The following is a 57,671-nucleotide window of genomic DNA, read 5'->3' on the forward strand; positions in this document are numbered from 1 at the left end:
CGTAGGGATTGCTGGTGTTGAGATATCAAAGGTATCGGTCACGGAACATCCACCTGCATCGGTCACTGTAATGGTATAGGTTCCCACTTTGGTGAGTCCGCCGAACACATTGCCGGACTGTGGACCCACTATATTGGCATCCGGTTCTGTAAGTTGATAGGAATATCCTCCCCAACCGTTTGTTGCCTCAATGGTCACCGAACCATCGGCGGCACAGGTCAAAGGGGTAAGGTCATAGGCAAGTGCCATGGCCGTAGCGGGCTCGCTTACCGTTACGGTAGCGGTATCGGTACAGTTGGTGGCATCGTCGGTCACTGTAATGGTATAGTCACCGGCTACCAGACCAGTTAGATTAATTGTGTTGGCAGACTGTCCTGTAATTGCCGTTGCACCGTTAACAGAATAGCTATAGGTAGTGCTAAAATCATTTATTTCATAGTCTAGGGCTCCATCTGCATTTCCTATACAAGTTACGTTGCTGATCAAGGTACCAATAACCTGAATTGGATCAACTGGAGTAATGGTGTAGGTTTCGTCATAAGAACAACCCTTACTATCTGTAACCCTAAAGGTGTAGGTGTCCGGATCTAGGTTGTTAAAGGTGGCTGTTTTTCCAGAAGCGGTGGTGGCGTTTATTGCCAATGGGGCAATGATTTCTATGTTTAAAGGGTCAATACCGTTTACCGCTGTAACCGTAACATTGGAGGTTTGGTCTGGACAATTGGGTGCCGTAGACGTAAAAGTTAGGTCGGTAGGCTCATCAAGAGGCGCTATTACAATGGTATTGGTTACAAAGGTACAAAGTGTAGCATCCCTAATGGTAATTTCGTAGCTTCCACTGTTTAGGTTGGAAAAAGTTTCCGATCCGGCACCGCTTACAAAATTTACACCATCTATGCTAAAGGAATAGGGTGCAGTACCCCCACTTATGTTTTGTACTTCTATAATACCATCTTGTAGGCAGCTATAGTCTTGTATTAGTACTGCATCACCAGAAATGCCGTCTGCTGGACCACCTATAGTGAAATCTTGGATAAAATCGCAACTTGCCCCTCCTTTGGATTGTGTAAGTGTTACTGTATAATTGCCTTGAGGCAGGCCAGTAAAAGTTCCTGAGGAATTAATTACGTCATCAGTTTCGGGATCTTCGTAGGTTAAGGTATACTCAACCTTATAGCCATTGGTATTTGTCATATTATAGACTATACTACCGTCTTGCGCTCCATAACAACTTTCATCGGCAACAGAGGTTGTAAATTCTACCGCTGGAACCAAATTTATGGTTACGGTATTGGAAAATGTATAACAGTTGTTTCTATCTACGACTACAAATGTATAATCCCCTGGGTCCAGTATATCAAATATTTGACTTGTTTGAAAATTGCCTGGTGGTATAGAGGTTACGTTCGGATAAGAGGTCACGGTATTACCACCTTCATCCACGTAAGACCAAATGGCGTAGGTATGAGGCGTTTTTCCGCCACTGGAATCCATAAGGATATTACCTTCCTTACAACTAATATGTTGGGAAATTCTTGCTGTTAAGTCCAAGTCGGCCTCACTTAGAACGGTAACCTTTTCCTCCTGGAAACAACCATCATCAGTGCGGACACGGATAATATAGTTACCAGCATTTAAATTTTCAAATGTGAAATTATTATCAGGTTGTGCTGTCTCGTTATCTAATAGGGTACCGTTGCCACCGTTGGTTCCATCATCAATTCTAATCTCATATTCGTAATTGGCCTCAACATTCATTGCTTGAATGTTTATGCTACCCAAGGTGCTACATGTAGCTGCAGTGGTTGTAATGTTGAGTTGAAAATCCCTATCCCTGATTCCAATTTCCGGGGTACTAAATTCACAAGAACCATCAATAGGTTGTCCTGTGATGGGATCCAATTGCATAATACCCACTCTATAGGCACCATTGGTGTTGATGGTAAAGTTAGGCCCGTTGTTGTCACTATAGGGAACTACTATGGTATTGTTGGCAATATCGTATAATTGGTAACCGTATCCTGCACCTAAATTGGTAATGGTAATGTTTCCAGGAGTGTTACAAATAATATCGTTGGAGTTGTATTGTACATCCAAATTGTTTTGGAATACATTGAAATAGAACCGACTAAAACATCCGTCCTGGTAATTAATTACCAATCGGAACTTACCGGCACTATTGGCGGTAAAGTTAGATCCTGTGGATACTTGATTCCAGGTACAGGTGGCGTTTTTATTCCCGCAATCATCACCGGAATCGGTACAGCTTCCTTCTACCAGCTGTTCCCATTCTATACTTAGGGCATCGGTAATATTGATATTTAAGGGTTGTGTATCGTTTACACCACAAAGGAATATTTTTGGTAAGGGACTGCCATCTATGGAACAATTTACAATTTCGCCCTGAATATCGTTGCTGGGGTCGGCATCGTTATTGCTGGTATTGAATAAATCTACTATAGGGTTGGTTTGGGTGGTCCCAAAACGTTCTACGGTGAGTATTTCTTTAAAGCCTTTACAAGGGTCAGCAACAATTTTATCTACAATATACGTACCAACGGTATTTACTAAGAAAGTACTTGGGTCATTATCCGGATCACCATCTGTAATTACAGTATCGGCAGAATCTAATTGTTGGTTTCCATTTTCATCCTTATACCATACATACTCGTCAAATCCATTTCCTGCATCCAGAAGTACTTCATCTCCACATAATTGCACGGTTCTGGCGAAGTTACAGTCGTCCAAATCGTCCAATAGAAAATTGGTAGCCCCTGGTGTTACAAAACCACAACTATCAAAGTCGGTTACACTGGGATCATCACTAATTTGGTTGCTGTTCAGTACCCCTTGATAGGTAGAATAGGCTAAATTTTGAATAAGATCTGAACAGGCATCAATAAAATCGAAGCAGTTTTCGGCTACCCTAACCCTCATACGAATGGTGGCTTCAGGATCATTTTCCTCCACCAAGGAGTTGGGAATACTAAACAATACCATTCTGCTAGGTTCATCATAGGTATAGGTGACACCGGCAGGTAGTGTAAAATTGGTTTCGTCCAAGGTAACGTTTATGGGCAATATGTCCTTGATGGTGTAGTTATTGGCATCGTCGTTACCCACGTTTTGAAAGGTAAGTACATAGTCCAAGGTCTGTCCAAGGTTAACGCCTTGTCCCGTAATATCGTTACCGGCAATATCCTCAACGGTTTTAACCAAGTTGATAATAGGTTCAATAATCTCAACGTCAAAGGAGGTAAAGAAAATGTCGTATTTGTCCTGTGAGGAGCTTGCCCTTAGTGTAGCCCCGGTCTCATTGTTGGGTATTACACCGTTTAAAGGGTTGGTTATATTAAAAAAGTCTACATCCCAACCAAGTGTATTTTCGGAGTTGGGATTTCTATCCGTTACAATGGCATCTGCCCTGGTAATATTACTATTAAAAAAATTGTTGGTAGGGTTTACAGTATTTCCCAATTGGGTGTAAGTTATATTACTGTTGGCCTTTATGGAGAGTCCGTCTCCGCCAATTTTGTTATCACCTTCCAATGTTCCTACCCCAAGTTGTGCAATCACTGGAAATGGTGCAGGTAATGTAGTAAACCCGTTTACCGGGATATCAACAGTTTCTCCTGACTTAATACCTGCGTAACCATCAAAGGTAGTAATGTATTTTCCAGGTAAATTTGGATCTTCATAAACTACTACCATTTTCCATCCCCCGGAAACACCCCCAGATATACTACTTCCAGAGCTGGCCATTATATTGGCAGCAAAGTATTCCCCATTAGGGTCTGCCATGGCAGTTATGATAGAGGTGATATCTTTATAACAGGCATATGGACTGTAGTACCCAAAGTCGGCATCGCCCTCTCCATCAAACAATATTTCATCAGCGGTTAGGTCTTGGTAAGAGCCCCCTGGGATCTTAAATTTCATCTGGTCAAAGCCTGTCCTGTTGTTTTCTTTAAATACGGCAGACCAATAGAGTCCGGCATATCGTACCTTGGCACATTCGGGATTTGGAACCGTTAAAATTGCGCTACTGGAACTAAAGGTATTGGAATCTCCGTCTATATCAATATACTGCATGTCCAGGTCATCGTTATAGGACGACGAACTGCCTGTTTCATTATAGGGATCATTAGGATCCTGGCCTGGGACCCAAACCCTATTCTTTTTTTTGCCCTTCCAATAGCCATCGGTTTTTCTATTCACAATATTGTTGGCAATAAAGGTAATATCGCCACGTAGTTCATTTTCATAACGAACTTCAAAATTGTTTTTTACCTGTGAATACGCACTGAAGAAGCCTAATAGCAATAGAGCTGTCAGTAGTAGTTTTTTGATGTGTTTTGACTCCATTAGGTAAAATAGTTTGGTATAGTTTTATCAGCGGTGTTCCTATTTCACCACTGACATGCTTTAAATATGTTGGTTTTTAGAAGCTCTAGGCCTTTAATGTTGATAACATTTTTGATAAGTTTCTAAAATCCTGACACTCAATAACAAATATTAACCTTAAAGCCGAATTGTGGAATTTAATGTTGTAGGCGAGTGTATTTCTGTTGTGAAAGGCTTTTATTGTATGGTGAGCTTTTTTTTTTGATAGCAACCACTGTGGGAATTAGAAATGAGAATTTTAAAACTAAAAGGTGTTTAAAATGTCCACCTATAAACCTTGATTACTAATTGTTTAGGAGCAGTAGTAGGAATTAAATTGGGAGTTGATAGACAGGTAGGTGGGCGAAGAGTTGGGGATAAGGGAAATCCAATTCCCGGTTTATTTTTTAAATAAATGGCAAATTATGAGAATAGTTCTATTATCCTTGTTCTATGAAATGGATTGGGATAGCAATAGGTGGGTAAGGGTTATGGAAGTCTGCAAGGTGTTAGGGGTGGCTAAAAAGATATTCTTTAGGTAATTTGGCCTGGAGTTACCCGCATGATCCACATCTTGTCGTTATAGGTATCGTTTATTTTAGAATAATAGGACACTAAGGCGTTGTTCCAAGATTCATGTTTCTTCAAATATACATACCGATAGTTATTTTCTGGGTTAATAAAATAACTTGCACTAAGGCCTTGGGCATTGAGTAGTTTTACAAACCTATTGGCATTGTTGGCATTGGCAAAAACATTGGCAATTATGTAGAAACCTGAATCCGTGCCCTTTATAGCATAGGTTTTAGCGTTGACGTCCTTGGCTGTTACATTGTCCCTGACCACAACATTTTTTTGAAGTTGGTCCAGTCCGTACTGGGTTGATTTCTCCTTTATTTTATTAACGTTTTGTACGTAGGCTTTATCGGCATCGGAATAGCGACTATTGTCCACGTTCATGATCCACATATCTTGTGTATATGTTCCTTTTACGTTGGATTTATGTGCAGCCAGCGCTTCTTGCCAGGAGTCATATCTTTCAAGATATACATATTTAAGTCCGTTTTTCGGATTTTCAAAGTAGTCTGCACGTACTCCTTTTTGGGTCAATCCCTGAATAAATTTATTAAGGTACTTTTCGCCTTTGTACACATTGGCCACCACATAGTATCCGTCTGTTACCCCATCTAGATTTCTAAATACCCTGCTTTTAATATTATTTTGTTTTGCCAACTTAGTAAACTCGTTTTCAGATTGATTCTGTTGAGTTTTCTCTGGATTTATTGTGGTTTCCGTCTTTTTGGTGGCAAGGGCATCCTTAGGTTGAGCAAAGGAATTTATAACGTTTGGTTTATTTTCTCGCTTAGGTTTGGTATTGGATACAAGGCCTCCGTTTTGGTTATTGACCAGATACATCTTTCTGGCTTTTTCTTCCACGTCTGGTCGATTGCCCTTGGTTTCTTCCCTAACCATTCTCATGACCATTTCGAACCTGCGTTCCAAATCGCGTTGACGATTTGTTTCAGCAGAATCTTGGCGGAACATTAATTCGGCCAATATTTCGTCGTTTTCGGCCAGGGCTTTTTTAAGCTTTTCTATCTCCAATTGTTGGGCAGTGATCACCTCTTCTGGTTCCTCTTCTTTGGCAGCCAGCTCTTCATAACCTTCCTCTAGCATTACCCTATCTTCTGTGAGTGTTGGGGTAATTGAATAAGCAAAGGATATTTCATGGGTTACTCCAAAATTGTCGAAGTTGTTAGATAAACCTTTTTCCATGGTGTAGCCTAGGGAAAGCCTACGGTTGATATTGAACCCAATTCCGGCCGATGCCCCATAAAAGCTATCATAGCCACCTTGTATCCATCCTAATCGGGGTAGGTCCAGGATAAGGCTGCCACCCAAAACTACTTCTTCATTTCCAATTTTACGTACCCGGGCCAAAGGCATTAAACGCCCTTGTTCCAACACGCCATCCGTATTTTTAAACTGATGGGTATATTGTAAATGACCTGAGAAGGTTTTGTCCATGAATGCCGTAATTGTTTCACTGGTCTTAAGGTTATAGTCGAATAGGTTTTCGGCAAAAATCCCAAAATCAAATTTACCATATGAAATATTAAATCCCGGTTGGAATGATAATAGATTGGAATCCTGTAATCCGTTTAAAGCTGGGTCATTGGGGTCTAAGGCATTGGCCCTATTCCTGTCAAAACCACTGTTGTAATAGGCAAGGTTGGCGCCAAAGGTGAAGTTGCTTTTATCACTTAATTTTATCCCGTAAGCATAGTTTGCCATTACGCCATAGTTGGAGATGAGTCCTTCCCGTTGGGTGTATAGGCTTAGCCCCAGACCGCTACGATCATTAACCCTACCACTGTAGCTTAAAAAATAATCTTGGTTATTGTCGTCAAAAGAAACCGATTGGTTTCTGTGTAACAAGTTAATATAGGATTTGTCTTCCCGTACCGTGGAAAAGGTAGGGTTTATGAGAAAACGGTTGAACTTTAAGAGGTTCTGTGAAGGAACGTCGTAGGATACAAACGGAGTCTCTTCCTGCGCCAAGGCGTTGGGCAGGCTAAATAAGCATAATAGTATATATAGATAAGCTTTTTTAAACATCTTGGGTTAACGTATTACGGTTATGGTTCCTTTTTTCAAGGTTTCATTGGCATTTTTTATGGTGTAGTAAAAGACCATATTCTGCTTTGGAAATGACATAGATGCCTCCGGCCAGTTGTTTTTGTATTGTTGTTGGTTGAGTACTTCTTCGCCTTTATCATTATATATAATAACTGTGATATCGGCATCTTTAGTATATGTATTGGGTATTATCCATTGGTCATTATACCCGTCCCCATTGGCGGTTATGACGTTTGGAATACCAAAGGTGTCCTGATATGAAGCTGTAAATGATTTGGATACCTCACAATTGTCAATAGTAGCAATGACCAAGTAATTGCCTTCCTGTGTAATGCTAACCGTGTCTGTATCACTTAACAAATTATTGTTTTGGTCATACCATTTATAGCTATTGGCTCCACTGGCAGATATTATTTTACTGCCGCCTTCCGGAAAGACTACTTCACTGTTTGCGGTACTAAGAGCTATTAGGGAGTTGTCCAATGGCGATATAGTTACTTCGTTGGATCTTAATGTACAGCCGTTCTTTTCAATGGTAAGCTGGTACGTACCTGGAGTATTTACCGGGAGGTTGTTACTTGTGATGTTGAGATCTGTTCCGTCCTTTAACCAGCTGAAATTTTCTCCTGTCAGATCTGTATCGGTAGAGATAGTAATGGTATCATCTGTATTACAGATCACAGTACTGGTTGCAGATATTGTCAAGGATTCATTGGTTAATAGTCTTACTGGCAGTTCGTTTGATGTTACGTTAAAACTGTCTAGACTGCCCAATAACCTGTAGGTTCCGTTCTCATTGGTATCGGTTAGGCTAATATTGTGGTTGTTGGTGGCAATGTTGGACCCATCACGTTGCCATTGATAGGTAAAGTTATTAATAAGATCAGAGGTAACCTCTGTCTTGCTACCATCGGAGAGCAGCGCATTAATTTTACTAACTTCCAGGACTATACTGGTATTATTACATTCGGTATATGCTGTACTATAGTCCACCTGTATTTCAAAGGAATCTGGGTGTACTACAGTGGTTTCTTCAGATTTTTTGGTGGCAGAGGTACAGGCACCGCCAGTGAGGGTAACCTCTGCATAATATACCCCTGTTTCATTGGCCTCAAGATTGGCATTGGTTTCCCCTGACAGGGCCGTATTGTCCTTATACCATTGGTAAGAAACCGCAGAAGCGTCCGATGAAACGGCAAGATTGGCCGTTGCTCCAGGTAGTATCACCATGTTGGCAGGATTGTCCCTATTAACGGTAAAAATGCCGGCATTGGTAAAACTAACGATATTGGAGGTTTCGGTACAGATACCGTCTCCCTGTATTTTAACGGAATAGTCACCTGGAAAAGTGGCATCATTGGTGTCTATGGCATAGGTATAGGCTCCTAGAGTGCTTGCTTGTATTATATTACCATCCTTGTACCATGTGTAGTATAGATCAGGATAGTTCATATTGGCTTCCAATGGGGGTACACTTTCGCCTGAGCATAGTTCTGTTTTGGGTGGAGTATTTAACGCCAAGCCTACACTGGATCCAATCTGTACCTCTATGGAAAGGGATTGGGTGTTGGCCGATCCGGAGCAGGTAGATCCGTAATCCAGCTCCACTACATAATAGCCGCTTTCTGTAACGGTTATGGAGGAACCACTACCGCCTGAAGTAAAAGGGGAAGTGTTGCGGTACCAATTATACCTATAGGTTTCTGGATTTTCTACGTTGTATACTTCCAAGGTAGTGCTTCCGCCGTCACAAAGTTGAATTTTTTGTGAAGGGGTGGAAGCGGTATCTCCTAATTCCCGAATAGCGAGGGTAGAATTAAAATCGATATAATACATTTCAAAGGCGTCCGATACCGGGCTTATTTTGGCCGGACTAGTACTTCTAACTCTAAAGCGATAGCCATCGCCTCGGGTATCGGTTGGTAGGGAAAATTTTATGTCGAAATCGAAGTTGGCGTTTTTATCGGATACCGTAGCCAATTCCTTGGGATTGCTAAAGGAGCCACTGGCGTCCGATAATTCCAGTATAAATTTATTATCACTGTTTACGCTGGGTAGCCAGGTAAAATTAATATAATATTCATTGAAGCTGGCAGAGCCGCATGCTGCCGTCCATACCGAATTACCGGCTAAATTTGGATTGTCGGCGGGTGTGGGTTTGTTTAATGTCTGTGCTAGTAGAGAAGAGGTACTACCCAACATCATAACTGTTAGAACCAATAGAAGTAGGTTTTTTGTTTTGTTCGTGTCCATGGTGTGTCGTAGTTTGGGGTTACTACCAGCTTTATTGTTAATAATTATAAGATAACTTATTTCAAAAATTGGCAATACACTGGGTTAGAATGTATGCAATCACAAATATGTTGTATTAAACCATGACAAAAAATTTTAAGTTGTAAGGGTATTTAAAACTGTTGTGAAACCCACTTTATTGTATGGTATATGGTTTTTATAGGCGGCTTTCCCTGCATTTTTGCTACATTTGCGCATCTAAAATGATAATATGAGTGACGCATCAAAATCGCTGAATTTTATAGAGCATATTGTAGAAGAGGATCTAGGTAAGGGCTTTCCAAAAGAAAAGCTGCGATTTAGGTTTCCGCCAGAACCCAATGGCTATTTACATATTGGTCACGCCAGTTCTATATGTCTAAATTTTGGTTTGGGAATAACCTATGAGGCACCGGTGAATCTGCGTTTTGATGATACCAATCCGGCCAAGGAGGAGCAGGAATATGTAGATGCCATAAAAGAGGATGTGAAATGGCTTGGATATGAGTGGGATACAGAGTGTTTTGCTTCAGATTATTTTCAGCAGTTGTATGATTGGGCAATTAAGCTGATAGAGGAAGGTAAAGCCTATGTGGATAGCCAGTCTTCAGAGGAAATTGCTTCCCAAAAAGGGACACCAACAGAAGCTGGTACTGCAAGCCCCTTCAGGGAACGGTCCGTGGAAGAGAATCTGCAGTTGTTCCAGAAGATGAAGAATGGCGAGTTTAAGGAGGGTGAGCATGTCTTAAGGGCCAAAGTAGATATGGCATCGTCCAATATGCTAATGCGCGACCCCATAATGTACCGTATTTTATACAGGGCCCATCACAGAACAAATACCGATTGGTGTATTTACCCTATGTATGATTGGACGCATGGGGAGAGCGATTATATAGAACAGGTTTCCCATTCCTTATGTACCTTGGAATTTGCCATGCACAGGGAATTGTATGATTGGTTTCTGGATCAAATTGTGGACAGCGATCGTGTAAGGCCCAAACAAAGGGAATTTGCCCGTAGAAATTTTAGTCATACTGTGGTGAGCAAACGAAAATTGCTACAATTGGTAGAACAAGGTTTTGTAAAAGGTTGGGACGATCCCAGAATGCCTACCATATCTGGCCTGAGACGTAGAGGCTACACACCGGAGTCTATTAGGAATTTTGCAGATACTATTGGTATTGCAAAAAGAGATAATGTGGTGGATGTTTCCTTATTGGAATTTCATGTGCGGGAGCACCTTAACAAAATTGCACCGAGGGTTATGGCTGTTCTAAACCCTTTAAAGTTGGTGATTACAAATTATCCTGAAGGGGAAGAGGAGTGGTTGGATGCTGAAAATAATCCGGAAGATGAGTCGGCTGGGTTTAGACAACTTCCTTTTTCCAAGGAATTGTATATAGAACAGGAAGATTTTAAGGAAGAGGCCAATAGGAAATTCTTTAGGTTAAAGTTGGGCGGTGAGGTAAGACTAAAGAACGGTTATATTATTAAGGCTGAATCGTGTACAAAAGATACCGATGGGAATATTGTGGAAGTACAATGTACCTATGATCCTAAAAGTAAGAGTGGTAGCGGTACCGAAGAGAGTTTAAGAAAGGTAAAAGGTACACTGCATTGGGTATCTGCGGGGCATGCGGTAGAGGCCGAGGTAAGGCTGTATGACCGACTCTTTACCGATGAAACACCGGACGCCCATAAAGACAAGGAATTTTTGGATTTTATTAATCCAGATTCGTTAAAGGTTATTACTGCCAAGGTAGAACCAGGATTGGCCAATGCCAAAGTAGGAGAGCGCTTCCAGTTTCAGCGAATAGGTTATTTTAATATTGATGAAGATAGTGGCCCGGAAAAATTGGTTTTTAACAGAACTGTTGGCTTAAGGGATACTTGGGCCAAAATTCAGGAAAAAAAGTAGTATTAGATAATTTTATAAAAGAACATATAATTATTGGTATTTTCTATTTATAACAGAGGCCACAGCTTTTATTTGCTGTGGCTTTTTTTTGGTTTATTATAATTCCTTTCCCTGTGGTTCATACGTGTTGGAAATGTTCTAATTTCCGGTTTTTTTTTAGAAATACAGGAAAAAATATCTATATAAAATAAGTTTATTAGAGTGTATATAACAATTGGTATTTTCTATTGTATATAGAGGCCATAGCTGTTATTTGCTGCTGTTTTGTTTTTGGTTAATATGATTCCTTTACTTTGTGTTAATTCCTGCCTTATTTGGCCTTATTTAAGGTTTGTATAAAAAACAGGCCAATTATTCGGGTTCGAGTCAAAAGTTTATTGGATAGTGGCATTTTCAAAGGTACTTACCCGCTAATTTTGGAACATAACCAATTATAGCAGATTAACCCTTGTTTCCATATTGGAAGGCGAGGGGTAGCTTAAGATTTTGGGATTATAATCCTAAAGTTCTTGTTCTTTTCTTGAGGGTGCACCTCGGTACAGTATAATTGGGATAAATATAAGTTTAACTTAAAACATATAAAATTATGACAAACGACAGTGGAAATACTTTATTGGCTCTTTTAGTAGGTGCTGCAATTGGAGCGGGAGTTGGAGTTCTTTATGCTCCGGACAAAGGAGTTAAGACGAGAAAGAAAATTAAGAAAAAGGCAGTGGAGGCCTCAGATGATATCTCCCATAGAATTACGCAGGCAACCGAAGAACTCACCAAAACGGCAGAGGCCAAAAAGGTAGATTTTGAACAGAAGTTGGAAGATACCATTTCCAATATGAGTTATAAGGCAGATGATATTATTTCCGCATTGGAAAAGAAACTGGTAGATCTTAAGAATAAGAATGCCCAACTTCAGAAATAAGTAACAATTAGATGGCCTTGGAAGAACTAAAGGAAAATCTTTCTGATATCGATAAGGATATGCGATCCTATTTAGAAAATACCGAGAAGTATTATAAACTTCACGTATTTAAAATATTGATGCGCAGTATATCTGGTATGGTAAAATTGCTTCTCATAGGAAGTATAGCGCTTTTGGCTCTATTCATATTGTCCTTTGGGATGGCATATGGTATGGGGCTGTGGTTGGAGAATACATTTCTCGGTTTTGTATCGGTTGGTATAATCTATGTGCTTTTGGGCTGGTTGTTGTACTTGTTCAGAGATAGATTGGACAGGCCTATTTTGAAGAAGTTTTCAGCATATTATTTTGATGATTAAATTATGAAAAAATCCGAATTTAGTTCTTTTAATGAAATTGATCAGGAATTGAAGATCTTGCGTTTACAACGACAGGTAGATAGTGAACAACTAAAACTTCACCTTAACGGACTCAAATCTAGTTTTTATCCTACTAATATTCTGGGAGGTTTTAAAGGGGTAGCCAAGAAGTTGTTGTTGTCCTTTGTGGCCAAAAAAATACTTAATAAATTGGGTTAAAAGCATTAAAATATAATCTTAAAAAAACCTTTTACTACTATGTGGATAGAGTAGTAAAAGGTTTTTTTGGTTCTCCGACCAGTGTGTAAGGGCATTTAACTGTTATCCTTCTTCTTCGGGGCCTGCTTTTTCATGGACTCCCCAATCATATTACTGGCCGTAAAGGAGGCAACCATATTATTTAGCATATCGCTTCCGGCCTGGGGAGAATTGGGCAATAGTATGAGATTGGTATTGGTCTCTTCCCCAATAGACTGTAAAGTATCATAATGTTGGGTAACCACTATTAAGGCAGAAGCTTCTTGGGAATTGATTCCCACCTTATTGAGTACCTCTACGGATTCTTCCAATCCACGGGCTATTTCCCTTCGTTGATCGGCGATTCCCTGACCCTGTAAACGCTTACTTTCTGCCTCGGCCTTTGCCTTTTCTACAATTAGGATACGGGCGGCATCCCCTTCAAACTGGGCCGCTATTTTTTCCCGTTCCGAAGCATTAATGCGGTTCATGGCTTCTTTTACCTGTGCATCTGGATCAATATCGGTCACCAGGGTCTTAATAATATCGTATCCGTAGTCTAACATGGCATCTTGCAGTTCGGTTTTAACCGCTATCGCAATATCATCCTTTTTTACAAAAACGTCGTCCAATTTCATTTTTGGAACCTCGGCACGCACTACGTCAAATACATAGGATGTAATTTGGTCATGTGGATATTCCAATTGGTAAAATGCCTCGTAGACCTTGTTTTTTAGAACAACGTACTGAACAGATATTTTAAGTTTTACAAAAACATCATCCAAGGTCTTGGTCTCAACAATTACGTCCAATTGTTGAATTTTTAATCCCATTCTTGCTACAATGCGGTCTACAAGTGGAATCTTCATCTGGAGACCCGAATTGCGAATACTTTGGAATTTTCCGAAGCGTTCAATGATAACTGCGGTTTGTTGCTTTACGGTAAAGAAGGAAGAAAATAGAATAATTAGGCCGAAAAATAGTATCGGTATTAATAAGAATGAACCCATGATTAGTTGTTTAAAGATTAGTTAATCAATGTACGAAAGACTTATGGGATACGTCTAATTTTTCCCAATTATGTTACAGTTTCCCCTTTGCATAGGTAACATATAAATAATATTATTTTAGCTATTTAATTGCTTTATAGCTGTTTTAATGCGTTCTACCGTGTCTTGCTTGCCTATAAGGGCCATAATGTCGAATAAATGCGGACCCTTCATATCTCCTACGATTATAAGTCTTAAGGGGGGCATAACCTTGCCGAAGGACAATCCCTTATCGGTTATCCATTGTTTTACAGTCTTTTCCAAAACTTCTGAAGTGTAGTCTTCCAAACCGTTAACCAGCTTTGCTACCTCTTCCATGATATTGGGGGTGTCTTCTTTCCATTGTTTTTTAACCGCCTTGGCATTATAAGAGCTTGGGGCCTCAAAAAAATAGTTCCCTAATTCCCATAGATCGTCCAGGAATACGGCCCGTTCCTTTATCAGGGATATGACCTTTTCGGCATAGGCGACCTCCTTTTTATCTTCTGGTAGCGTTATGTTTTTGGTTTTTAGTGACGCTATAAATTTATGGGCCAGTTCTGTATTGTCCTTTTCTTGCATATAATGCTGATTGTACCATTTGGTTTTATCAGGATCAAAGCGGGCTCCGGATTTGTTTACCCGTTCTATGCTAAAGTTTTCTACTAATTCGGAAAGGGAAAATATTTCCTGCTCTGTTCCCGGGTTCCAGCCTAGGAGCGCTAGAAAGTTGGTAACGGCTTCTGGGAAGTAACCGGCTTCGCGGTATCCTATAGAATCCTTCCAACTTAACGGAAATACGGGAAATCCCATTTTCTCACCATCCCTTTTACTTAGCTTTCCCTTGCCTACCGGTTTCATTATAAGTGGTAAATGTGCAAATTGGGGAGCTTCCCAACCTAGGGCATCGTATAGTTGTTTGTGTAAGGCTAGGGAAGGTAACCATTCTTCACCTCTTATTACATGGCTAATTTCCATGAGGTGGTCATCCACAATATTGGCTAAATGGTAGGTTGGCATGCCATCACTTTTAAACAGTACCTTATCGTCCAAGGTATTGGAATCTATTGTGATGTTTCCCCTGATCAAGTCTTTAAGTGGTATTTGAGTATCCTGTGGGGTTTTAAATCGCACAACATAATCCTCTCCCGATTGTATTTTTGTCAAGGTTTCCTCCTTGCTGAGGGATAAGGAATTAGCTAGTTTAAGTCGGTTGTGGTAGTTGTAAATAAAGGTTTTTCCTTTGGCCTCGTGGTCTTTTCTGTGAAAGTCCAATTGCTCGCTGCTATCAAAGGCATAATAGGCATGTCCGCTGTTAATAAGAGCTTCTGCGTATTGTTTATAAAGCTCTTTTCGTTCACTTTGCCTATATGGGCCGTATTTCTTTTCCTTGCCAGGGCCTTCGTCGTAAGGTATTTGGCACCAGTTAAGGGCGTCTATTATATATTGTTCGGCACCTTCAACATACCTTTTTTGATCGGTATCTTCTATTCTTAATATGAATTCACCCTGATGTTTTTTGGCGAATAAATAGTTGAATAGGGCAGTGCGTACACCACCTATATGTAAAGGCCCTGTTGGGCTGGGAGCAAATCTTACTCTTACTTTTCCAGTCATTTAAATTAGTTTTTGGGCAAAGATACACAAAGAGTTCTATTTGGATAAGGTACTATTGAGCCATAAAGGCTTAAGGCTTTTTTGTATCTTGGTTATAAATAAACAATGCTGTGGATAATTATAATAAGATTCTTGTTAAGCTTAATGCCTTTATGGCGAAATTTTATACGCATAGGCTAGTAAAGGGAGTTTTACTTTTTCTAGCTTTTGGAGTTCTATTTTTTTTACTGGTTTTGGGTATAGAATACTTTTTTTGGTTGAATTCCTCAGGTAGATTTATTTTATTCCTGGTTTTTTTGGGGGTTGAATTGTTTTTGGTTTGGAGTTATATTGTTGTACCAATAACCTTTTTGTTCAAATGGAAAAGTGGTCTGAGTAATAAAGAAGCCTCCGTACTTATTGGTAAACATTTTCCTGATGTGGATGACAAACTGTACAATTTGTTGGATTTGGCTGATAGTGCTGACAAATCAGAACTTCTTTTGGCCAGTATAGAGCAGCGTTCGTTGCAGTTGGCAAATATCCCTTTTGTGAATGCGATTGACTTTAAAGATAATTTAAAATATGCTAAATATGTTTTAATTCCCTTTCTTATTGTTGCACTGTTATGGGTCTCTGGTGAAATATCTTCTTTTTTTGGTTCCTATAAACGTGTGGTGAACTATAATATGGCCTATGAACCACCTGCTCCTTTTAGTTTTGAATTGCTAACTTCCAATTTATCGGTCTATGATGATGTGTCTTATACGCTTCAAGTGAGGACAAGTGGAAGGCTTAGGCCAGATGATGTCTTTATTGTCGTCAACAATAAAAAGTTCCTTATGGAGTACAAGGAGGGGTATTATGAATATGTTTTTAAACCACCCCATAATCATGGATCTTTTTATTTCATTGGGAATGATGTTAGGTCCAAGAATTATGTCTTAAATGTAATAGATACTCCTGTTTTACTTGATTTTGAGATGGAATTGGATTATCCGGAGTATACAAATTTACCCAAGGAGGTAATTAAAGGAACTGGTAATGCTACCGTACCGGAAGGCACCCAAGTTAACTGGAATATCAAAACACGGTATACGGATAGGGTGAATTTGCACCTGGGTGATAGTGTGGTTCAATTAAAGCGGGGGGAGAATGTTTTTAGTTTTTCAAAATCCGTTTTAAGTGATACGGATTATGAAGTTTCTACGTCTAATGAGGCTGTTAATAATTATGAAATATTGGAATATAGACTTAAGGTAATTAAGGATGCATTTCCAACAATAAGGGTAGAGGAAGTGTTGGATTCTTTGAATCCGAACCTTACTTATTATGTTGGTGAAGTATCTGACGACTATGGATTGTCTGCCATTAGCCTTGTTGTTTACTCTGAAGAAGATATGGAGGATAGGCAGGTATTGGAACTTTTAAAAGGAAAAGGTAATCTAGAGACATTTTATTATACGTTTCCTTCAGGTTTAAATTTGAATTCAGGTACTAACTATGAATATTACTTTGAGGTGGCCGACAATGATGGTATTAATGGTGGAAAGTTTAGTAAAAGTCAGGTATTTAGCACGCGTTTGTTAAACTCCCAGGAGTTGAACAATAAAAGGTTGGATGCTCAAAAGGCTGTTTTGGGTAATATGGCCAAGGGATTGAAAGAGTCTAAGGAACAACAGAATAGGCTCAGGGAATTGACCAAGGAACAAAAAGAGTCTAGTGGTCTAAATTTTAGTCAGCAAAATAAGATAAGGGAATTCTTAAGGAAGCAAGGTCAACAGGAAGAGTTGATGAAAAATTTTCGTTCACAACTTAAATCGAGTTTGGAAAAGGGCGAAGAGGATGAGAAATTGAATAGGCTTTTACAAGAACGACTTGAGCGGCAGGAATTGGAAGCTAAGAAAAACGAACAATTGCTTAAGGAATTAAATGAATTGGCAAAAAAGTTGGACAAGGAGGAATTGGCTAGGCGATTGGATGAATTGGGTAAAAGAAGTAAGAATTCCGATCGTAATTTGGAACAGTTGTTAGAGCTGACCAAAAGGTATTATGTGCAACAAAAAGCCAAGGAATTGGCGACTAAGTTGGAAAATATGGCGGGAGAACAGTTGTCCTTGATTTCAGAGGAATTTGAAAGGAAACGGGATAGTTTAAGGCAGGAGCAGAAGAAATTGAGTATAAAATATGACGATGTCGCCAAGGAGTTAAAAGAATGGAGAAAGGATAACAATAGCTTAAATAAACCAATTGGTATAAACGTTGATTCAAAAAAACTGGAAGATACTAAATCCGTATTGGAGGAGATTAATGAAGAATTGAGTAAGAAGAATGCCTCGGATAAAGGCGGTGAGCCGGCCAAAACATTAAACTCCAAACAACGGTTTGCTTCTAAAAAGTTGAAGGAAATGGCCGAAGGTTTAAAGGAATCGGCTTCGGGAGGAGGAGGTAATACCCAGGCTGAGGATGCGGAAATGTTGAGACAATTGTTGGATAACCTTATCACTTTTTCTTTTAAGCAGGAGATTTTGTATGATGCACTTGGACGTAGGGAGGATTTGGGAGTAGTACAGTCCGATGGTATTAAAAAACAACAAGAGTTATTGGAACTTTTTGGACATGTAGATGATAGTCTTTTCGCACTTTCCTTAAGGCAGGCTGAATTGTCCGAGTTTGTTAATGAACAAATTACTGAGGTATATTACAATATGGAAAAGGTTTTGGATAATTTGGCTGAAAATGAATTGTACCAAGCAGGTTCCTATCAGAAGTATGTTTTAACGGCTGCCAATAGTTTGGCTGACTTCTTGGCGGAGGTTTTGGACAATATGCAACAGGATATGAGTGCAGGTTCCGGTAAGGGGAAGGGTGAGGGTTTTCAATTGCCTGATATTATTGCCGGTCAGCAAGAGCTGAAAAATAAGATGGGTAAGATGGGGAGTAAGGGGAGTGATGCTAATAAGGGCGAGCATGGTAATGAGGGACAGCAGGGTGAAAAAGGTAAGGAAGGTGATAGTGGCCAAGATGGTAAGAGTGGTAAAGATGGAGAAGGTGGTAAAGATGGTGAAAGTGGTCAAGATGGTGAAAGTGGTAGTGATGGGGAAGGTGGTAGAGAGGGTAGTGGTAATGGGAATAACGGTGAGGCTAATACTGGTTTGGGAGATAAGCAGGGTGGTTCTGGTCCAAGTGAGGAGGAGTTAAGGGAAATCTATGAGATTTATAAGGAACAACAAGCTATAAAGGAGCACTTGGAAGAGCAGCTAAAGAATATGCTTAATAATTCGGATCGTAAGTTAGGGGAAAAGCTGGTTAAACAGATGGAGGATTTTCAAAATGAGTTGTTGAGAAGTGGTGTCACGGAACATACTGTGAATAGGGTTAATACAATTAATAGGGAATTGCTAAAACTGGAGAATGCGGCTATGAAGCAAGGGGAGAAGAAGGAACGTGAGAGTAATCAGGCAAAAGATGTTTTTCTTAACCCTATACTTACTAAGCCCTCTCTTTTAGAGAATTATCGTAATGAGCAGGAGATTTTAAATAGACAAGCCTTACCTTTGCAGCAAAATTTTCAAATTAAGGTTAAAGAGTATTTTAAAGTAAATGATTGATTTTCATTTTGAATGTGATTTTGAATTAAAGGAATTCAACTACTATGCCGATTGGATTGGTAGGATAATTGTTTCTGAAGGGGATGTTTTGGGTAAGCTCGATTATATTTTTTGTGATGACGAGTATCTGTTGGGTATTAATCGGCAGTATTTAAATCATGATACCTATACAGATATTATCACCTTTCCTTATGAGGAAGTGGGTGGTATTTCTGGGGATATTTTTATATCTATTGACAGGGTTCGGGAGAATGCCAAGGAGTATAGGGTTGATTTTGAAACAGAGTTAAAGCGGGTGATGGCACATGGGGTGTTGCACTTGTTGGGCTATGGAGACAAGAGTGAAGAAGAGGCTGTTTTAATGAGGTCTAAGGAAAACGAAAAAATTAAATTGTTCCACGTGGAACATTAGAAGATATGTTTGAAAAGGAATATGATGTTATAGTAGTAGGTGCTGGTCATGCTGGTGCTGAAGCGGCCGCTGCTGCCGCCAATTTGGGTTCAAGGACATTGTTGGTTACTATGAACCTTCAAACCATTGGACAAATGTCCTGTAATCCCGCAATGGGAGGAATTGCTAAGGGGCAAATTGTTCGGGAAATTGATGCATTGGGGGGGTATAGCGGTGTTGTGAGTGACAAAAGTGCCATTCAATTTAAAATGCTGAATAAGAGTAAGGGGCCGGCTATGTGGAGCCCCAGGACCCAAAACGACAGGATGAGGTTTGCAGAGGAATGGCGTATGGCTTTAGAGGATACCCCTAATGTAGATTTTTATCAGGAGATGGTGTCCGGATTATTGGTTGAGAAGGGAAGGGCTGTAGGGGTTAAAACCTCGTTGGGCTTGGAAATTCGTTCTAAATCCGTAGTGCTTACCAATGGGACTTTTTTAAATGGTCTCATTCATATTGGCGATAAACAATTTGGAGGGGGTAGGGCCGGTGAGAAGGCCGCTACGGGTATAACGGAGCAGCTGTTACAATTAGGTTTTGAAAGTGGTAGAATGAAGACGGGAACACCGCCAAGGGTAGACGGCCGTTCATTGGATTATTCACTGATGATACCCCAGCCAGGGGATGAGGTTCCTGAGAAATTTTCTTATACAGACACTAAGCCACTTAGTGTACAACGGGATTGTTATATGACCCATACCAGTGCCTTGGTACACGATCTGTTAAAGGAGGGTTTTGATCGCTCCCCTATGTTCAATGGAAGGATTAAGAGTTTGGGACCAAGATATTGTCCGTCAATAGAGGATAAGATAAATAGGTTTGCAGATAAGGATAGTCACCAGTTGTTTGTGGAGCCGGAAGGTTGGAACACGGTGGAAGTTTATGTAAACGGTTTCTCTACCTCCTTGCCAGAGGATGTACAATTCAAAGCACTTAGGTCTGTAAAAGGTTTTGAAAATGTGAAGTTTTTTAGACCTGGATATGCTATAGAATACGATTATTTTCCCCCTACACAATTAAAGCATACCCTGGAGACTAAATTGATAAACAACTTGTATTTTGCCGGACAGATTAATGGAACTACCGGATATGAAGAAGCGGCTTCCCAGGGTTTAATGGCGGGTATCAATGCTCACTTAAAAATTAATGGTAAGGACGATTTTATTCTTAAAAGGGATGAGGCTTATATTGGGGTGCTTATTGATGATCTTATTACAAAAGGTACCGAAGAGCCATATAGAATGTTTACTTCCCGGGCAGAATACAGAACGCTGCTTAGGCAGGATAATGCAGATCTTAGATTAACACCCAAGAGTTTTGAGATAGGTTTGGCTACTGAGGATCGTTTAAAAAAGATGGAGGAAAAGGCCTTAAAGTCCAATGCTTTTGTACAGTTTTTTAGAGATACTAGTTTTAAGCCAGAAGATATAAATACAATTCTGGAAGAGCTAGATTCTTCAAAAGTAAAGCAACCTGGTAAGATGTTTAAGGTGTTTTCCAGACCTAGGGTGACCATGGATCATATGTTGAAATTGGAAGAGGTTTCTTCCTATGTTACGGAAAATAATTTGGATAGAGAGGTCTTGGAGCAGGCCGAGATTCAGGTTAAATATTCTGGATATATTGCCAAGGAGAAGAACAATGCAGATAAGTTACAGCGTTTGGAGAATATAAAAATCCCGGATAATTTTGATTATAGTAAGCTTAAGTCCTTGTCATATGAGGCGCGTGAAAAGCTAAAATCAATACGTCCTGTTACTATTTCACAGGCTTCCAGGATTAGCGGAGTTTCACCTAGTGATATTAGTGTGCTGCTGGTTTATATGGGTAGATAGTTTGTTTTGTGGTTATATGTTCCACGTGGAACATTGCGCAGAAATGAAGAGTATTTCTGACCACTGCTAGGGTAGAAAAGTTTTAATATGAAGAGGTGTTTGTCAATTGGATTTGGCAGACACCTTTTTTTTGTGTGTCAATTCCGGGATTGGGGATAAGGTGCTTTTTTGCGGATGGTTGCTGTGGTTGACTTGATTAATTGGTGGGGTCATGCGATAGTTTTTAAAGGCTGGGTTGGTGCTGGATTTAAGGTGTTGTATTGCAATTTCTCATTGGTGTATAGGGGGTGCTAAAATGATTCATATGGTATTAGTAGAGTGTGATTGGTGATTTTGTTTGGAGGTGTTATATAAATTTTTGTTCCATGTTTTAGTGTGAGGTATATTTTTGCGGTGGTTTATATTTGAGCTATGGATGGGTAAAATTATGGCCTTAAGTGTAGATCTTCTTAGAGGGGAGGTTTCTTTAAAACCGATGGCGTTTTTTGTGGGTGAGTTTTAAAATATGTTTTGCTCTGTTCCTGGTAATGCACAAAATTATCTTGCTGATATTCCCTTTTGGAAATTGTGCTTTTAACCTATATTCGCAACTGTAAATAGCCAAGATTTAGTTTGGACCATTATTATGAAGTTGTATCTGAAAAGTAAGGATTTTACCCTTAGTGGGGAAACGTTTCAATTATTGTACGATTCAAAAAGGGATATGTTGATTACAGATCCACAACCTAAGGATCTGTCCAAATATTATGAAAGTGATGAGTATATTTCCCATACCGATTCTGCGGTGTCTTTGTTGGATAAGGTTTATCAATTTGTAAAACAATTAAACCTAAGGAGTAAGTTGTCTTTAATAAATTCTAATTCCTGCGGAGATAAATCCTTGTTGGATATTGGTGCAGGCACGGGGGATTTTTTGGCATTTTCAAAAACCAAGGGTTGGAAGGTAGTAGGAGTGGAGCCAAATAAACGCGCACAAAATAAAGCTGCAGAAAAAGGGGTCGATTTAAAAGATAATTTAAAAGCGCTTCCGGAGCAACATTTTGATGTTATTACGCTTTGGCATGTATTGGAACACCTTCCCGATTTGGATAAACAGATAGCGGAAATGGTTTCGCTTTTAAAGGATAATGGAACCCTTATAGTGGCGGTACCCAATTATAAATCTTTTGACGCCGGCTTTTATAAAAACTTTTGGGCCGCCTTTGATGTTCCTAGACACCTTTGGCATTTTTCAAGAAAATCTATTCCTATAGTTTTTGACAAGCATGGCATGAAAGTGGTAAAAACAAAACCAATGATTTTTGATGCCTTTTATGTTTCCTTGCTATCCGAAAAATACAGGACTGGTAAACAACATTTTTTTAGGGCATTTTGTGTTGGACTCTATTCTAATATAAAGGCTCTGTGGTCCAAAGAGTATTCTTCTGTTATTTATATACTTAAAAGAGCTTAAAACGCTATTTTAGCTTATTTAACGGCGTTTTGAAGGTGTGCTGGAGCTGTGCTATGTCTTTTGTGAAAACAGCCGTAGAGTCGCCTTAATTAAGGCTTGTTTATATAGGTATGATTTATTGATATTTTATTTATGATAGATTTTGGTTATAGGTATTTTTTGTGGGGTTTTTTAAAGGTTTAACCTAGTATATGGGTCTGGTGCTACTTATAAGGGTTTGGAGGGTTTAAGGGTGATTTTCCTTTAATTGTGAAAAAGCTTTTCTATTTTTGCGCAAATCTAAATCAAAGAGAAAATGAAAAAATTAGTTTTGGCAGTGGTTTGTATGATGGCCATATCATGCCAACAGGAAAAAATAGCTTTTGTTGACAATGTTAAGTTGATGGACGCCTACCAAGAAAAAGTGGACGTGGAAGCTAAGTTTAAATCAAAATCGGACGCTTTTGGTAAAAAGAGGGATAGTATCTCCCAGGCATTTCAATTGGAGGCTCAAGCTTTCCAAGCCAAGGCGCAAAAAATGTCTCAGTCCAAAGCGCAGGAAGAATACGGACAGTTACAACAACGTAGCCAGATTATTGGTCAGCAGTTGCAACAGGAAGAGCAGCAAATGCAAATGGAGGGACAGACAGAAATGGACAGTTTGGTGAACAAGGTAAAAGAAGAGATCAAGGCCTATGGGGAAGCTAATGGTTATTCGTTTATTTTAACTGGCGGTGATGGTGGTAGTGTTCTTTATGGAAAGGATGCCCATGATGTAACTGATGCTATCGTGAAGATATTAAACGATAAGTATAAAAAATAGTTCTAATTGTTCCCAATTATGGGAAATACTAAAAACCCTTCGGATATTAATTCGAAGGGTTTTTTTTATGGGTTGTTGCAAATGCTAAGCCGGTAATAATCTAATTTAATAGGCCATCTCTACTATTTTCTCAACATCGGTAGGGGTTAGGTTTTTATTTTCACCCAAGCCTGTCCAACCTCGCTCTGTAAAGCGTTTCATAATTGTTTGGGCTGTTCGCTCATAGTTGTCGGTATATTGTGACAGTTTTGTATTTATGCCCAAGCCTTGGAAAAATTCTTCAGTTTTTACAATACTTTCTTGGGCTTTTGCTGCTGTAGTGCCCTCAGTGATGTTCCATACACGTTCTGCGTATTGGGCCAATTTGTCTTTTTTGCTTTCAAAATTATGACGGTAATGACTCGGAGCAATTATGGCCAAGGTTCTGGCATGGTCTATTCCGTGCAGGGCCGTCAATTCGTGGCCAATGGCATGTACTGCCCAGTCCGTTGGAACGCCTAATGGTAATATGCCGTTAAGTGCCATGGTACAGCTCCACATAAAATTGGAAGCCGCAGTATAATCCGATGGATCTTGCATCACCGCAGGTGCAATTTCTATTAGGGTCTGTAAAACACTTTCGGCCATTCTATCCTGAAGGGAAGCACCAACAGGGTAAGTAATATATTGTTCCAAGACATGGTTAAAGGCATCTGTAATACCATTGGCCAATTGCCTTGGCGGAATGGACCGGATCACCTGGGGGTCCAAAATAGAAAATTTTGGAAATAATGCGGGTCCGCCCATGGCCAGTTTTTCTTTTGTCTCGGCCCTGGTAATTACCGCTCCCGAGTTCATTTCCGATCCCGTTGCGGGCAATGTTAGCACGGTTCCAAAGGGAAGGGCATTTGTGCTAGCGATCTTTTGCGTTAGTAAATCCCAAGGAGTTTCCCCTTTATAAAATGCTGCGGCAGATAAAAATTTGGTTCCGTCAATTACAGAACCTCCTCCCACCGCCAACAAAAAGCTAATCTTCTGGGATTTAATAATCTCTAAGGCCTGCATAAGTATGGAGTATTCCGGGTTGGCCCGAATGCCGCCAAATTCTATAACCTCAAAAGGTTTGAGGGCTTCTTGTACCTGCTCATAGATTCCATTCTTCTTAATGCTTCCCCCTCCATAGAGGAGTAGTACTTTTGCATTGGATGGTATCTCCTCAGCCAAATTTTCCAATTGCCCCTTACCGAATAAGATCTTTGTGGGGTTTTGATATTTAAAATTTTTCATTCTGTTATTTTAGAGTTGTACTTCAGAAATATTCTAATAGTGCAAAGGTCTATAAAAAAGAATGAATGTTCATTTTTTAGTTGTGGTTTAACATATCTCTAGGATTTTACATCCCTTACAGCCTTAAAAATGGTTTTAAATGGCCTTAATTTTCCAATTTAATCTTAAGGACCTTAACATAATTAGCTCAGCTATTCGTTTTTTTCATTAAAATTAGTGATATTGAAACACTCAATTTTGTAATGTTGATCCATAGTTCACGACCAAATTAGAACTGGAATTTTATCCGTTTTAGTGAAATATTTTAGTAATGCTTAAACCTTCAAAACATAATGGTACTGCGATATTGTTGTTCGCCAATTCTCCCCAGGAAGAATTGAACAATAAATCCATTCCCAATGGTAATGTTTTGTTTAGTGGGTTAACCAAGCACACCTTGTCCGTGGTTAGGCAGACAGAAATCCCTTATTTTCATTTAACGGAAGCAGAGCAGGAGGGAAACAATTTTGGGGAACGTTTTGTCAACGCCATTCACCATATTTTTAACAAAGGATTTGATCGGGTTATAACCGTTGGCAATGATACGCCACAACTTAGGCCGGCCGATATTCTCAAAGCTGATAGGGAATTGGATCGGAATAATTGTATCCTAGGTCCGTCCAAGGACGGCGGCTTTTACCTTTTGGGGTTGCATAAAAGACATTTTAATGCCCCTCGATTTTTGGCCTTACCATGGCAAACTAGCAGTTTATTAAGAAGTATAACAGCCCTCTTTCAAGGGTTAAATATACGGGTAGTCAAACAACGGGTTCTGTTGGACCTGGATAATATGGTGGATTTAAATAGCATAATGGCCAGCTGTACAATTTGGTCTTATAAGCTAAGGAAATTACTTCTATCATTTTTAACAACTGTACAGGCAACTTTATCATTAGCGGTTGTATTTTTTAATCGCTATTTCCAACATTATTATTTTAATAAGGGGTCTCCCATAAATACCACTTGTTTGTCCTAAACAGGTAGATACTTTTTACTTTAATTTTTATTGTTTTTCCCTAGTGTTCCTACAGTCAGGCCCAATTTTAATACAGGGCTGTAAAAGGCATTTACATGGATTTGGAATTAATCAGGGATGTTAAAACATTTATTTTTTATCACGGAAACCGTTTTAACCAAGGTTTCCACAACTAACTATTACAAATAATACAACTATGGCAGATTCTTATTACGACCCGGCAGATTTACGGAAATTTGGAAATATAACCGAATGGAGCGAGGAGTTGGGAACAAAATTTTTTGACTACTACGGAAAAGTCTTTGAGGAAGGGGCGTTGAGTGCTCGGGAGAAATCTTTGATTGCCCTGGCTGTGGCCCACGTGGTTAAATGTCCCTATTGTATTGATGCCTATACCAAAGACGGTTTACAAAGGGGCATTACCAAGGAAGAAATGATGGAAGCCGTACATGCTGGTGCAGCCATTGAAAGTGGCGCTACCTTGGTACATGGGGTTCAGATGATGAAAAAGTACAACAAATTGTCCATGTAAGGCAACTTATTGCTTATGACCTTTAGGCCTAGGATAGGAATAATATAATTGTTTTGGGTTGTTATACCCTACACTGGAAAATCTTCCTGAGGCCAGATACTAACTATTGATTAATATGACAATGGCAACAAAATCTTTAAAAGCAAGGCATGATGTCCTTGCCATGGAAAATAAACAGTTGGAAATCTTGAACGGGGGCATTTTTGAAAGTGGGGAACTGCCCACTTTTAAGGAAAAAATTTCCCAGATAGGGCAGTTCCCCCTACGTCCTAAAAAATTGGAAATTCTACAGATCAATGTAGGTTATATGTGCAATCAGGTTTGTGAACATTGCCATGTGGATGCAGGTCCGGACCGAAAGGAAATAATGACCAGAGAAACTATGGAACAGTGCTTGGCGGTTATCCGGAATACCGGGGCCCACACCTTGGACCTTACCGGGGGAGCCCCGGAAATGAACCCTAATTTTAGATGGTTTGTTGAGGAGGCGGCCAAAGCAGGTATAAAGGATTTTATTGTACGTTCTAACCTTACCATTATAAGGGCCAATAAAAAATATTACGACCTTCCGCAGTTTTTTAAAAAACATAATATCCATGTTATTTCATCCATGCCGCATTACACCCGTGGAAAAACAGATAAGCAGCGCGGGGAAGGTGTTTTTGACAAATCGATCAAGGCTCTTCAGGAGCTAAATGCTGTGGGCTACGGGTTACCGGACAGTTCCTTGCGCTTAGATCTTGTCTACAATCCGTCCGGAGCATTTTTGCCGGGGGATCAGGCGGCCCTGGAGCGCGATTTTAAAAAGGCATTGTTGGAGGATTTTGATATTGAGTTCCATAATCTTTTTGCCATTACAAACCTGCCCATAGCCCGATTTTTGGATTATTTGATAGCCTCCGAAAATTACGAGGATTATATGTATTCCCTAGTAGAGGCCTATAATCCCACTGCCGTTGCCAATGTAATGTGTACCAACACCATTTCTGTAAGTTGGGATGGATGGTTGTACGACTGCGATTTTAATCAGATGTTAGGCCTTAAGGTGGCAAGTAAAATTACGCATATAAAGGAGTATAATGAAGATATACTGAACAACAGGAACATCCTTATATCACAACATTGCTACGGTTGTACAGCAGGGGCGGGCAGTAGTTGTCAAGGCTCTGTAACCTAGGGAGCTTTGATGCATAGCACTGCCCTAAAACTAAATAGTGGCCAACTATTTGGTTTGTTAGGTTATTTAATGGGCTTTCCTAGTTGTTTGTTAGGTGGTTTGGCCGGTTAAAAACTGTTTTTAAGCGGTCTTTTTAAAATAAATAAAGGCAAATGGAGTTAGTATAACAGACTTAATGGTCTGCTAGAAGAAAAACCAAACCAAATGGAAAAACAATTAAAGCGCATGGCCACCATGCAGCGTTTACAAACTACCGGATTGGAGCTGTTTTACCAAAAAGGCTATTATAACACTAGCGTAGATGACATCTTAAAAGAGCTTTCCCTTTCCAAAGGGGCCTTTTATTATCACTTTCAATCCAAGGAAGAATTTTTTATTAGTATTGTTCAAAATTTACTGTTTAGAAAAATTTATAGTGCCCTTATAGAACCCATAGAAGGCGAAGAGGACCCCCTCAATAAAATTGCCCTATGTTTTGATAATGCCCTGGAAACGGCAGAGCATAATTTTCTGGATTATGGATTTGTACTCAGCAATTTTATTACTGAGTTTAATGGAAAGAATCCGGAAATTATGAATTACCTACAGGATATCTTAAAGGTTTGGGAGGTTAATTTGGTGACCGCCTTGCAAAAGGGTAAAACAGACGGTTATGTAAGCCGCCATATAGATAGTGAAGCCGTGGCCTCTTATTTAATATCCTCCTATATTGGGGTTCGCACTTTAATGGTGGAAGGCAACAGCAAGATCTTGCGTTACAAACACATTCAGCAGCTGAGGCAGTACTTAAAATCAATGGAGTACAAAGAGCCAGCTTAATTTATATCCTTTTTTTCTAAGGATACCTGTTCTTTTTTCCTGTCCTACCTATTGTAACTATTCAATTTTCCATGGCGGAAAAAACTTCTTAGTACTATATGCTCTGGCAGGAAAATGGCAGTAATTATTTGTTTAGGATTTCTTCTATTTTAGCAACTACAGCTTCTGGGGCTATACTACGCATAACATTTTTGTAGCCATCAGGGCATTTGTTTCCATAGACCGAGGTGGGTATCATTGGGTATTTATCGCGATTGGACAATAAGGCATTATTTACTTCCTGCCCAAAGGGATAGAAACCTGCATAAGGATGGGTAACTCCCCATAGGCTTAGGGTGGGGACTCCGAACATGGACGCCAAATGGGCATTGCCACTGTCCATGGCTACCATTAGCTGTAGGTGCGAGATCAATGCAAGCTCTTCCGGAAAGGGTAATTTCCCCACCAGATTGACACAGTGGTGGAATTTATGGTCCCAGGCATCCAGCTTTTTTTTCTCTTTTTCCCCGCCGCCAAAGAGCAACAATTGGTATTTTCCCGTACAATTCAGGGCATCAACTACTTTTTCCATGAGATCCAATGGGTACATTTTGCCTTGAAAAGCGGCAAAAGGGGCAATACCTATCCATATCCTGTCATTGCCGGCCACCAATTTTTTGGAGGAGGTCGCCAAGGGTCGTTTAGGGAGAAGGGCTACGGAGTTGAGGTCCAAGGGTAGGCCCAATTCTTTAAAGACATCAGCATAACGCTGGTGGGTAGACTTCAAGGGTTTAAAGACCTTGCTGCTAGGGGAGGTCAAGGCTTTTTTTTCGGCCCTTCCTTTATCAATCTGTACAAAGGGGATGGATTCTAGCTTAAAATAAAGCTTAAGGACCTTGCTGCGCAACACATTGTGTAGATCCGCAACCATATCTATATTTAAAGTTTTTAATTCCTTATAGAGCTTCCAAAGGCCCCATAGGCCCTTGTGGGCATTTTTTACATCGGCCTCGTAGACGCTTACATTGTCCAAGCCATAAAAAAGAGGCTTAAAAAAAGCACGGGTCAATACGGTAACTTGTATTCCTGGGTGTTGGGCAATCAAGGCGGACAAAACCGGAATGGTCATTGCAACATCGCCCATGGCAGATAGGCGAATGACCAAAATATGGGGTGGGAGAGTAGATTTGGAGGCCAATTCACCAGGGGCTGTTTCTAAAGACCTGTCTCCACTTCGCTGTTGTGAATGCTCGTTTTCCATATTGCTCAAGTTGAAATCCCTTTCCTCAAAAAATAATGCGCTTGGGCGACTCAAGGAGCTTTGCGAAGAACCGGATTCAACTCATTGTCATTGTACATTTTCATCTGCTTATAGACTTTCATGTACTTCTTTCCAGATTCTATGTCCTGCAACAACTGATCTATGGCAGAACTCAAATCTTTCTTTTGTTCCAAAAGTATATTGAGCTTGGCTTGGCATTTTTGTTTATGTTCCTCTGAGGCATCCGCTCTATCAACTTCCTCCTGCATATGGTAAATTTTTAAGGCCAATATAGACAATCTGTCAATAGCCCATGCCGGACTCTCGGTGTTTATAGTAGCATCCTTACGTACTTCTACAGCCTGGTATTTGTTCAAAAAATAACTATCTATATACTCTACCAAATCTGTTCTGTCCTGATTGCTGGCATCTATTTTTCTTTTTAGGATAAGGGCGGCAATAGGATCAATATTTGGATCGCGTATAATGTCCTCATAATGCCATTGTACCGTATCGATCCAATTTTTGCGATACAACAAGTGGGCAATATCGTCTTTGGGATAAGGATTGTTGAATGGCTGGGACACATCGTCCTCAATATGGTATTTGGAAATACTTTCGTTGAATATCTTAAAGGCAAAATCGCTGAACATAATAATAGTGTTTAGGACAAAGATACCTTTTATTTAAAAATCGACTTTATTTGTTTAGCCGATTTTAACTATTCCGGTCCTATGAAGAATGGTATGGGAAAAAGGGATTCCAAATGGGTTGCAGGAGACCTTGTTAGGATATTTTAATGAAATGTATTTGGGTTTATTTCATTAAAATATTGGCCAATAGAATTGCGAATGGAATGAATACTGAAGCCATAAGCACCATTTCCGATATGTTCTCTTTTTTTATGGATTGTACGTAGGTAGTAATAAATACCACGGCAGGGAAAAATGTTATTAAAATAGGGTGGGTATCCTGAGAGGATTTCAAGACTTTTACCAAAAGACCAATGAGAAACAACAGCACCACAAGACGCATGGTCACCAATTTGCCTACCCCTACATTTCCCATTTTTATAAAGGCAAGAAATCCGCACAATAGAACTATGGACACGTAAAGAAACAATAGGGAACTATTGCTCCAATCATAGAAATAAACGTGGTTAAACTGAAAATTAAATTGGTAATGATCCCATAGGAAATCTAAGTTATTGCTCAATACAAGAACCGCTGGCACTATAAGTGCCAAAGCAGAAATAGCGGATAAGGGCACTAGCCAATTTTTTATATTCTTGGGCTCATAAAAGTAGATGGCAACCACCACCACTATAAGATATAAGATGGCCCAATCATAGAACAAACTTGCTATCAATATCCAAAAGGTGGCATCAAATGCTTTTAACCTAATATTCTTAAGACTGCGGAAACTTAGGATCCTGCGAATGGACAATAATAGGAAAAAACTACAAAGTATGGCATTGGAATCTACAAGGACCTCCGGGAAAATAACTATCAATAGGGTATAGAATAGAATGGAAAAAGAATTTCCTCCCGAAATTTTGTTGCGTAAGCTTATGAAGTTTACCACAAACAGACTGAACAAAAGTAGGCTTAAAATGCCTGTTTGTCCCAATAACTGTTGGGGTGAATAGGATTTTTGGAACATGAAAAAGTGGACAAACCAGTAGAAGACAAACAAAAATACCAGTAGTATTATGTAATTTATTGGTTTAGTTCTGCCAAAAATGCTTGAAATCATCCTAGGTTTTTATATTTTTGCAAGGTAAATATAATTAAGATGGAATCATTTTTTTACGGTATTGAGGATTTATTTGTTAATGTGCTGTTTGCACCATTAGACGCTTTGCGTTCCATGGAAAGTTGGTGGGGAGCAAATACTTTGAATTGGATTTTTATGTTAATTGGCACCGCTGCCATGGTTTATTGGATGATGGAGTTGAAAAAATACAATGATAAGGGCGAGGAGGATAAGGACGCAACTGCACACTCATACCTTTAGTAGCTTAAAATAGGGCCTTGATTTTTTCAAGGCTTTTTTTATATGGGTTTTGGGATCTCCCAAAACCACCTAATTTCGATAAAATGAATAAGGGATAGCCCAGGCTATCCCTTATTTATGTATTATAGGTCATTATAGGTTGGCGGATCATTGCAGAAAAAATCTACAATGTTGACCTACCTACTATAGATCAAAGCCTAGATCCTTTCGGTAGTACATTTCATCAAAATGCAATTTTTCCATGTTCTGGTAAGACTTCTTAAGGGCTTCTTGGAATGTAGGCCCATAGGAGGTAATGGCCAATACCCTGCCTCCGTTGGTAACAACCTTATTGTCTTTTAATTGGGTTCCAGCATGGAACACAACTGCATCGGACACCTTGTCAAACCCTGTGATTTCCTTACCTTTTTCATAGGCCTCCGGATAGCCACCGGAAACAGCCATAACTGTAGTGGCAGCGCGCTCATCTATCTCCAGATCAATGCTGTCCAAGGTCTGATTTGCAACGGCTTCAAAAATGCTTACAAAATCGTTTTTTACCCTGGGAATGACCACTTCGGTCTCCGGGTCGCCCATTCGTACATTGTATTCTATAACCTTGGGATCATCCCCAACCTTGATCAGGCCAATGAACACAAATCCCTTATAGGGCAGATTATCCAATTTAAAGCCCTCTACGGTAGGTTTTACTATTCTCTCAAGTACTCTTGCCATAAAAGAGCTATCTGCGAAAGGAACCGGGGAAATGGCCCCCATTCCGCCTGTATTTAATCCAGTATCCCCTTCGCCTATTCTTTTATAGTCTTTTGCTGTAGGCAGTACTTTAAACCCCTTGCCATCAGTAAGTACAAAACAGCTAAGTTCTATACCGTCCAAGAACTCTTCAATAACAACGGTTGTACTGGCATTTCCAAATTTGGCGTCTACCAGCATGGTCTTTAACTCCGCCTTGGCTTCTTCCAGGTCGTTAAGGATCAATACCCCTTTTCCTGCAGCTAGGCCGTCTGCCTTTAGTACGTATGGAGGTTTAAGGGATTCCAAAAATGCGTATCCTTTCTCCAAGGTCTCGGCCGTAAAACTTTCATAGGCTGCGGTAGGAATATTATGTCGCATCATAAATTCCTTTGCAAATTGCTTACTGCCTTCCAAGGTGGCCGCTGCTTTTTGGGGACCAATGACGGGAATTTCTTTTAAGGCATCATCGTTCAGGAAGAAGTCGTGCACCCCATTAACCAATGGGTCTTCCGGGCCTACGATGACCATATCTATTTTTTCTTTGAGCACACATTCCTTTATGGCCTCAAAATCGTTTACCCCAATAGGGACATTGGTGGCAATGGCAGCCGTACCGGCATTCCCGGGGGCTACGAAGAGATTACTGAGTCTAGGGCTCTGTTTTAATTTCCAAGCTAAGGTATGTTCGCGCCCACCGGCGCCAAGGATAAGGATGTTCATGGGTAAAAAATTTGTTCAAAAATACGGTTTGAGAGGGAATTATCTATTGGAACCCCTTCATTTATTTGCAGAGAAATCCCGATGTTCCTTTTTCTGCAGCTCTTCGGGAGAAAGGGATTTAAAATATTCATATACCTTTTTAATACCTTCGGCCCTGCTTACCTGGGGCTGCCATCCAAGGATTTCTTTGGCTTTGCTAATATCGGGCTGACGTTGTAAGGGGTCATCTTTGGGCAAAGGTTTGTAGATTATTTTTTGATCGGTCCCCGTGAGTTTTATGATTTCCTCGGCAAATTCCTTGATGGTTGTCTCATGCGGGTTCCCAATATTAACTGGATCTGTATAGTCGCTCTTTAGGAGTCGGTAAATCCCTTCCACCTGGTCGTCTATATAGCAAAAAGAACGTGTCTGGGAGCCATCACCAAAAACAGTAAGGTCTTCCCCCCTCAGGGCCTGGCCCATAAATGCGGGTACCACTCGGCCATCGTTAAGTCGCATTCTAGATCCATAGGTATTGAAGATTCGGACAATCCTGGTGTCTACATTGTGAAAACGATGGTAGGCCATGGTAATGGATTCCATAAACCGTTTGGCCTCGTCATAAACACCTCGGGGCCCAATTGGGCTTACATTCCCGTAGTATTCCTCGCTCTGTGGGTGTACAAGGGGATCACCGTACACTTCCGAGGTGGAAGCTACCAATATCCTAGCGTTTTTTTCTTTGGCAAGGCCCAGTAAGTTAAGGGTACCCAAGGAACCCACCTTAAGGGTTTCAATAGGAATTTTAAGGTAGTCTATTGGACTTGCCGGGGAGGCAAAATGAAGAATATAATCCAGCTTGCCCGGGATATGTACAAATTTGGAAACATCGTGATGCTGAAATTCGAACTGTTCCAAGGGGAAGAGGTGTTCTATATTCTTTAGGTCACCGGTAATAAGGTTATCCATTGCAATAACGTAGTAACCCTCTTTTATAAATCGGTCGCACAAATGCGATCCCAAAAATCCGGCTGCACCGGTAATAAGTACTTTTTTCATTTAGATTGTATTAAGGAAGCTGATCTAAATTTGTTGTCTTCTCCTCTGTTAATATGCTTTTTTTTCACCTGCAATAGCATTGATAACCGTTTGTACGATTATTTTCAGATCCATAAAAAGAGACCAGTTCTCTATATAAAAAATATCAAATTTAGTACGGTTTAAAATGTCTATATCCGTTTCAATTTCACCTCTATAGCCCCTCACTTGTGCCAGACCGGTAATGCCGGGTTTAACAAAATGTCTTAACATATATTTATCCACTTTATTGGCAAACTCGTTGGTGTGTTTTACCATATGGGGTCGTGGGCCTACAACGGACATATTACCAAAGAAAACATTGTAAAACTGTGGTAGTTCATCAATACTTGTCCTACGGATAAATTTGCCCACCTTAGTGGTCCGCATATCATTTTTTACGGCCATAAGACTATCGGCATGTTCATTGGGAGCCATGGAACGAAACTTATAGCAGTAGAATTCTTTATTATCTATACCGTTTCTTTTTTGTCTGAAATAAATGGGGCCTTTTGTTTCCAACCTTATGATCAATGCAATTATAGGGGCTAACCAAGAAAGTATTCCAATGATTACCACAAGTGAAAAAATAATGTCGAAACCTCTCTTGATAGCAGCATTAAGTGGATTGTGAAGTGGTATATCGCGTAAGGAGAGAACAGGGATATAGTCGTAGTATTCGAATTTTAATTTTTTAGAGAAGATATTCTTGTTGTCTGGTATAAATTTTAAGGTTTTCAAATTATTATCGGCAAAGTTGATGAACTCTGTAATTTGATTGTTCTTTAATTCGGACACTGAGCAATAAATTTCGTCAATATTATTCTCTACAATGTAAACGAAGGCTTTATAGATGTCAAAAGAAACGTCTGCAGGACAGAACTGTTTCATGAAGTGGTATCCATATTCCCTTCTTTCATTGAACACATCGATTAGTTGATCTGTTTTTTTGTTTTTCCCAATGACGACTACATTCCTCATGTTCCCTTTTACCCTTTCCCTATATTTCATTAAAAGGATATAGTTTAAAAACTTAATGGTAAATATGGCTAGTCCTACAAAAACAAAATACTCCCCCAAAGCCAATCGGCTCATGTTTGGTTGCTTGAAAAAACCGATAAAGGCATATAAAACCAAAAAGAAAAAAACAAACTGATTGAAGAGCAGTTTTAAAATAAAGGATACTTTGGTATACCTATAGACTTCATAAAAGTTGTTTTTAAACGAAATAATTATCCAAGCCAATGAAATATAGCTATGGAAAAGTATAGGGTATTGAAAGTTTATTGGCAGGAAATAAGCAAAAAGATTGATTACCAATAAGTCAATCCCATAAGATATGGGGGTTATTAGATTGGAATAACGGTGTTTTTTGGAAAACATTAATTTTAGCCGTTCTTTGAATTATTAACAGGCCATAAAGATAATTTTAAAAACTTATAAACTGAATAAAGATTAAGTTCTATTTAATTTTCTAGTGCCCAAATTAGTAAATTGTTGGTTTATTTATTGGAGAGCGCTTCCCTTATTACCAAACCAACAAACTTGCTGTTTCCAATTAAATATCGCTTCCACATTCGTTTTGGCTCTTGGGCTAAACGATAGAACCATTCCAGTCCTGACTTTTGCATCCAAAGTGGGGCCCGTTTCACTTTTTCCGCAATCACATCGAAACTTCCACCAACTCCCATTACAAAATTGACTTTTTGCAACAAGGCTTTATTTTCAAAAAGGAAATTTTCTTTGGTAGGAGAACTTATGGCCACAAATAAAATATTGGCACCGCTTTTTCCAATTTCCCGCGCTATGACCTGTTCCTCATCCTTTTTAAAATAACCATTCCTGTAGCCGGCAATAATTCCGGGTGAAAATTGATTTGTATACTTGTGCACTACTTTTTTAACAACCTCTTCCTGTGCACCAAAGAAAAATATTTTATAATTTTTTTGATGTGCCAATTCTACTAGGTTTTCCATCAAGTCTATACCTGCCACGCGCTCTTTCAATGGTTTTCCCAACACTCTAGATGCCCAAACCACAGCTTGGCCATCAGCATTGATCAAATCACTTTGATTTACGCTTTGGCGCAATTGAAGATCCTTTTGCATGGCCACTATTTTGCTGGCATTTACAACAACATGATGTAATTGTTTGCCTTCCGCTATAGTATTATCCACGATTTGCAAGGTTTCTTTCATGCTAAGGTTGTGAATGGTAGTATTCAGGATTTTAATTTTCTGCATCTGCGTTTTTTTGGTTAGAAGTGGATAAAAATATTGAAGTAAGAAACGAGAATAAAATAAGACCACTATGTCTTTCTAAAATAGATTCTGAAAACATATAAACAAAAAATGAAATGAAAATCAATAAATACAGTGGCTGAACATTTGTATATAAAACATGAAATGTGTGAAATAGTAAAGCAATTAATAAGATTAGACCTATAATACCATAGAAAAGTAATTGCTCCAAATACTGATTATGCGCATTATATTCATCTTTAACTGCGACGTCATAATGTATTTCCTTATAACTTTCCACTAGACCTTGATGACCATCCCCTGTGCCAGCTCCAAAGATTATATTTTTTTTCAAATAATTGTCAAGCACGGCACCCCACAGTTGTACTCTTTCGTTTATATTGGAGGCTTTTTCTTTTGAAATCCGATTTTTTAAATTTGGGGTCAAAAACATAACTGGTAAAATAACCAAAATTAATATTCTGACTGTTTTTATTTTAGGCGATGCAGAATCTTTTTTAGAAAAGGCTCTAATGGTTGATAGTAATGTAGCAAGGATAAGATAAATTAAACTGATCTTAGAACTCAATAAATATAAAACGAATAGTAGGAAGGCTATAGCAATAATTCTATACCATTTAAAATATCCAGTTTTAAATGATAAACCATAGGCTATATTAATAATAGATATACACACAAATAGTGAAAAATAAGTTGTGTGTTTGTCCAATACCTTTGCAAAATCAAGATAATAAAAATAATCTCCTAAATCGTTAAAAGAGAGCCATAATGCTTTTCCTAAGCCTAGCAGAGCTGCTAGGACAGTGGCAATTGAAAATAAATCCAATAGATTCTGCGTTTCTTTTCGGGTTATTTTATCAACGGAAAAAATAATTAGCGGAAATATTAAAAAGGGTATTTTCAGGTTGTTTATTCCCGTGTCAAAGTCAGAAGAATATGTTAACCCTAGAACGGTAATAAAGAAAAGACTTGAGATTATAAAAAAGCTTCCAATGTTCTTTTTTAAATTTTTTTTCTTTTCAGAAAATGAGCTGAAAAACAACCAAAAAATGGCCAAGGCTATAATACATTGAGAATTTAAGTTGTATTTGGGAAATGGCAATGTAACGAGTACTAGGGACAAAAGCCAATAAAAAATTATGTCCTTATTCTTTTTTATCTTCAATTTGTTCAAGTATTATCTTTTTATAGAGTTTATAACCAGAATTATTCAAGAAATATTGGCCGTTATCGAGAATAGTTGCCCCGGCATCATTAAAGCCGTTTAATTCCATAATCTTTATATTTTTATGGCATGTAGCGATTTCTTGAAGAAGCTTATTCATTTTTCGAATTTCTTCATTTTTGGGGTTTTCCTTTAATTCTGGCCATGTATTAAGGTACGTTTTTTGACCTTTTTTAGAAAGTCCATCAGCCAATTGGCTCCAAACTTGCCTATTTTTTGATGTTTTTAGAGATTCAATGAAGATAATATAAATGTCGGCATTGGGAATATTATTTATATTCTTGACCAAGAACTCTATCCCTTTGTTTACTGGGACAGGCATATATGGATAACCATATATGTCTTGTTTTGGACCAATAAAGTTTATGTCGTGATTTTTTTGTTTCATGTATTTTCTTATGGATCGAAATCCTCCCCATTTGTTATCAGAAAAGCCAATGAAACAAATATTAATATCACCATTTTGCATTATTGGTAAATGTATTTCGCTAACTGAGATTGTGGTCTGCCTTAAATTTTTAGGTTGTTGGGTAAGCCATACTCCTCCCCGAAGCTGAATAATACCATCCTTTACTAATTTATATTCATACCTGAAATAATAGAGCTTGCCTTTAGAGGTCTTAATTTTCAAGGTATTGTTGTTGTTTAAATCGTTGAGATTTTTTTTATACCTCAAATTCACAGTATTATGGGCTAATGATATTAACTCACACTCCCCATAATCCATTATCAATTCCGTTCTGTCCCAATCAAAATTTAACTGGGGAAATTCCCTATGGCCTTTTAAGCTAAAATCTATGAACATATAAATGAGAATAGCTAAAAATGACAACGTATATATAAGTTTGTTTGGAAATGGGCTCACTGATGTATTTTGATTTAACTTAAGTAACTGACCAATATTTTATTAAAGACCTTTTCAGCATTAAACCCTTCAAAACTCGTCCATGCATTCTTGGAAAACCGTGGGTAATTTTCTTTGTTTAATTGAAGAATTTGTTTCAATAGGGAGTCTGGATTTTTAGGCAAACATAAAAGCCCATTATAACCATTAGAAATTATTTCATTTATTGCCTTCCAATCACTGGAAATAACTGGCATTCCCACGGATAAGGATTCAATGATGATGCCGGGATAACCCTCTCCATCAAAATATGTGGGTAGCAAAAGTACATCATTTTCCAATAATACATCTATAACCTCTTCCTCGGCCAAAATCCCTTTATAAAAGCAATTACGCTTAGTTAAATCCTGAATTCTATAGCTGTTGGGGGGAATGGGCCCATATATCGAAACGGTATAGGAACTATCCAATTTTTCAAATGTCTCCAATATTAAATCAATGCCTTTTTCCTTAATAACCCTAGAAATAAAAACAAATTTTTTGTTATATGATCTTTTTGGAATCCTGTCGAGAATTTTATCCCTCGAATTGGGTAGCCATATCATATTTGTACTGCTATGGGTGGCAAAGTGATTAAGTAGTTGCTTTGTTTCAAAAAACACGAAGTTAGCCTTAAAAGTGGTGTTGTTGACCATTTTTCTAACGAACTTAGGAGCGGATTTATATTGTTCATAAAAATTGCCACCAAAAAAATGGTATACAATCTTTTTATTAAATATTTTGGCAATCGTTACCAAAATGGGGCCTATTGTTAAATTCATATCCGGTGTGGAATGAATACTCACAACATCATATTTTCTTATAATGAAGGGCATTTTTACGATAAGGATAAAAAAATCTATTATCTGAAATTTTGGCTTCCAATTTTTTCTGAATTGATAATGCGTCAAATCTAGATCTTCTTTCTTTTGAAGGAAGTCCAATATTTTTTTTGACAACATGGTTGCACCTCCTACAGATCTTTTATCTGCTTTGGGAATATTGGCTAGAAACAGTATCCGTGTTTTCTTTTTCTTTTTCATAGTATATTATGGAGGGGATTAATAATAATGAAACGGATAAATAAACCAAATTATTAAGCGAATATGTAAAGAGTGCATCAACGAACAAGGCAAAGTAAATTATTAAAATGGCTTTAAAATATTTTACACGTATTTTCCTTGTTCTTAATAATGGAACAAAGAAAAGAAATAAGTATAACAAAGTGCCAATAAAACCTATTTCTATAAACAAATGGGGGTAAAATGTATCCGTAGTAGGGAGATTTGGTAGGCCGTACCAGTTGAAATTTACTTTGTCATAGTAAGGGGACTTATATTTCGTGGAGGCTGGTCCTCCAAAAGTACCAAGACCTTCACCTATTAGAAAATCGGTTTTTTGCAACATTACCCTGTACGACTCAGATCGTGCTGAATTTCCTTCTGAGATATAGGCTTCAATCCTAATTTTGGCATTGTCCACCATGAAGGCTACCTTGGAAGGAAACAATATAATGGTCATCAAAAAGACAAAGAGGGTTATCCCTATAATTTTTGTCTTTTTATTTGAGAATATAAATAGTAGAAATAAAAATGTTCCTATACCCTTAAATGACAAGCTAAGAAATAAAAAAACCACTGTAAGAACCATAAGTGTTTTCTTGAATTTTCCTTCATAAAAAAAGTCAATAAGGAAATACATGATTAGGTTAAAGAATCCAAATGTGCTAAAGAAGCCCATTAGGCCAGTAGCCCTCAAAACACCGGCAACGGCGGGAATGTTTACGCGCCCCGTTGAGGTATATACATAAAACCATTGGTTTATTCCCTGTGACCAAAAATAATAATTGAAAATTTGGGCTACATAATTTAAAATCAGGAAATAAATCAAGAACTTAAAAAGAAACTTATAATTTTCCTTTATGGCATAACCGTAAAATAGAATTATTATCGGAAAAAGATATCTAATCAATTCTTCAGAAGCAGCACTATAGCTAAACGATAAAAAAAAATGGAGAACCAAAAAAGGAAGGAATAAGGTTGAAAACAGAATAAGGTTTCTGTCAAATTTGCCAAAAACAAAGGAAATCAGAACCATCAAAAGGGCTGAAAATAATTTTAGATAAAGTCCCAAAGCGGGACTGGTAAATCTAAAATACTCCGAAACGAAAATGAGAACCAATGGAAGAACCACGGCTAAATTGTTAATCGAGACTCGCAAAAAAATATTTTTTTGAAGTTAAACTTTTCCCTTTTTGCCCAATTCTTTTAAAGCCAACCTTATATTGTTTACATATCGATCTTTATTATAAAAGATATTAAAAGGTTTGGCATAGTCGCTGTGTAATTCTGAATAATCTATTATTTTGCTTTTTTCGAATTCAATGATTTGATGATTGGCTTCTTCCAATTCAAACTGGTTAGCTAGTGCGATTTTGTGTTTAACGCCTTCCAGGTGTGTTTTAAAAGATTCTATTACATCAGAATATACCGGTATTACACCAGATGCCATATAAGTACATAACTTGTTAGGGGTGGCCACATTATTAATATTAATGTCTTCCCTGATTAAAAAGCCATATTTAAATTTAACCAAATATTCTGATAATTCTTTCAAGGGAACATAATTCACACTGGCATTTACTATTTCGTATTTTTTTAATAACTGCCTGGCCTCCTTCTGTTTGTTGGTTAGGATTTCTAGGGTGGCAGTAGGGATGTGCTTGTTTATTTCTTTAAAAAGTTCCAAAGTCTTGTCCAAACATTGCCACTTGGATAAAGACCCGATGTAAACAAATGAGGGCCTATCCACTTTCATCCCAAAGTTATCCTTTAGGTGAGCATTAAAACAGGGCATGATAAAATACTTATTTCCTTTGTAATTATATTTTCTTTGATAGTGGCCCAACATTGCCTTGGAAACAAAAAAATTATAATCCGATGTGCTTAAACAAAACCACTCCATAAAACTATACATATAGTAGCGCAATTTGTTTTTTTGCCACAAATAGGATTCTTCTGGAAGTATTCCTTGAAACCAATTTATTATGGTGCTACGGGGATGCAATATCCGGGCAAAAAAGTAGTCTTTAACAAAATATGTAACAATTATATCAGCGGTTTTAGCCTCTTTCAAATTTTCAGAAACTTTAAAATTGGACCGCCCCGTTAAGGCTTCACTAATTATTTGTAGATAAAACTGGACAGCATCATTTACAGATTTATATTTCGTTAAGTAAAATAGCGCCTTATATCTCATTGGGCAATAATTTATATTTCAACAATAATATTTTATCACATATTCAATTTTTGGTAGGAACTTTCTGGGGGGGCATTAGAATATGTTCTTTTACTTCGCTTAGGTAACTTGTATTTCTAAGTTCATTTATTTTTGAATAAAAATCCAGTTTATCTATCTCCGAGATTTCTCGTATTTTGGCAATAATAGTGCTTGAGTTGTTGAATTCTTCAAGATCTATTACAAAATTCGTGTTCTTATAAATTAAGTTGGCCATTCCCAAAGATTTTTTACTGTAAGAAAGAAATATCGCGGGTGTATGGGTTGCTACTGCATTTACCGCACAATGCATCCTAGCGGCAACTACTACGTCACACTTCTTAATATGCTCTTTAATTCCTATAAAACCTGGGTCATTTTCAACGATCTCTACATCTTTTCCATGTTCTTCTGAAACTACATCTTTTATTTTTAACATGTACCTATAGTCATCGTCCTTTATATCCTTGGATAGCACATGGGGTAATAATATAACCTTGCACTTAAATTCTTCGATAATATCCGATATGGCCTTGGCTTGTTTTGTAATGGCGTCTTCCAAATTATCTGTGAAGTATAGTGTAGATAATGGACTTAAATTTATGCCAATAACAGAGATCTTGGGTCTATTGCTTTCAGTTTTTACATTGTCCGTGGCAACATTATAAGCAGGGTCAGGGGCGAATAGTACATTTTTTGAAACACCTATCTTTTTAAGGTATTCCAATGTTTCATGTTCTCTGCTAACAATTAGGGATACTTTTTTTAAATGTTGTTGAAATTTCTTTAATATTTTTGGATGATTGTCAAATGGCCCTATAGAGCAACCCCAAAGAATATATTTTTTGCCTTTCTGAATAGCTACATCACCAAATTTCATTAAAGAGTAGGGATAATATCCTGTAGAACTGATAGTATACATGTCTCCACCAATGGATACGATTAGATCATAATCGTTTACAAGGTCAAAAGAATCAATATATACTGGATAGTCTATATTGACATATGATAATAGTTTTCTTATAATACGTTTTATAAGACTATTGTGGAAAGGTCTTTCAATTATTTCAATATCACAGCCTTTCAACCTTTCCTTGTCATCTTCAACATCAAATGAAGCGTAAGTAATTTTCGCTTCTGGAAACATTGTTTTGAGACTGTTTACCGTGCCCCTAACAATTGCTTCGCAACCATAATTATATACTCCCCAAATACCGTACAACAATATATTTTTCATTTACCTTTCAATTTTCTTATCCAATATTTTTTTCTAAACAAATGATCCAATTTGGTATAAAACATAAGCTTCTTTTTAGTTGCGGAAATGTTTTTTTCAAAATTGGATTCCATTTTATTTCTTTCCATTTTCCAAAAAAATGTACTTTCATTTTGAATTCTTTGTCTTAGCCTAAAAATTTTAGCTTTAATAGGATTTTCTAAAAAAACCTTCTTAGTCCTCTTGGGAGGAACGATCTTGTTATCCTTTTCAGCCCATTTAAGGCGATATGACAGCCCTTTTCTTCTATGGTTATAGTTTCCTTCCTGAGAAAGAAATGCCTGATTTTTAGTAATTACATCACAAATTAATTGTTTTTCCGCAATTCCATCTGAAATTAATTGTTTGGCTAAAACGGTTCTTGTAATTATAAGGCTATTTCCACGACCATCCTGATTATATGGAGGTATCCAAGCGTCACCTAAGGAAATATCCGCCAATTCCCCTGATAAATCTTCACAAAAATCGCATGCGTTGGGCTTAAAGTATCCGGTGCCCCACATATCACCTACTTCTTTCATCGGTAATATGCGCGGGTTCTGTTCTCCTTTTTTAGTACAGGAAAAGGAATAGTCCCCTGCACTAGAATCTATATTTTTTACCCGATACTGCGATTTGGTAATTTCGTTAGGTTTGACCCCAATTTTGGAAGCCAAATATTCTGTAAAAAACGAGCTTTTTAATCCTCCGCAAAAAATGCTAATCGTGAATATTATGTGATTCCATTTTTCTGGGTCATTTATTTGGGCCAGACGTATCGCCTTAATGGAACACGGTAAACCTATCAACGCATAATTCCTTTGTTTGTTTTGGGAAAGTCTTAATACTTCACTTAGTTCAATTGGGTAGTATTTGGTTTTAGAGGATAAGTCTAATTGCTCGGGATTATCAATTATTTTATATCTGAAGAGCCTATTGTTCAATGATGTATCTTCAACGGTGGTAATGACGGCATCTACAATTTTCTCGCGGAGCATTTTCTTTAGTAACCAAGTAGCAATTCCTCCAGAGGATGCTTCCTCGCGATAAGTTTTGGCATAACCAACATGAAGGGAGTGATATTTTCCAAAGGCTTTGGAATGACCGTAATGATCTCCCTGAATATTTATCTTATCGGAGATTTCGTCCTCTGTTCTTACTTCTTCATCAGGAAAAGGATTGAAAGGACAAACCTTAAGACAATTACCGGTTTCATCACACTCATTATTTTCTATATAGGGTTCATAGGTTCCGTCTTGGTTCAATTTAATTTTAAGACTGTCTGTGGGACAGACCGGTTCACATATCCCACAACCTACACACAAATTGTTGTCGACTACATTTTTAACTACATTATTGTATTTTCTCATTAATCTGTTAGTAATAATTTATAAAATAAAGAAGCAAAAACGCCTAATGACGTTATTAGTCCCAAAATTCTAATTTCAACATTGGAAACATCAAGTTGGTAGAGCGAAACCACAAGGATAGAAAAAATAATCCAAATTAGGATGGATAATCTGGATTTGATCAGCGACAACGGGATTATCTTTCTTTTTACATATAGAGGTATAATAATTACAGTATTGACTACATAAGCAATAAAATATGCGAAAGCCATTGACTCTGCGTTCTTGATTTTTGTGAAATAGAAAACTGAAAGTAGTAATAACCCCCAAATTAAATTACTAAGAAAGCTTAGCCACATTAGATTATTTACGATCATAATCCTTGCAATGCCTTGTTTGTACAACATTATTGTAGTAGTTGCAAGTATGATAAACAAAGTGCCCTTATAATTTACGTCTTCCATATACTCCTCTCCCAATAAAATTCCATAAATATTGGGGAAAAAGAATATCGGCAAGACCATCAACACGCCGATGGCCCAAGGAATAATAAGATTTAACCGTTCTATCTTTTTATTGATTTTCTCTTTAACCATGATAGTGATCAAAGGTGCATCTAATGTGGTTGTGATCATCATTACCAAATTCTGAAATAAAATTAGTGCGGTAAATAGGCCTAATTCCTTGAATCCGTTTTGGTGGTTTACCATGATGGTATCCAAGCCCCATTTAAAAGGCATGACCATAATTCCCGTTAATATGGCCGGTAGGGTAAAATGTCTGAGTATTGGATATTCTCCCTTAAATTTAAAAGAAAGTGCTATCTCGTTCTTGGCAAGGTTTTTTCTTAAATAAAAAATTCCCAATAACACCAGAATTAAGGTGCTAATAGTGAAACCTGCGAAAGTACCTTCTACACCATATTTAATAGTTCCGTAATATAAAAAACAGAGAAGGCTTATACCATAGAAAAAGTTGACCACCATCAATGACTTAAAATCCTTAAAACCTCTCAGGCAACCGGATAAAAGACTACTAAGGGCACTTAAAAATAAAAGGAAAGAACTTATTTGTAAGGTCACCAATAAATCTGGTGCGTTTAAGATATTATTGGCAATGAAAGAGGAGCCCGCAAACAAAAGTAAGCTTAAAATGAAACCTATAAGAGTAGAAACAGTAAGGGTTAGACTTATAATTTTACCTACTCTTTCTTTGTTTTTCTCCAATAGTTCTGGAATGAACTTGGTAGTTGTAAGAGCAATTCCAGATCCTACAAATATTACAAATACATTGATTGTGGAACGTACAATTCCTACCTCACCGTTTCCTTCCTTCCCTAATATTTTTGCGACCATCAACCAAGACACAAAAAGCAATCCCTTTGAGATTGCGGAACCTAATAATGACCAGAAGGAATTAATGGAGAATTCCCTTAAATCTTCCGATTTGTTCACTTTTCCAATAAATTCCTTTACTCTTTTCAATCTGCCATGATTTAACATATCCCGCAAAAATCCAATACAATCTGGTCTTTCTTCAATTTTAATGTTTTAAACTCTTTATGGGCTACCAAGAACACAATAATATCAGCTTTCTCTGCGGCTTCTTGGTATGGGGTTAATTTAAACACCTTATGTTCTTGAATATTGGGTTCTACAATATAATATTCTTCGTTATTGGCATTTTGTAACACCTTTTGAGCAATGTATTTTGCAGGAGACTCTCGAAGATCATCTATATTGGGTTTAAAGGCCAATCCCATTACAGCAATGCTAGGTTTGCGCCCGTGCTGTAATTCGAATTGTAGTTTAGCGGTTTGAACTTTTTCTGCACACCAAAAGGACTTATAGTTATTTATTTCCCTAGCCTTGCCAATAATTTGGGATTCCATAGGATAATCCGCTACGATAAAATAAGGATCTACTGCAATACAATGTCCACCCACCCCACAACCGGGCTGTAAAATATTAACCCTTGGGTGTTTGTTGGCCAAAGCAATCAATTCCCAAACATTGATGTCCGCCTTATCACAGATAAGTGATAATTCGTTTGCAAAAGCAATCTGTACGTCCCTTGAGGAATTTTCAACCAATTTGCACATTTCTGCAGTTCGGGCGTTTGTCTTGTGCAATTCACCTTTAATGAACTGCTTATAAAAGGCGGTTGCCTTATCTGTAGAGGCCTGGTTAACGCCTCCTATTACCCTGTCATTATGTACTAGTTCGTACATAACATTACCCGGAAGTACACGTTCTGGGCAATATGCGATATGCAATTTTCCTTCTAATTCAGGGCGATTGTCATAAATAAGGCCCATCATTTTTTCGGTGGTTCCCACTGGTGAGGTAGATTCTATAATATAGAGGTCATTTTCTTTTAATAACGGAAGAACAGCCCTTGTTGCAGCTTCTACAAAAGAGATATCTGGCTCATTTTTGCCTTTAAATGGTGTAGGTACCACTATTAGGTAGTTATTGGCTTCTATAGGGGAAGTGGCTGCTTTAAGAAAGCCTCCGGCTACAGCATTGGCTACAGCCTCGTCCAATTCCGGTTCAACAATATGAATTTTACCAGCATTAATGGTATCCACCACCTTGGGATTTATATCCACACCATGGACATTTGTTTTATTTTGTGCTATCAATGCTGCAGTAGGAAGGCCAATATAGCCCAAGCCTATCATTACTACTTCTGGTTTATTCATTTTTGATTGTATTACTTCAATTGTATGCTTTTTATTCATAGACCCAATAATCCTTGGATCTCAACCCAGCTGAGTAAATACTTCCCATATGGGGTTTTAGAACTATGTCCTGTTTTTTGTTAGGAATTCATCTCCTGAATATGGTTCACAATTCTAGCACAGGCTTTTCCATCCCCATACGGATTGTGTAGTTTTCCCATCTGCTCATAGGCCTCGGTACTATTTAGAAGCTTGGAAGCTTCAGCAACAATTTTAGTCCTATTCGTACCTACCAATACAACAGTTCCAGCATCTACGGCCTCTGGACGTTCTGTGGTGTCCCGCATTACTAGAACGGGCTTGCCCAAACTGGGCGCCTCTTCCTGAACTCCACCACTATCCGTAATGATCAGATAAGATTTTTCCATGAGCCAAACAAAGGAGGGGTAGGAAAGCGGAGCAATAAGGGAAATATTAGGTATGTCCGCAAGCAATTCATACACGGGTTTTTGTACATTTGGGTTAAGATGTACAGGGTATACAATTTGTGTATCCGGATGTTCCAGGGCAATTTGTTTTAAAGCTTCACAAATGTTAATGAAACCTTGTCCGTGATTTTCCCGTCTATGTCCAGTGACCAAAATCAATCTTTTGTTATTATCTAATAGGGAAATTAATTGAGCCACCTCGGCATCTGAAAATTCACTACTATTTACCTTATTTACACTAAACAATAAGGCATCAATTACGGTATTCCCGGTTATTACAATGCTTTCTTTCTTTTTATTCTCACGAAGCAAATTATCCATAGAGGTAGTCGTAGGAGCAAAATGGATGTTGCTGATTACTCCTGTAACACTTCTATTCATCTCCTCAGGAAATGGCGATTGCATATTGAAGGTTCTTAAACCAGCTTCTATATGGCAGACTTGAGCTCCGGCATAGAAAGAAGCCAAACTGGCTGCCATTGTAGTTGTGGTATCCCCATGAACATAAACGTAATCTGGCTGAAACTCTTCCAAAACCGGTTTTAAATTGGTAATAATATCAGCAGTAAGGGAATATAAATTTTGATTTGGCTTCATGAGATCTAAGTCAAAATCAGGTGAAATCTCAAAAAAGTCTAACACTTGGTCCAACATTTCCCTATGCTGTGCGGTAATACACACCTTCGTGTCAAAATCATCAGGATATTTAAGAAATTCTTTTACTAAGGGAGCCATCTTTATGGCTTCAGGCCGAGTACCAAAAATTATTAAGTTTTTAATTTTCATTCGTCAAATATTATTGTTACATATTTTGTAACACACTAAATTTAGGTCGGTTGGCAAAACTACGATAATTATTGTCCTTCACAACAGTTGTAGTATTTTTCAACCCTTTTTCTTCCAATATATTTATGGCAAACCCGTACCAACTCATGGCCTGTCCATCCGTAAAATGGTAAGTTCCATAGGGCTTAGTTTTATCCAAAATCAGTTTCAAAATATAATTGGCAAGGTGTACCGCATTGGTGGGGCAACCTACCTGCTCGTCCGTAATGCGCAATTCTTCTCCCTTTTTAGCCTTCTCCAAAATGGTCCTGTAAAAATTTTTGCCATATTTTTTATGGTACAGCCAAGAAGTGCGTACTATATAATAGTCCTCCATTATTTCTTTAGTATATTTTTCACCCTTTAATTTGGATTTTCCGTATTGGTTAATGGGATTGGGCCGGTCGTCTACGGTATAGGGCTCACCCTTTTCCCCATCAAAGACATAGTCCGTAGATATGTGTATTAGTGTAACTCCATATTGTTTGCAGGTCAAAGCCAAGTTTTTCACAGCCTCTGAATTCACTTTAAAGGCTATTTCCGGGCTTTTCTCGGCCTGTTCCACATTGGTGTAGGCAGCACAATTGATGCAGTAGCTAAACCCCCCTAATTCCATAGTTTTGTTCACCTTTTCGAAATCGGTAATATCCAAGTCTGTCGATTTCATAAAAACAAATTCCAACTTAGGGTATTCATGAGCCACATCTTGAAGGCTACGCCCCAATTGTCCTGATGCCCCTGTAACTAGAACACGTTTTATACTTGCAGATCTTTCCATAAGGGTAAATCTAGGTCTTTGGGGGAAAGAATCAAATCCATTCCCTTTGTTTCCCAATCTATATCTAAATCGGGGTCGTTGTATCTTATGCCTCGTTCCGATTCCTTATGGTAATGGCAATCGCACTTGTAGGCAAATATAACTTCTGGTGTCAGTGCCAAGAATCCATGCGCCATACCTTTAGGTATAAAAAGGAGTTTTTTGTTTTTAGAGGACAGCTTAAGTTTAAAATGCTGTCCGTAAGTATTGCTCTCCTTGCGCAGGTCTACCACAACATCCAAAACCTCGCCTTGCAGCACTTGTACCAGTTTAGCCTGGGCATGCTTTCCTGCCTGAAAGTGTAAGCCGCGTAAAACCCCCTTTTTGGAAACTGAAATATTATCTTGAACAAAGTTTATGGTCTCCCCAAGGGCTTTCTCCAAGTTTGTTTTATGGTAGGATTCAAAAAATATTCCTCGCTCATCTTCATATACCGTGGGCTCTAAAATAAAACAGCCTTTTAGCTGGGTCTCTGTAATTTTCAATATTTATTTTTTATTATCTAGTTAAATAATGTCCTTTTCGTAGCATAACAACGTCTTCTGTTATAAATGGACTATCCAATTATTCTCCAATGAGGCCAATCAGGTATTCCCCATACCCACTTTTTAATAAGGGACTTGCCAGTTTTTTAAGCTGTTCTTTAGAAATATACCCCATAGTATATGCAACTTCTTCTATAGATCCTATTTTAAGTCCTTGCCTGTCCTCTATGACCTCAACAAATTGCGAGGCCTGCATTAAAGAAGCAAAGGTACCTGTATCCAACCAAGCGGTTCCCCGATCCAAAATACTCACCTGCAACTTACCTTTTTCTAAATAGGCTTTATTGATATCGGTTATTTCCAGTTCTCCTCTTTTACTGGGTTTAATCTTTTTGGCAATGGATACTACTTCGTTATCGTAGAAATAGATGCCGGGTACTGCGTAGTTGGATTTGGGCTGTGATGGTTTTTCCTCAATACTAATGGCCTTTCCTTCCTCATTAAATTCTACCACCCCGTAGCGTTCCGGATCCTGTACGTGATAGCCGTAAATAATACCTCCATCAGGGTCGTTATTGGCCTGTAATAGGGTTGCGAGTCCTGAACCATAGAATATATTATCGCCCAAAATCAGGGCCACTTTATCGCCACCAATAAAGTCTTCGCCAATAATGAAGGCTTCGGCCAGTCCGTTAGGGTTTTCTTGGGAAGCAAAAGTAAAGGTACAGCCCAATTGGGAACCATCGCCTAAAAGGGTTTTAAATTGGTCGAGGTCTTTAGGGGTAGTTATAATAAGTATATCGCGAATTCCGGCAGACATCAAGGTAGACAAGGGGTAGTAGATCATGGGTTTGTCATATATGGGCATTAATTGTTTGCTCATCGCCAAGGTGATGGGGTGTAATCTGGTTCCGGAACCGCCTGCCAATATGATGCCTTTCATGCTTTTGTTGTTATGGAATTATTCTGTTTTTCAAATAGTAAGTTTTTACATCCCCCTATATCCTCCTTCAGGGGGAATTGTATGCAACAATTTTGTAGGACAATTCATAACTGATTTATCCATTATAACATTATTTGTATTGCCTACCGTAATATTCACGGTATTCTCCAGAGGTAACATTTTTTAACCATTCTTCATTGGCCAAGTACCAGTCGATCGTCTTTTCCAGACCTTGTTCAAAGGTTACCCTAGGTTCCCAGCTTAATTCTTGTTTTATCTTTGAGGCATCAATGGCATACCGTAGATCATGACCCGGCCTGTCCTTCACAAAGCTGATTAACTTTTCACTTTCTCCCTGGGGCCTTCCAAGCCTTTTGTCCATTTGCCTACACAGTAGTCTGACCAAGTCCAAATTTTTCCATTCATTAAAGCCGCCGATATTATAGGTTTCAGCATTTTTTCCCTTTTGGAATACTAAATCGATGGCAATGGCATGGTCCAGGACAAATAACCAATCCCTAGTATAATTACCGTCCCCATAAACGGGTAATGGTTCTTTTTTAATGATGTTATTTAAAAACAGGGGGATTAGTTTTTCCGGAAACTGATTGGGGCCGTAATTGTTGGAACAATTGCTGATCACAAACGGAAGACCATAGGTTTCTCCATAGGCCCTAACAAAATGATCGGAACTGGCCTTGGAAGCCGAATACGGAGAGTTAGGGTCATAGGCAGTATTTTCAGTGAAGAAGCCGGTATCCCCCAAGCTCCCATAAACCTCGTCCGTACTTATGTGATAAAAGCGTTTTCCCGTATAATCCCTTTCCCAGGTAGATTTGGCTGCATTTAAAAGATTTACCGTACCCAAAACGTTTGTTTTTACAAAGGCCATGGGGTCATGTATAGATCGGTCTACGTGCGACTCAGCTGCCAAATGAATGACCGCATCAAATGCGTATTTGCCAAAAACAGTATAAATATAATTAGACTCCGTTATATCCCCTTTTATAAAAGTGTAATTAGGGGCAGATTCTATATCCTTTAAGTTTTCCAGATTACCGGCATAGGTCAGGGCATCCAAATTATAGATATGATAATTGGGGTAGTTGTTGACCAACCTCCTAACCACATGGGATCCAATAAAACCGGCCCCACCGGTAACCAAGATGTGCATAGTCTATTCTTTTTTATAGTTTTTAAGAAAGGTGTTCAGTTCCAACATGCTTAATATAAGCAAAGTAATCCCGATAAAAGCAACAGGAATTTTAAATTTATTACTTTTCAATATTCCCTTAACCTCTACCCCCCTCCGTGGAAAAGCGGAAATGACGTTAAGGATACTGGATTTGTTGGCCCGTTCCTGGTTTAGTTGAACAAGGTTCTGTTTTAATTTATCTACCTGATTGATTAAGGCCAACTCCTTGTTTTCCTGCCCGCTGTTTTCACCTAAACTTATACTGGTTCCCTGTAGGGGCTTTTCCGCCTCTTTTTCCATCACGCGCTTGTAAAGTCGCTGTAAGGAATCCACTTCCATGAGTTGCTTCTTATAAAGACTGTCTTGTAAGCTAATGTTTTTATCACTAATACTTTGTTGCAACTGAAAGTATTCGTTTCTTGATATGGATTTGATGATGGATGGCTGTATCTTTTTGGCCACTGTGTTATTGGTCGCCGTTACCGAAATGGTATGGAAACGGGAATCCATCGCATTGAAATTTTGCAAGTAATTTTCCATGTCAATGGCCTTTTTGGTGGTGGAATCCAAGCTTCGCACAAACCTATCGAACAATTGTACCTTTTGGTTTTCGTCCGAATAGGACTCCACAACAAACTTCTTGAGTTTTGCTGCTTCCCCAACACTTACTTCCATGGCTTCGGCCAAAGCAATGGAGTCCTGGGCTTCCGCCAGCTCATTGTAGAAGTTAATATTGTTGTACAGTTGTTGAACACTGTTAAAATTAGGTTCTACCACCATGGTGGAAATAAATTTAGGCGTTTTAACCATATCCAAGTAAATCCCGAGGGCCAGACCAACCACTGCCGTAATCACAAACTTTATAAAATGCCTCTGTAAAAAAAGCAGGAATAAAATTAGGGTATGAAAAATCCCTTTAAATATATTTCCAATGAAGTTGAAAAATTTTCTAAATGCGTTTCCAATTAATTGGAACAATTGACCTAAATCCACTTCCTGGGACGAAGAAGGGGTAGGGTTTGGTTGCTGAGTGGCCATATTTACTTATGAATTTAATATTTGTGTTAGTATTTTATCTGTAATTAAATAAGTGGGTTTTACACCAGTGGTGCCTAATCCTCCGGATGCCAAGGTACTCCCCGTTTCCAAGGGATTATCGGAGGCATAGTAGGCATAACGGACTTTTACATCTTCCCGTATGCTTTTTCTAATCTTGGAAGCCGATTGTATGGCTTTTTGGTAATGTACGCCTTCCATTTCCAGACCAATGACATTCCAGGTAGATTCATGAAAAAACTTTAGAATGTCCTTGTTTTGCAAGGAAGTCCCTAATACTGTTATCATGGCCCCTTCCAGCACCTTTAAACCATTGCCTTCAAAATCCTCCTTGCCCAATTCGTTAACAAAGGGGTAGTTATCTGCCGTCCCTTCAAAAATATGGGCATTGGGAATCATTAGATCTCCTTTGCCCCCTTCAAGAATTCCTGCTTTTCCCATAATGGATATAGAGGCTATATTTAAAAATACCTGTTGGTTTTTTTTAATTCTATAGGGCTTTAATAGCTCGTCTATGGTTTCATAGGCTTGCTCCCCAAAGGCGTAATCCATGACAAATATAACTGGTTTTTCGCTTTCAGGGCCGTTTTTGTCAAATTCGTAGCAACAGGCATTTTTTCCCAATTTTGCCATATCAAAAATTTGCACATCTATATTGGTTCCGGAGACATCATCTATGGCAATCATCCCATTTTTTTTGGCATAGGTGGTGACTTTCTCCCGTAGTTTGGAATTTTGCGATATGCTAAGGGCCTCAAAAATTTCCAAATTGGTCTTGTCAGAAAATTCCTTTCCCACCGCCTTTCTGGCAAAAAGGGAGTTCATTACGCTGTGCATATTGGCACTAATAATATGGATGGGGCGCTGCAATAAGTTGTTTTCACGCAGTTTTTCTTTTATGGTATTGGCCCATCGTTCCCCGTGAATGTGATGCCCCAAGCGCTCCCGCAACATAGGACTAAAAGTAATGGCTCTTTTGTTTCCGGTAGTTTCCTCTTCAATGGCCAGCTTACCCAACCAATAGATAATCTTTAGAAATCGTTCCGGATTGGCCTTGGTCGACAATAATTTGTGAACGGCCATAATATCTATAAAAGGTCTGCCAAGAATATTGGCCACATGTATCAAGGCCACTTCCCGTTCCTTTTGGTTAAGTTCCTCTTTTTGGGTGGCTTCTTCCAATTTGGTCCAATCCCGTATGGTCTTGTCCGTATCCTCTATAAGAACCCGCTTGCTTATTTTCTCCGATTCAATGAATAAAAAGGTAAGATGGGTTAGAATATCGTAAATATCCGATCTTCCCCGGGTAATCTCTATGTTCATCTGCTCATCATCTATCCTATAGCAGTTTCTGCGCCTTTTAGGGGGGATGATAGGTTTAAATTGGGAGCTGGAATAACCTTCGTCCGAGGTAAGGTTTATATACCTACATTGTTCAATACCTTCCGGTAAACGTTCCAACACATATATTAGACCATTGAGTTCGGCTTTTTCCTCGGCAATGGAGCCATATATTTCCGGGCGCAATTGTAATAAGGATTGTCTGAGTGCCGCCCCCGATACCCCGGCAGGCTTGTAAAATCCTCTATTAAAAAGATGCCGCATGGTTATGTACAAGCGCTCTATGGCATTGGTAGAATCCTGGGCCCGGGTTGTGATAACAGATTTACTCATATACTAATGCAAAACTACAATTTAAATCCTTCAATTAATTTCTAAACGGTTTTTTCTATTATACCGTATTGCACTATCAGTTTGCTTTAAAGGAACCCTGGACAGTGGGAAGGCTATTCCTTTTTTCCCCTTCAATTTATGGGCTTTTGAAATCCAGTATCAGGTTTAGTTGGCAATTTGGCTTTGCAAGCCTTCCGCTACTTTTCGGTCGTTGGACAGGCGCTGTACCTTATTTTGGCCCCCTAATTTTCCAATGGATTTCATATATTCCTGAAAGCCTCCTTTTTTTATAGGTGTAACTTTCAAGGGCTGAAGTATTTTTCCGTCTATCAAATCAAAATAATAACTGTTCTGATTTTGCAATGCCATATCCAATAGGTTGATGAATTTCTTCATATCGGAGGGCGACTTTTCAAATTCGATGAGCCATTCGTGATAGGGGAGTTCCTTTTCAGCCGGATTAATTTGTGGAGCCACCGTAAATTCATTGATTCTGGCATCCGTGCCGGCTATGGCCTGTCTCATGGCCTCTTCTACTTCCTTGCCTATAACATGCTCGCCAAAGGCAGAAATAAAATGCTTTATTCTACCCGACACTATAATCTTATAGGGTTTTACAGAAATAAACTGAACGGTATCCCCCAGGTTATAGGCCCAGAGTCCCGCATTGGTAGAAATGATCATTACGTAATTCACCCCCACTTCCACATCCTTTAGTGTAAGTCGCTCCGGGTTGTCATTAAAAAAGTCTTCGGCCTTTACAAACTCATAAAAGATACCAGAATTTAACAGCAGTAGCATTCCTTTTTCTGATTGGGAATTCTGATAGGCAAAAAAGCCTTCGCTTGCCGGGAATAATTCTATACTGTCTACGCTACGTCCTATAAGGTTTTCAAATTTGGCCCTATAGGGTTCGTAATTTACCCCGCCGTAGATAAAGAGTTGAAAATTCTTGAAAAGATCACCAATTTTTTGTTTCGATTTAGTATTTAATTTTTCAAAATACATTTGAACCCAAGACGGAATACCGGCAATTACGGTCATGTCCTCGTTAATGGTTTCCTCAACAATGGCATTTACCTTGGTATCCCAATCCTCCATACAGTTGGTCTCCCAACTGGGCAATCTGTTTTTTTGCAGATAATTGGGTACATAATGCGCCGATATTCCGGATAGCCTACCTATTTTGATCCCATTCTTTTCCTTCATTTCCGGACTTCCTTGTAGAAATATCATTCTGCCATCTACAAAATCAGCATTTCCCGTCTCATGTATGTAATTAAGGATGGCGTTTCTAGAGGCTTCTATTTGATATTTTATGGATTCGGAGGTAATAGGGATATATTTTACGCCAGAGGTTGTTCCTGATGTCTTGGCGAAATAGGCCGGTTTTCCAGGCCAAAGTATATCTTTTTTGCCGTCCACAACTTTCTCCACATACCCCTTTAATGCCTCATAATCCCTTATAGGTACCTGCTCTACAAAATCGGCATGGGTCTTTATTTGAGAAAAATTATGGTCTCGTCCAAAGTCGGTTTCCCTACCCGCTACTATTAGGCTCTTAAATACCTTACTCTGGGTTTCAATGGGGTTATTGACCCACTTGGCAGTTTTTCTTGCAATATTCCTGGCAAAAATTTTTGCCGCAAAGGATTTTAAACTCATCTAATCTTATTTAAAATCTATAAAATCTAAGGGATTGATAGGGCTGCCATTACTCCAAAGTTCAAAATGTAGGTGTGCACCAGTCGTTAGTTCACCTGTATTGCCTACCGATGCTATTACCTCTCCTGACCTTACTACGTCACCCTGACTTTTATTTAAGGCGCCATTGTGTTTGTATACACTTAGGAGTCCGTCTACATGCTCCAAAATAATCACATAACCCGTTTGGGCCGTCCACTCGGCAAATACTACGGTGCCATTGGCAACGGCTTTGATGGGACTGTCCTTTGGGGCTACAACGTCTACGGCAAAATGCTTGTTTTCAGCATCAAATCCTTGGGAAATAGTACCGCTAAGAGGAGAAAACAATACCTGCCCCGGATTATTGATGTTCCGTTCAAATAAATTGTATTTGTCCTCTAAAGCTACCTCCGCCCTTAACAGCGAATCCTCCCTTATAGGTGTAAGGTCAACATTGGATGGGTCCAACTTATATTGTTCAAACAAGGAGTCCCTATTAATTTCATTATTCTCAATATCACCGCGGAGTACCTTCCTAATATTATCTAAATACCTATTGGTATAATTTAAAGTGGCAACCAGGGAATCTGTTCTGTAGGTGAGTTCTGTAGCCTGTCGCTTTAACTTGGTGGAGGAGTATCCAGGGATATATTCCCTAAGTGGGGTGAAGGCAATCAGCAATATGGTGAAGCCTATCAACCCAATTATAAAGAGAGAACCCGTTACAAAAACATTCATCCTACTAAGTTTAAATGAAATCTTTTCTTCAAAAGTACTTTCATTAAGGATAACCAGACGATACTTATGTAATAGCTTCTGTTTTATCTCCTTTCTTTTCTTTACCTTTTTGGCCATAATGAACAAAGATAAGGTTAGTATTTAACTTTAATTCTTTTATGATTATATTTGATATTCAATTGTAAATACTATACAAAAGTATTTATTAGCAAAATATATTCTAATTTAGAGGACTTAAAATACATTATAGAAGTTAAAATTTACGGCATTCTAATATCTTTTTTAGTACCTTTGTTACCTTAAATTATCATACTATGATCACTTTAAACACATTTTTAGCCATTGGTCCAATGCAAATAGCCTTGGTTGTGGCTATTGTTTTATTATTATTTGGAGGAAAAAAGATTCCTGAATTAATGCGTGGCTTGGGAAGCGGCATTAAAGAATTTAAAGACGCTTCCAAGGAAGATGATAAAATAGAAGAGAATAAAGAGAAATAAGATTTATTTTTTTTATTGATATAGAAAGCACTCCATGAGGGGTGCTTTTTTTGTTTATAAGCTTGATATAGTATTCCAATCCCTGCACTTTGTCGATGAGTTCCTTATTTTTCTCTATGTATAGTGGTTTCTATCTTATCGACATTCCCGATTATCACCACACTTTTTAGGCTGTACACCACCGTACTGCCAGAGGACACAACAATAAAAGTGGATTTTTGGGGTTAAGTATTAGTTTTGTTCCTATATGCCTATC

45 protein-coding genes and 1 pseudogene are annotated in these 57,671 nt (G+C 38.5%); 15 read left to right on the plus strand and 31 right to left on the minus strand.

Features of this window, described 5'->3' with window-relative positions; translation table 11 throughout:
• From EHW67_RS20455 to EHW67_RS06665, 3 genes and pseudogenes are all read right to left on the minus strand, one after another.
• A pseudogene (locus EHW67_RS20455) lies at positions 1 to 4,365 on the minus strand (DUF11 domain-containing protein); the annotation flags it as partial.
• Positions 4,366 to 4,917: 552 nt separating this feature from the next.
• Positions 4,918 to 7,002 (minus strand): PorP/SprF family type IX secretion system membrane protein, encoded by a 2,085-nt coding sequence (locus tag EHW67_RS06660; protein WP_126161570.1) that lies wholly within the window; start codon positions 7,000 to 7,002, stop codon positions 4,918 to 4,920.
• A gap of 6 nt (positions 7,003 to 7,008) precedes the next feature.
• A complete protein-coding gene (locus EHW67_RS06665; RefSeq protein ID WP_126161571.1) occupies positions 7,009 to 9,276 on the minus strand; it encodes a T9SS type B sorting domain-containing protein in 2,268 nt (755 codons plus the stop codon).
• 250 nt (positions 9,277 to 9,526) lie between these two features.
• Between EHW67_RS06665 and EHW67_RS06670 the strand changes: the two genes are divergently transcribed.
• The 4 genes from EHW67_RS06670 (at position 9,527) to EHW67_RS06685 (ending at position 12,706) form a co-directional block, all read left to right on the plus strand.
• Positions 9,527 to 11,212 (plus strand): glutamine--tRNA ligase/YqeY domain fusion protein, encoded by a 1,686-nt coding sequence (locus EHW67_RS06670; RefSeq protein WP_126161572.1) that lies wholly within the window; start codon positions 9,527 to 9,529, stop codon positions 11,210 to 11,212.
• Positions 11,213 to 11,798: 586 nt separating this feature from the next.
• The gene (locus EHW67_RS06675) at positions 11,799 to 12,128 is read left to right on the plus strand and encodes a YtxH domain-containing protein (RefSeq protein WP_126161573.1); all 330 of its coding nucleotides are present in this window, start codon (positions 11,799 to 11,801) and stop codon (positions 12,126 to 12,128) included.
• A gap of 11 nt (positions 12,129 to 12,139) precedes the next feature.
• Positions 12,140 to 12,487, plus strand: a complete 348-nt coding sequence (locus EHW67_RS06680) for a phage holin family protein (RefSeq protein ID WP_126161574.1) — start codon at positions 12,140 to 12,142, stop codon at positions 12,485 to 12,487.
• Positions 12,488 to 12,490: 3 nt separating this feature from the next.
• Positions 12,491 to 12,706 carry a DUF6327 family protein gene (locus tag EHW67_RS06685; protein WP_126161575.1) on the plus strand — a complete coding sequence of 72 codons (216 nt, stop codon included), beginning with the start codon at positions 12,491 to 12,493 and terminating at the stop codon, positions 12,704 to 12,706.
• Positions 12,707 to 12,801: 95 nt separating this feature from the next.
• On the opposite strand, the gene EHW67_RS06690 is transcribed toward EHW67_RS06685, so the two are convergent.
• Together EHW67_RS06690 and gltX are read right to left on the minus strand one after the other, a co-directional pair.
• On the minus strand, positions 12,802 to 13,734 hold the full coding sequence (locus EHW67_RS06690) for an SPFH domain-containing protein (RefSeq protein ID WP_126161576.1): 933 nt from the start codon (positions 13,732 to 13,734) through the stop codon (positions 12,802 to 12,804).
• Between the two features lie 117 nt (positions 13,735 to 13,851).
• Positions 13,852 to 15,369: a glutamate--tRNA ligase gene (gltX, locus tag EHW67_RS06695; RefSeq protein WP_126161577.1), complete on the minus strand. Its 1,518-nt coding sequence runs from the start codon at positions 15,367 to 15,369 to the stop codon at positions 13,852 to 13,854.
• Positions 15,370 to 15,719: 350 nt separating this feature from the next.
• Here gltX and EHW67_RS20350 point away from each other — a divergent pair, with 350 nt between their 5' ends.
• From EHW67_RS20350 to EHW67_RS06715, 5 genes are all read left to right on the plus strand, one after another.
• Entirely contained in the window at positions 15,720 to 18,959 is a 3,240-nt protein-coding gene (locus EHW67_RS20350) for a coiled-coil domain-containing protein (RefSeq protein ID WP_158285089.1), read from the plus strand.
• Positions 18,952 to 19,371, plus strand: a complete 420-nt coding sequence (ybeY, locus tag EHW67_RS06700; RefSeq protein ID WP_126161578.1) for an rRNA maturation RNase YbeY — start codon at positions 18,952 to 18,954, stop codon at positions 19,369 to 19,371. Before EHW67_RS20350 ends, ybeY begins: the two co-directional genes overlap by 8 nt.
• A 5-nt stretch (positions 19,372 to 19,376) precedes the next feature.
• Positions 19,377 to 21,245 (plus strand): tRNA uridine-5-carboxymethylaminomethyl(34) synthesis enzyme MnmG, encoded by a 1,869-nt coding sequence (gene mnmG / locus EHW67_RS06705; RefSeq protein WP_126161579.1) that lies wholly within the window; start codon positions 19,377 to 19,379, stop codon positions 21,243 to 21,245.
• A gap of 625 nt (positions 21,246 to 21,870) precedes the next feature.
• The gene (locus EHW67_RS06710; protein WP_126161580.1) at positions 21,871 to 22,698 is read left to right on the plus strand and encodes a class I SAM-dependent methyltransferase; all 828 of its coding nucleotides are present in this window, start codon (positions 21,871 to 21,873) and stop codon (positions 22,696 to 22,698) included.
• 295 nt (positions 22,699 to 22,993) lie between these two features.
• Entirely contained in the window at positions 22,994 to 23,500 is a 507-nt protein-coding gene (locus EHW67_RS06715; protein WP_126161581.1) for an OmpH family outer membrane protein, read from the plus strand.
• A gap of 105 nt (positions 23,501 to 23,605) precedes the next feature.
• Here the strand turns inward: EHW67_RS06715 and EHW67_RS06720 are convergent, their stop codons facing one another.
• A complete protein-coding gene (locus EHW67_RS06720; protein WP_126161582.1) occupies positions 23,606 to 24,766 on the minus strand; it encodes an iron-containing alcohol dehydrogenase in 1,161 nt (386 codons plus the stop codon).
• A gap of 310 nt (positions 24,767 to 25,076) precedes the next feature.
• On the opposite strand from EHW67_RS06720, the gene EHW67_RS06725 reads away from it, so the two are divergent.
• The 4 genes from EHW67_RS06725 (at position 25,077) to EHW67_RS06740 (ending at position 28,309) form a co-directional block, all read left to right on the plus strand.
• The gene (locus EHW67_RS06725; protein ID WP_126161583.1) at positions 25,077 to 25,781 is read left to right on the plus strand and encodes a TIGR04282 family arsenosugar biosynthesis glycosyltransferase; all 705 of its coding nucleotides are present in this window, start codon (positions 25,077 to 25,079) and stop codon (positions 25,779 to 25,781) included.
• 196 nt (positions 25,782 to 25,977) lie between these two features.
• Entirely contained in the window at positions 25,978 to 26,313 is a 336-nt protein-coding gene (locus tag EHW67_RS06730; RefSeq protein ID WP_126161584.1) for an arsenosugar biosynthesis-associated peroxidase-like protein, read from the plus strand.
• Positions 26,314 to 26,434: 121 nt separating this feature from the next.
• A complete protein-coding gene (gene arsS / locus EHW67_RS06735) occupies positions 26,435 to 27,490 on the plus strand; it encodes an arsenosugar biosynthesis radical SAM (seleno)protein ArsS (protein ID WP_126161585.1) in 1,056 nt (351 codons plus the stop codon).
• Between the two features lie 204 nt (positions 27,491 to 27,694).
• On the plus strand, positions 27,695 to 28,309 hold the full coding sequence (locus EHW67_RS06740; RefSeq protein WP_126161586.1) for a TetR/AcrR family transcriptional regulator: 615 nt from the start codon (positions 27,695 to 27,697) through the stop codon (positions 28,307 to 28,309).
• A 124-nt stretch (positions 28,310 to 28,433) separates the two neighbouring features.
• Here the strand turns inward: EHW67_RS06740 and EHW67_RS06745 are convergent, their stop codons facing one another.
• The 3 genes from EHW67_RS06745 to EHW67_RS06755 form a co-directional block, all read right to left on the minus strand.
• Positions 28,434 to 29,549, minus strand: coding sequence for a glycosyltransferase family 9 protein (locus EHW67_RS06745; RefSeq protein WP_317126854.1), 1,116 nt, complete (start codon positions 29,547 to 29,549; stop codon positions 28,434 to 28,436).
• 50 nt (positions 29,550 to 29,599) lie between these two features.
• Positions 29,600 to 30,202, minus strand: a complete 603-nt coding sequence (locus EHW67_RS06750; RefSeq protein ID WP_126161587.1) for a DUF4254 domain-containing protein — start codon at positions 30,200 to 30,202, stop codon at positions 29,600 to 29,602.
• A 163-nt stretch (positions 30,203 to 30,365) separates the two neighbouring features.
• Entirely contained in the window at positions 30,366 to 31,211 is an 846-nt protein-coding gene (locus tag EHW67_RS06755; RefSeq protein ID WP_238389857.1) for a hypothetical protein, read from the minus strand.
• A gap of 132 nt (positions 31,212 to 31,343) precedes the next feature.
• Here EHW67_RS06755 and EHW67_RS06760 point away from each other — a divergent pair, with 132 nt between their 5' ends.
• Positions 31,344 to 31,565: a DUF6341 family protein gene (locus EHW67_RS06760; protein WP_126161589.1), complete on the plus strand. Its 222-nt coding sequence runs from the start codon at positions 31,344 to 31,346 to the stop codon at positions 31,563 to 31,565.
• Positions 31,566 to 31,748: 183 nt separating this feature from the next.
• Here the strand turns inward: EHW67_RS06760 and purD are convergent, their stop codons facing one another.
• The 22 genes from purD to EHW67_RS06870 form a co-directional block, all read right to left on the minus strand.
• The gene (gene purD / locus EHW67_RS06765) at positions 31,749 to 33,020 is read right to left on the minus strand and encodes a phosphoribosylamine--glycine ligase (protein WP_126161590.1); all 1,272 of its coding nucleotides are present in this window, start codon (positions 33,018 to 33,020) and stop codon (positions 31,749 to 31,751) included.
• Between the two features lie 57 nt (positions 33,021 to 33,077).
• Positions 33,078 to 34,058, minus strand: coding sequence for a UDP-glucuronic acid decarboxylase family protein (locus EHW67_RS06770; protein ID WP_126161591.1), 981 nt, complete (start codon positions 34,056 to 34,058; stop codon positions 33,078 to 33,080).
• Positions 34,059 to 34,106: 48 nt separating this feature from the next.
• On the minus strand, positions 34,107 to 35,459 hold the full coding sequence (locus EHW67_RS06775; RefSeq protein WP_126161592.1) for an exopolysaccharide biosynthesis polyprenyl glycosylphosphotransferase: 1,353 nt from the start codon (positions 35,457 to 35,459) through the stop codon (positions 34,107 to 34,109).
• Positions 35,460 to 35,578: 119 nt separating this feature from the next.
• Positions 35,579 to 36,319, minus strand: coding sequence for a WecB/TagA/CpsF family glycosyltransferase (locus EHW67_RS06780; protein WP_126161593.1), 741 nt, complete (start codon positions 36,317 to 36,319; stop codon positions 35,579 to 35,581).
• The gene (locus tag EHW67_RS06785) at positions 36,306 to 37,511 is read right to left on the minus strand and encodes an O-antigen ligase family protein (RefSeq protein WP_126161594.1); all 1,206 of its coding nucleotides are present in this window, start codon (positions 37,509 to 37,511) and stop codon (positions 36,306 to 36,308) included. Before EHW67_RS06785 ends, EHW67_RS06780 begins: the two co-directional genes overlap by 14 nt.
• A complete protein-coding gene (locus tag EHW67_RS06790) occupies positions 37,483 to 38,367 on the minus strand; it encodes a hypothetical protein (RefSeq protein ID WP_126161595.1) in 885 nt (294 codons plus the stop codon). Before EHW67_RS06790 ends, EHW67_RS06785 begins: the two co-directional genes overlap by 29 nt.
• Before the next feature lie 74 nt (positions 38,368 to 38,441).
• Complete coding sequence (locus tag EHW67_RS06795; protein WP_126161596.1) at positions 38,442 to 39,488, minus strand: glycosyltransferase; 1,047 nt, start codon at positions 39,486 to 39,488, stop codon at positions 38,442 to 38,444.
• A complete protein-coding gene (locus EHW67_RS06800; protein WP_126161597.1) occupies positions 39,430 to 40,665 on the minus strand; it encodes a hypothetical protein in 1,236 nt (411 codons plus the stop codon). Before EHW67_RS06800 ends, EHW67_RS06795 begins: the two co-directional genes overlap by 59 nt.
• An 18-nt stretch (positions 40,666 to 40,683) precedes the next feature.
• Positions 40,684 to 41,703 carry a glycosyltransferase family protein gene (locus tag EHW67_RS06805; RefSeq protein ID WP_126161598.1) on the minus strand — a complete coding sequence of 340 codons (1,020 nt, stop codon included), beginning with the start codon at positions 41,701 to 41,703 and terminating at the stop codon, positions 40,684 to 40,686.
• A gap of 43 nt (positions 41,704 to 41,746) precedes the next feature.
• Positions 41,747 to 42,958 (minus strand): polysaccharide pyruvyl transferase family protein, encoded by a 1,212-nt coding sequence (locus EHW67_RS06810; protein WP_126161599.1) that lies wholly within the window; start codon positions 42,956 to 42,958, stop codon positions 41,747 to 41,749.
• Positions 42,955 to 44,346, minus strand: a complete 1,392-nt coding sequence (locus tag EHW67_RS06815; protein WP_126161600.1) for a Coenzyme F420 hydrogenase/dehydrogenase, beta subunit C-terminal domain — start codon at positions 44,344 to 44,346, stop codon at positions 42,955 to 42,957. The genes EHW67_RS06810 and EHW67_RS06815 overlap by 4 nt, the downstream gene beginning before the upstream one ends.
• Positions 44,346 to 45,809 (minus strand): oligosaccharide flippase family protein, encoded by a 1,464-nt coding sequence (locus EHW67_RS06820; protein WP_158285090.1) that lies wholly within the window; start codon positions 45,807 to 45,809, stop codon positions 44,346 to 44,348. The genes EHW67_RS06815 and EHW67_RS06820 overlap by 1 nt, the downstream gene beginning before the upstream one ends.
• Positions 45,810 to 45,820: 11 nt before the next feature.
• The gene (wecC, locus tag EHW67_RS06825) at positions 45,821 to 47,029 is read right to left on the minus strand and encodes a UDP-N-acetyl-D-mannosamine dehydrogenase (protein WP_126161602.1); all 1,209 of its coding nucleotides are present in this window, start codon (positions 47,027 to 47,029) and stop codon (positions 45,821 to 45,823) included.
• A 119-nt stretch (positions 47,030 to 47,148) separates the two neighbouring features.
• Positions 47,149 to 48,282, minus strand: a complete 1,134-nt coding sequence (gene wecB, locus EHW67_RS06830) for a non-hydrolyzing UDP-N-acetylglucosamine 2-epimerase (RefSeq protein WP_126161603.1) — start codon at positions 48,280 to 48,282, stop codon at positions 47,149 to 47,151.
• Between the two features lie 16 nt (positions 48,283 to 48,298).
• Positions 48,299 to 49,099, minus strand: a complete 801-nt coding sequence (rfbD, locus tag EHW67_RS06835; protein ID WP_126161604.1) for a dTDP-4-dehydrorhamnose reductase — start codon at positions 49,097 to 49,099, stop codon at positions 48,299 to 48,301.
• Positions 49,078 to 49,623, minus strand: coding sequence for a dTDP-4-dehydrorhamnose 3,5-epimerase (rfbC, locus tag EHW67_RS06840; protein ID WP_126161605.1), 546 nt, complete (start codon positions 49,621 to 49,623; stop codon positions 49,078 to 49,080). Before rfbC ends, rfbD begins: the two co-directional genes overlap by 22 nt.
• A gap of 79 nt (positions 49,624 to 49,702) precedes the next feature.
• The gene (gene rfbA / locus EHW67_RS06845; protein WP_126161606.1) at positions 49,703 to 50,566 is read right to left on the minus strand and encodes a glucose-1-phosphate thymidylyltransferase RfbA; all 864 of its coding nucleotides are present in this window, start codon (positions 50,564 to 50,566) and stop codon (positions 49,703 to 49,705) included.
• A gap of 130 nt (positions 50,567 to 50,696) precedes the next feature.
• The gene (gene rfbB, locus EHW67_RS06850; RefSeq protein WP_126161607.1) at positions 50,697 to 51,740 is read right to left on the minus strand and encodes a dTDP-glucose 4,6-dehydratase; all 1,044 of its coding nucleotides are present in this window, start codon (positions 51,738 to 51,740) and stop codon (positions 50,697 to 50,699) included.
• Between the two features lie 3 nt (positions 51,741 to 51,743).
• Positions 51,744 to 52,799 carry a hypothetical protein gene (locus EHW67_RS06855; protein WP_126161608.1) on the minus strand — a complete coding sequence of 352 codons (1,056 nt, stop codon included), beginning with the start codon at positions 52,797 to 52,799 and terminating at the stop codon, positions 51,744 to 51,746.
• 6 nt (positions 52,800 to 52,805) lie between these two features.
• Entirely contained in the window at positions 52,806 to 54,491 is a 1,686-nt protein-coding gene (locus tag EHW67_RS06860; RefSeq protein WP_126161609.1) for a DUF6909 family protein, read from the minus strand.
• Positions 54,492 to 54,656: 165 nt separating this feature from the next.
• Complete coding sequence (locus tag EHW67_RS06865) at positions 54,657 to 56,156, minus strand: GH3 auxin-responsive promoter family protein (RefSeq protein ID WP_126161610.1); 1,500 nt, start codon at positions 56,154 to 56,156, stop codon at positions 54,657 to 54,659.
• Positions 56,157 to 56,162: 6 nt separating this feature from the next.
• Positions 56,163 to 57,032: a M23 family metallopeptidase gene (locus tag EHW67_RS06870; protein WP_126161611.1), complete on the minus strand. Its 870-nt coding sequence runs from the start codon at positions 57,030 to 57,032 to the stop codon at positions 56,163 to 56,165.
• 197 nt (positions 57,033 to 57,229) lie between these two features.
• Between EHW67_RS06870 and EHW67_RS06875 the strand changes: the two genes are divergently transcribed.
• Positions 57,230 to 57,415, plus strand: coding sequence for a twin-arginine translocase TatA/TatE family subunit (locus EHW67_RS06875; protein ID WP_126161612.1), 186 nt, complete (start codon positions 57,230 to 57,232; stop codon positions 57,413 to 57,415).
• The last annotated feature ends 256 nt before the right edge of the window (positions 57,416 to 57,671 follow it).

Origin of the sequence: Arenibacter aquaticus (assembly GCF_003957295.1) — a bacterium.
Taxonomy (GTDB): Bacteria; Bacteroidota; Bacteroidia; order Flavobacteriales; family Flavobacteriaceae; genus Arenibacter; species Arenibacter aquaticus.

Bases quoted from the DNA above. Each gene is read 5' to 3' on its own strand.
- EHW67_RS06660 (WP_126161570.1), bottom strand. From the start codon at position 7,002: ATGTTTAAAAAAGCTTATCTATATATACTATTATGCTTATTTAGCCTG.
- EHW67_RS06665 (WP_126161571.1), bottom strand. From the start codon at position 9,276: ATGGACACGAACAAAACAAAAAACCTACTTCTATTGGTTCTAACAGTT.
- EHW67_RS06670 (WP_126161572.1), top strand. From the start codon at position 9,527: ATGAGTGACGCATCAAAATCGCTGAATTTTATAGAGCATATTGTAGAA.
- EHW67_RS06675 (WP_126161573.1), top strand. From the start codon at position 11,799: ATGACAAACGACAGTGGAAATACTTTATTGGCTCTTTTAGTAGGTGCT.
- EHW67_RS06680 (WP_126161574.1), top strand. From the start codon at position 12,140: ATGGCCTTGGAAGAACTAAAGGAAAATCTTTCTGATATCGATAAGGAT.
- EHW67_RS06685 (WP_126161575.1), top strand. From the start codon at position 12,491: ATGAAAAAATCCGAATTTAGTTCTTTTAATGAAATTGATCAGGAATTG.
- EHW67_RS06690 (WP_126161576.1), bottom strand. From the start codon at position 13,734: ATGGGTTCATTCTTATTAATACCGATACTATTTTTCGGCCTAATTATT.
- gltX (WP_126161577.1), bottom strand. From the start codon at position 15,369: ATGACTGGAAAAGTAAGAGTAAGATTTGCTCCCAGCCCAACAGGGCCT.
- ybeY (WP_126161578.1), top strand. From the start codon at position 18,952: ATGATTGATTTTCATTTTGAATGTGATTTTGAATTAAAGGAATTCAAC.
- mnmG (WP_126161579.1), top strand. From the start codon at position 19,377: ATGTTTGAAAAGGAATATGATGTTATAGTAGTAGGTGCTGGTCATGCT.
- EHW67_RS06710 (WP_126161580.1), top strand. From the start codon at position 21,871: ATGAAGTTGTATCTGAAAAGTAAGGATTTTACCCTTAGTGGGGAAACG.
- EHW67_RS06715 (WP_126161581.1), top strand. From the start codon at position 22,994: ATGAAAAAATTAGTTTTGGCAGTGGTTTGTATGATGGCCATATCATGC.
- EHW67_RS06720 (WP_126161582.1), bottom strand. From the start codon at position 24,766: ATGAAAAATTTTAAATATCAAAACCCCACAAAGATCTTATTCGGTAAG.
- EHW67_RS06725 (WP_126161583.1), top strand. From the start codon at position 25,077: ATGCTTAAACCTTCAAAACATAATGGTACTGCGATATTGTTGTTCGCC.
- EHW67_RS06730 (WP_126161584.1), top strand. From the start codon at position 25,978: ATGGCAGATTCTTATTACGACCCGGCAGATTTACGGAAATTTGGAAAT.
- arsS (WP_126161585.1), top strand. From the start codon at position 26,435: ATGGCAACAAAATCTTTAAAAGCAAGGCATGATGTCCTTGCCATGGAA.
- EHW67_RS06740 (WP_126161586.1), top strand. From the start codon at position 27,695: ATGGAAAAACAATTAAAGCGCATGGCCACCATGCAGCGTTTACAAACT.
- EHW67_RS06745 (WP_317126854.1), bottom strand. From the start codon at position 29,549: ATGGAAAACGAGCATTCACAACAGCGAAGTGGAGACAGGTCTTTAGAA.
- EHW67_RS06750 (WP_126161587.1), bottom strand. From the start codon at position 30,202: ATGTTCAGCGATTTTGCCTTTAAGATATTCAACGAAAGTATTTCCAAA.
- EHW67_RS06755 (WP_238389857.1), bottom strand. From the start codon at position 31,211: ATGTTCCAAAAATCCTATTCACCCCAACAGTTATTGGGACAAACAGGC.
- EHW67_RS06760 (WP_126161589.1), top strand. From the start codon at position 31,344: ATGGAATCATTTTTTTACGGTATTGAGGATTTATTTGTTAATGTGCTG.
- purD (WP_126161590.1), bottom strand. From the start codon at position 33,020: ATGAACATCCTTATCCTTGGCGCCGGTGGGCGCGAACATACCTTAGCT.
- EHW67_RS06770 (WP_126161591.1), bottom strand. From the start codon at position 34,058: ATGAAAAAAGTACTTATTACCGGTGCAGCCGGATTTTTGGGATCGCAT.
- EHW67_RS06775 (WP_126161592.1), bottom strand. From the start codon at position 35,459: ATGTTTTCCAAAAAACACCGTTATTCCAATCTAATAACCCCCATATCT.
- EHW67_RS06780 (WP_126161593.1), bottom strand. From the start codon at position 36,319: ATGCAGAAAATTAAAATCCTGAATACTACCATTCACAACCTTAGCATG.
- EHW67_RS06790 (WP_126161595.1), bottom strand. From the start codon at position 38,367: ATGTTCATAGATTTTAGCTTAAAAGGCCATAGGGAATTTCCCCAGTTA.
- EHW67_RS06795 (WP_126161596.1), bottom strand. From the start codon at position 39,488: ATGAAAAAGAAAAAGAAAACACGGATACTGTTTCTAGCCAATATTCCC.
- EHW67_RS06805 (WP_126161598.1), bottom strand. From the start codon at position 41,703: ATGAGATATAAGGCGCTATTTTACTTAACGAAATATAAATCTGTAAAT.
- EHW67_RS06810 (WP_126161599.1), bottom strand. From the start codon at position 42,958: ATGAAAAATATATTGTTGTACGGTATTTGGGGAGTATATAATTATGGT.
- EHW67_RS06815 (WP_126161600.1), bottom strand. From the start codon at position 44,346: ATGAGAAAATACAATAATGTAGTTAAAAATGTAGTCGACAACAATTTG.
- wecC (WP_126161602.1), bottom strand. From the start codon at position 47,029: ATGAATAAACCAGAAGTAGTAATGATAGGCTTGGGCTATATTGGCCTT.
- wecB (WP_126161603.1), bottom strand. From the start codon at position 48,282: ATGAAAATTAAAAACTTAATAATTTTTGGTACTCGGCCTGAAGCCATA.
- rfbD (WP_126161604.1), bottom strand. From the start codon at position 49,099: ATGGAAAGATCTGCAAGTATAAAACGTGTTCTAGTTACAGGGGCATCA.
- rfbA (WP_126161606.1), bottom strand. From the start codon at position 50,566: ATGAAAGGCATCATATTGGCAGGCGGTTCCGGAACCAGATTACACCCC.
- rfbB (WP_126161607.1), bottom strand. From the start codon at position 51,740: ATGCACATCTTGGTTACCGGTGGGGCCGGTTTTATTGGATCCCATGTG.
- EHW67_RS06855 (WP_126161608.1), bottom strand. From the start codon at position 52,799: ATGGCCACTCAGCAACCAAACCCTACCCCTTCTTCGTCCCAGGAAGTG.
- EHW67_RS06860 (WP_126161609.1), bottom strand. From the start codon at position 54,491: ATGAGTAAATCTGTTATCACAACCCGGGCCCAGGATTCTACCAATGCC.
- EHW67_RS06865 (WP_126161610.1), bottom strand. From the start codon at position 56,156: ATGAGTTTAAAATCCTTTGCGGCAAAAATTTTTGCCAGGAATATTGCA.
- EHW67_RS06870 (WP_126161611.1), bottom strand. From the start codon at position 57,032: ATGGCCAAAAAGGTAAAGAAAAGAAAGGAGATAAAACAGAAGCTATTA.
- EHW67_RS06875 (WP_126161612.1), top strand. From the start codon at position 57,230: ATGATCACTTTAAACACATTTTTAGCCATTGGTCCAATGCAAATAGCC.